The 57,671-nt window shown below is 44.5% G+C and carries 46 protein-coding genes, 1 other RNA gene, 1 pseudogene and 1 riboswitch (1 of these 49 only partly in view); of the genes and pseudogenes, 25 read left to right on the plus strand and 23 right to left on the minus strand.

Annotation, left to right across the window (positions count from 1 at the left end; genetic code table 11):
* From AACR09_RS00370 to AACR09_RS00380, 3 genes and pseudogenes are all read right to left on the minus strand, one after another.
* Nucleotides 1-110: pseudogene (locus AACR09_RS00370) on the minus strand (MBL fold metallo-hydrolase); the annotation flags it as partial.
* A gap of 177 nt (nt 111-287) precedes the next feature.
* Nucleotides 288-1,055 carry a 1-acylglycerol-3-phosphate O-acyltransferase gene (locus AACR09_RS00375; protein ID WP_193835857.1) on the minus strand — a complete coding sequence of 256 codons (768 nt, stop codon included), beginning with the start codon at nt 1,053-1,055 and terminating at the stop codon, nt 288-290.
* Between the two features lie 197 nt (nt 1,056-1,252).
* Complete coding sequence (locus AACR09_RS00380) at nt 1,253-2,191, minus strand: hypothetical protein (RefSeq protein WP_193835858.1); 939 nt, start codon at nt 2,189-2,191, stop codon at nt 1,253-1,255.
* Nucleotides 2,192-2,460: 269 nt separating this feature from the next.
* Between AACR09_RS00380 and AACR09_RS00385 the strand changes: the two genes are divergently transcribed.
* From AACR09_RS00385 to AACR09_RS00400, 4 genes are all read left to right on the plus strand, one after another.
* Nucleotides 2,461-4,173 carry a class I SAM-dependent methyltransferase gene (locus tag AACR09_RS00385; RefSeq protein ID WP_108156190.1) on the plus strand — a complete coding sequence of 571 codons (1,713 nt, stop codon included), beginning with the start codon at nt 2,461-2,463 and terminating at the stop codon, nt 4,171-4,173.
* Nucleotides 4,174-4,231: 58 nt separating this feature from the next.
* Nucleotides 4,232-4,960: a DUF429 domain-containing protein gene (locus AACR09_RS00390; RefSeq protein ID WP_193835859.1), complete on the plus strand. Its 729-nt coding sequence runs from the start codon at nt 4,232-4,234 to the stop codon at nt 4,958-4,960.
* A gap of 98 nt (nt 4,961-5,058) precedes the next feature.
* Nucleotides 5,059-5,868, plus strand: coding sequence for a M15 family metallopeptidase (locus AACR09_RS00395; protein WP_193835860.1), 810 nt, complete (start codon nt 5,059-5,061; stop codon nt 5,866-5,868).
* Nucleotides 5,869-6,173: 305 nt separating this feature from the next.
* Nucleotides 6,174-8,054, plus strand: a complete 1,881-nt coding sequence (locus tag AACR09_RS00400) for an ATP-dependent zinc protease family protein (RefSeq protein ID WP_193835861.1) — start codon at nt 6,174-6,176, stop codon at nt 8,052-8,054.
* A 378-nt stretch (nt 8,055-8,432) separates the two neighbouring features.
* On the opposite strand, the gene AACR09_RS00405 is transcribed toward AACR09_RS00400, so the two are convergent.
* The 6 genes from AACR09_RS00405 to smpB form a co-directional block, all read right to left on the minus strand.
* Nucleotides 8,433-8,852, minus strand: a complete 420-nt coding sequence (locus tag AACR09_RS00405) for a hypothetical protein (RefSeq protein ID WP_193835862.1) — start codon at nt 8,850-8,852, stop codon at nt 8,433-8,435.
* Nucleotides 8,853-10,092: 1,240 nt separating this feature from the next.
* A complete protein-coding gene (locus AACR09_RS00410; RefSeq protein WP_193835863.1) occupies nt 10,093-10,632 on the minus strand; it encodes a hypothetical protein in 540 nt (179 codons plus the stop codon).
* Entirely contained in the window at nt 10,589-11,038 is a 450-nt protein-coding gene (locus tag AACR09_RS00415) for a hypothetical protein (protein ID WP_193835864.1), read from the minus strand. The genes AACR09_RS00410 and AACR09_RS00415 overlap by 44 nt, the downstream gene beginning before the upstream one ends.
* Nucleotides 11,028-11,375: a DUF6538 domain-containing protein gene (locus AACR09_RS24600; protein ID WP_372274306.1), complete on the minus strand. Its 348-nt coding sequence runs from the start codon at nt 11,373-11,375 to the stop codon at nt 11,028-11,030. Before AACR09_RS24600 ends, AACR09_RS00415 begins: the two co-directional genes overlap by 11 nt.
* A gap of 80 nt (nt 11,376-11,455) precedes the next feature.
* Nucleotides 11,456-11,822: a transfer-messenger RNA gene (ssrA, locus tag AACR09_RS00420) on the minus strand.
* A 66-nt stretch (nt 11,823-11,888) separates the two neighbouring features.
* Nucleotides 11,889-12,374 (minus strand): SsrA-binding protein SmpB, encoded by a 486-nt coding sequence (gene smpB, locus AACR09_RS00425; protein WP_004735156.1) that lies wholly within the window; start codon nt 12,372-12,374, stop codon nt 11,889-11,891.
* A gap of 119 nt (nt 12,375-12,493) precedes the next feature.
* Here smpB and AACR09_RS00430 point away from each other — a divergent pair, with 119 nt between their 5' ends.
* On the plus strand, nt 12,494-12,922 hold the full coding sequence (locus AACR09_RS00430; protein ID WP_004735157.1) for an SRPBCC family protein: 429 nt from the start codon (nt 12,494-12,496) through the stop codon (nt 12,920-12,922).
* Nucleotides 12,923-12,925: 3 nt separating this feature from the next.
* Nucleotides 12,926-13,237, plus strand: a complete 312-nt coding sequence (locus tag AACR09_RS00435; RefSeq protein WP_102312307.1) for an RnfH family protein — start codon at nt 12,926-12,928, stop codon at nt 13,235-13,237.
* Nucleotides 13,238-13,437: 200 nt separating this feature from the next.
* Here AACR09_RS00435 and bamE read toward each other — a convergent pair whose 3' ends face one another.
* The 3 genes from bamE to nadK form a co-directional block, all read right to left on the minus strand.
* Nucleotides 13,438-13,797 carry an outer membrane protein assembly factor BamE gene (gene bamE, locus AACR09_RS00440; protein WP_004735159.1) on the minus strand — a complete coding sequence of 120 codons (360 nt, stop codon included), beginning with the start codon at nt 13,795-13,797 and terminating at the stop codon, nt 13,438-13,440.
* Nucleotides 13,798-13,964: 167 nt separating this feature from the next.
* Nucleotides 13,965-15,629 (minus strand): DNA repair protein RecN, encoded by a 1,665-nt coding sequence (gene recN, locus AACR09_RS00445; protein ID WP_102475054.1) that lies wholly within the window; start codon nt 15,627-15,629, stop codon nt 13,965-13,967.
* A 294-nt stretch (nt 15,630-15,923) separates the two neighbouring features.
* Nucleotides 15,924-16,808, minus strand: coding sequence for an NAD(+) kinase (gene nadK / locus AACR09_RS00450; protein ID WP_004735161.1), 885 nt, complete (start codon nt 16,806-16,808; stop codon nt 15,924-15,926).
* Nucleotides 16,809-16,951: 143 nt separating this feature from the next.
* Here nadK and grpE point away from each other — a divergent pair, with 143 nt between their 5' ends.
* The 4 genes from grpE (at nt 16,952) to dnaJ (ending at nt 22,907) form a co-directional block, all read left to right on the plus strand.
* Nucleotides 16,952-17,533, plus strand: coding sequence for a nucleotide exchange factor GrpE (gene grpE, locus AACR09_RS00455; RefSeq protein WP_017059864.1), 582 nt, complete (start codon nt 16,952-16,954; stop codon nt 17,531-17,533).
* Between the two features lie 392 nt (nt 17,534-17,925).
* Entirely contained in the window at nt 17,926-19,200 is a 1,275-nt protein-coding gene (locus AACR09_RS00460; RefSeq protein WP_004735163.1) for a dicarboxylate/amino acid:cation symporter, read from the plus strand.
* Between the two features lie 339 nt (nt 19,201-19,539).
* A complete protein-coding gene (dnaK, locus tag AACR09_RS00465; RefSeq protein WP_009848331.1) occupies nt 19,540-21,453 on the plus strand; it encodes a molecular chaperone DnaK in 1,914 nt (637 codons plus the stop codon).
* Between the two features lie 305 nt (nt 21,454-21,758).
* Complete coding sequence (gene dnaJ, locus AACR09_RS00470; RefSeq protein ID WP_017087727.1) at nt 21,759-22,907, plus strand: molecular chaperone DnaJ; 1,149 nt, start codon at nt 21,759-21,761, stop codon at nt 22,905-22,907.
* 137 nt (nt 22,908-23,044) lie between these two features.
* Here the strand turns inward: dnaJ and AACR09_RS00475 are convergent, their stop codons facing one another.
* Complete coding sequence (locus AACR09_RS00475; protein ID WP_108086541.1) at nt 23,045-23,476, minus strand: type IV pilin protein; 432 nt, start codon at nt 23,474-23,476, stop codon at nt 23,045-23,047.
* A gap of 102 nt (nt 23,477-23,578) precedes the next feature.
* Between AACR09_RS00475 and AACR09_RS00480 the strand changes: the two genes are divergently transcribed.
* The 7 genes from AACR09_RS00480 (at nt 23,579) to tadA (ending at nt 30,595) form a co-directional block, all read left to right on the plus strand.
* The gene (locus tag AACR09_RS00480) at nt 23,579-24,085 is read left to right on the plus strand and encodes a GspH/FimT family pseudopilin (protein ID WP_017091999.1); all 507 of its coding nucleotides are present in this window, start codon (nt 23,579-23,581) and stop codon (nt 24,083-24,085) included.
* Nucleotides 24,066-24,698, plus strand: coding sequence for a PilW family protein (locus AACR09_RS00485; protein ID WP_004735169.1), 633 nt, complete (start codon nt 24,066-24,068; stop codon nt 24,696-24,698). Before AACR09_RS00480 ends, AACR09_RS00485 begins: the two co-directional genes overlap by 20 nt.
* On the plus strand, nt 24,695-26,035 hold the full coding sequence (locus tag AACR09_RS00490) for a hypothetical protein (RefSeq protein ID WP_193835865.1): 1,341 nt from the start codon (nt 24,695-24,697) through the stop codon (nt 26,033-26,035). Before AACR09_RS00485 ends, AACR09_RS00490 begins: the two co-directional genes overlap by 4 nt.
* Complete coding sequence (locus AACR09_RS00495; RefSeq protein WP_061023990.1) at nt 26,025-26,474, plus strand: prepilin-type N-terminal cleavage/methylation domain-containing protein; 450 nt, start codon at nt 26,025-26,027, stop codon at nt 26,472-26,474. The genes AACR09_RS00490 and AACR09_RS00495 overlap by 11 nt, the downstream gene beginning before the upstream one ends.
* A gap of 297 nt (nt 26,475-26,771) precedes the next feature.
* Complete coding sequence (locus tag AACR09_RS00500; RefSeq protein WP_193835866.1) at nt 26,772-28,334, plus strand: AbgT family transporter; 1,563 nt, start codon at nt 26,772-26,774, stop codon at nt 28,332-28,334.
* Nucleotides 28,335-28,563: 229 nt separating this feature from the next.
* On the plus strand, nt 28,564-29,853 hold the full coding sequence (locus AACR09_RS00505) for a hemolysin family protein (protein WP_193835867.1): 1,290 nt from the start codon (nt 28,564-28,566) through the stop codon (nt 29,851-29,853).
* 85 nt (nt 29,854-29,938) lie between these two features.
* Nucleotides 29,939-30,595, plus strand: a complete 657-nt coding sequence (tadA, locus tag AACR09_RS00510) for a tRNA adenosine(34) deaminase TadA (protein ID WP_193835868.1) — start codon at nt 29,939-29,941, stop codon at nt 30,593-30,595.
* Between the two features lie 58 nt (nt 30,596-30,653).
* Here tadA and AACR09_RS00515 read toward each other — a convergent pair whose 3' ends face one another.
* Both AACR09_RS00515 and mltF read right to left on the minus strand, forming a co-directional pair.
* Nucleotides 30,654-30,788, minus strand: a complete 135-nt coding sequence (locus AACR09_RS00515; RefSeq protein WP_004735176.1) for a hypothetical protein — start codon at nt 30,786-30,788, stop codon at nt 30,654-30,656.
* 317 nt (nt 30,789-31,105) lie between these two features.
* Nucleotides 31,106-32,674 carry a membrane-bound lytic murein transglycosylase MltF gene (mltF, locus tag AACR09_RS00520; protein WP_004735177.1) on the minus strand — a complete coding sequence of 523 codons (1,569 nt, stop codon included), beginning with the start codon at nt 32,672-32,674 and terminating at the stop codon, nt 31,106-31,108.
* 329 nt (nt 32,675-33,003) lie between these two features.
* Here mltF and purL point away from each other — a divergent pair, with 329 nt between their 5' ends.
* On the plus strand, nt 33,004-36,933 hold the full coding sequence (gene purL, locus AACR09_RS00525) for a phosphoribosylformylglycinamidine synthase (RefSeq protein ID WP_193835869.1): 3,930 nt from the start codon (nt 33,004-33,006) through the stop codon (nt 36,931-36,933).
* Nucleotides 36,934-37,205: 272 nt separating this feature from the next.
* Nucleotides 37,206-37,739 (plus strand): DUF3332 domain-containing protein, encoded by a 534-nt coding sequence (locus tag AACR09_RS00530; RefSeq protein ID WP_004735180.1) that lies wholly within the window; start codon nt 37,206-37,208, stop codon nt 37,737-37,739.
* 111 nt (nt 37,740-37,850) lie between these two features.
* On the opposite strand, the gene dapD is transcribed toward AACR09_RS00530, so the two are convergent.
* Nucleotides 37,851-38,882, minus strand: a complete 1,032-nt coding sequence (gene dapD, locus AACR09_RS00535) for a 2,3,4,5-tetrahydropyridine-2,6-dicarboxylate N-succinyltransferase (RefSeq protein WP_050653306.1) — start codon at nt 38,880-38,882, stop codon at nt 37,851-37,853.
* 505 nt (nt 38,883-39,387) lie between these two features.
* Between dapD and AACR09_RS00540 the strand changes: the two genes are divergently transcribed.
* A complete protein-coding gene (locus tag AACR09_RS00540; protein ID WP_193835870.1) occupies nt 39,388-41,382 on the plus strand; it encodes a bifunctional metallophosphatase/5'-nucleotidase in 1,995 nt (664 codons plus the stop codon).
* Nucleotides 41,383-41,514: 132 nt separating this feature from the next.
* Here the strand turns inward: AACR09_RS00540 and AACR09_RS00545 are convergent, their stop codons facing one another.
* The 5 genes from AACR09_RS00545 to AACR09_RS00565 all read right to left on the minus strand — a co-directional run bounded on the left by AACR09_RS00545 (nt 41,515) and on the right by AACR09_RS00565 (nt 45,802).
* Nucleotides 41,515-42,156, minus strand: a complete 642-nt coding sequence (locus AACR09_RS00545) for a MarC family protein (RefSeq protein WP_017101891.1) — start codon at nt 42,154-42,156, stop codon at nt 41,515-41,517.
* Between the two features lie 228 nt (nt 42,157-42,384).
* Nucleotides 42,385-43,374, minus strand: coding sequence for a GGGtGRT protein (locus AACR09_RS00550; protein ID WP_017110228.1), 990 nt, complete (start codon nt 43,372-43,374; stop codon nt 42,385-42,387).
* 23 nt (nt 43,375-43,397) lie between these two features.
* Nucleotides 43,398-44,090, minus strand: a complete 693-nt coding sequence (locus AACR09_RS00555; protein ID WP_193835871.1) for an iron-sulfur cluster assembly scaffold protein — start codon at nt 44,088-44,090, stop codon at nt 43,398-43,400.
* Between the two features lie 194 nt (nt 44,091-44,284).
* Nucleotides 44,285-44,368: riboswitch (Fluoride riboswitch) on the minus strand.
* A gap of 154 nt (nt 44,369-44,522) precedes the next feature.
* The gene (locus AACR09_RS00560) at nt 44,523-44,816 is read right to left on the minus strand and encodes a YebG family protein (RefSeq protein ID WP_004735185.1); all 294 of its coding nucleotides are present in this window, start codon (nt 44,814-44,816) and stop codon (nt 44,523-44,525) included.
* An 89-nt stretch (nt 44,817-44,905) separates the two neighbouring features.
* Entirely contained in the window at nt 44,906-45,802 is an 897-nt protein-coding gene (locus AACR09_RS00565) for a LysR family transcriptional regulator (protein WP_193835872.1), read from the minus strand.
* Between the two features lie 206 nt (nt 45,803-46,008).
* Here AACR09_RS00565 and AACR09_RS00570 point away from each other — a divergent pair, with 206 nt between their 5' ends.
* From AACR09_RS00570 to recD, 5 genes are all read left to right on the plus strand, one after another.
* Nucleotides 46,009-46,959 (plus strand): TDT family transporter, encoded by a 951-nt coding sequence (locus AACR09_RS00570; protein ID WP_193835894.1) that lies wholly within the window; start codon nt 46,009-46,011, stop codon nt 46,957-46,959.
* Between the two features lie 127 nt (nt 46,960-47,086).
* Nucleotides 47,087-50,563: an exodeoxyribonuclease V subunit gamma gene (gene recC, locus AACR09_RS00575; RefSeq protein WP_193835873.1), complete on the plus strand. Its 3,477-nt coding sequence runs from the start codon at nt 47,087-47,089 to the stop codon at nt 50,561-50,563.
* Between the two features lie 6 nt (nt 50,564-50,569).
* Nucleotides 50,570-50,731, plus strand: coding sequence for a hypothetical protein (locus tag AACR09_RS00580; protein ID WP_193835895.1), 162 nt, complete (start codon nt 50,570-50,572; stop codon nt 50,729-50,731).
* A 259-nt stretch (nt 50,732-50,990) separates the two neighbouring features.
* The gene (gene recB / locus AACR09_RS00585; RefSeq protein ID WP_193835874.1) at nt 50,991-54,665 is read left to right on the plus strand and encodes an exodeoxyribonuclease V subunit beta; all 3,675 of its coding nucleotides are present in this window, start codon (nt 50,991-50,993) and stop codon (nt 54,663-54,665) included.
* Complete coding sequence (recD, locus tag AACR09_RS00590; RefSeq protein ID WP_193835875.1) at nt 54,665-56,890, plus strand: exodeoxyribonuclease V subunit alpha; 2,226 nt, start codon at nt 54,665-54,667, stop codon at nt 56,888-56,890. The genes recB and recD overlap by 1 nt, the downstream gene beginning before the upstream one ends.
* Nucleotides 56,891-56,971: 81 nt before the next feature.
* Here recD and AACR09_RS00595 read toward each other — a convergent pair whose 3' ends face one another.
* Together AACR09_RS00595 and argA are read right to left on the minus strand one after the other, a co-directional pair.
* Nucleotides 56,972-57,163 carry a hypothetical protein gene (locus tag AACR09_RS00595; protein ID WP_004735192.1) on the minus strand — a complete coding sequence of 64 codons (192 nt, stop codon included), beginning with the start codon at nt 57,161-57,163 and terminating at the stop codon, nt 56,972-56,974.
* 283 nt (nt 57,164-57,446) lie between these two features.
* Nucleotides 57,447-57,671: the final stretch of an amino-acid N-acetyltransferase gene (gene argA, locus AACR09_RS00600; RefSeq protein WP_193835876.1), read on the minus strand. Its footprint extends 1,113 nt past the window's final position; the window shows 225 of its 1,338 coding nt (coding positions 1,114-1,338); its start codon lies off the right edge, out of view; it ends in the stop codon at nt 57,447-57,449.

The following is a 57,671-nucleotide window of genomic DNA, read 5'->3' on the forward strand; positions in this document are numbered from 1 at the left end:
TCTGAACCTTGAAAAAGGCCACAGTCGATGAGCACCGCTTGGCCTGAATCTCTTAGTTCGTGACAAGATCCGGTGACAGTATGTTTTCCTCCATGGTGAATCACTTCCATCGTTTACTCCCATTGCTCTTTAAAGCCATTAACGCCTGTTTTTATTTTGCGGATAAGCGCCGGCATGTAAAACAAGAACAATGAGAGTTGCGATCGTTGAGTGTCTTTTAAAGTAATTGAGCGATGACTTAGTGTATTCGTTGCGAGTTAGCTCTTGTTCCTTCTGTGACTATCTTGTTAGCGCGTAGAAGAACGGTCTGAATCCAGCTCTGGACTTTGTTGAGCCTCTATACGAGCCACTTCGTCATCAAGCTCTGCTATTTTTTCTGCCATGATTGCGTGACAGCGATTGGCCAGTTCTCTAGCGTCGCTGATCTTGTATCCAGACACATCGATAGGTTCAAGCATCTCGGTGATCACAACGCCATTATTAACTCGGTTGAGGTCAATCTTATTGTGTGTGGTGCTGGTACACATCGGGGTGATAGGCACGCCAGCTTCAATCGCCATTCGAAAAGCGCCCGTTTTGAATGGCAGTAGTCCACGCCCTTTACTGCGCGTTCCTTCAGGGTAAACCCAAACAGACAGATTTCGCTGATGAATGGCTTCTGCCACTTGCTTGATCGTATCGCGTGCTTTGGATTTATCTTCGCGGTTAATCATGATGTTACCGGTGATCCAATACAGCAGACCAAAGAAAGGTACATACAACAAATCGCGCTTGCCTAAAGAAACGGTACGAGGCCTTAGCATCCCAGGGTCAGTCACAAAGTCTAATATGCTTTGGTGGTTAGAGATGTAGACGCTTTTTTCTGATGTCGGCGCATTGTCTAGGCCGCGCTGCACCAGTTGTATACCGACGATCTTTTGTAGTTGGTTGAACCAACGGCAGAAAACGTACACATGCTTGGGGTTCTTGGGACTAAACAAGCAGTAAACAAAAGCACAGAGGGTGGTGAAAATAATAAACACCGTAGCCAAAATAATACGAAGAACAGCAAGCACAATTCACTCCTTACTCACCGCAAGATGGCAGTGATTAAATAGTTTTAGATGCTTGAAGTTTTCACTCTATTTAACCGAATTGCAACAATTAACTGTGATAGGGGGCTATTTTTAGATCTTTATATAAAACAAGGACTAACAATGGGTGTTTGACACAGTTATCGAGCTTACACGTGTTCACCAGTAATGGCTGATGATCACCAATACTGTTTATTTGGGTCCGATTTTTCTACCCATTCAGGATCTTGACGCGACTCTAAATAGAGTTGTAGGCCGTTATAAGATATGAAAGCCGCAGGGCCACCAAGATGCTCGAAATAGTCAAAATAATCATCCTCGAGCGCGCAAAGGTGAGCTAAATCTTTAACGTTATTAATCATTGCCCATTGAATGGCAAATACAGGCGCTATTGAGCCAGAGATACTCACTTCTTCGACATTCGGGTTGAACAGTGAGTTGGCTTGTTCAAGCAGTATCTCTTCTTGTTCAGACTCTTGCTGTAACACCTCTTCGACGATCTCTGAGCGTTTGGTATTAGAGACATTCTTGTTTAGCTTGGCGATTCGTAGTGCGTAGTTAAAACGGTCTGTTGAAACTATGTCGACAAGTTGCGATAGCAGCTCTTTGTCTACGCCCGCAGCCTTAGTGAAATAATCGATACATGAATTGATTGAAGCATAGCGAGTACCGTCGAATTCAAAGCCACTGGTTTCGTCGTAGACCTCTATTACAATGTCATCAACCGACAAAGGCCAACCTTTATAGTCGATTCGCTGTTTGGCTATTTGATACATCTTCCAAGCACTGCGCCCAAACCCGCCAAGTGTCGATCCCGAGAAATCTGAATCAATAAGCTCTTGCTCCGTCCAGTTCTCACCGATGCCTAGGTGCTTTGCGTACTTATCGATGAGTGCGTGTTTTATCTGATCGCGCACAGCCCAAATTGAGGTTAGATCCTTTGCATACCTAACACTCGCGCACTCCTTGCAAGCAGGCAGTGCAATCGGTGAATAGTCTATCTTGGCAATAGCCTGAGCAATCTTAGGGAATTCAACAACATCATTGGAAGGTTCACCACAAAACCAACAGGTGTGGCGCAGGTTAAATGGGATGTCTATATACGAATATGTGGTCATTAGTCTTTATCGGCTGGGTGTTTGAGGTTGGTTTAATTATCAAAACAATTATCCCTGTTCGCGCGTCAGCTTGCACCTTGTTTGTTTTTGTTTTGCTGACGAAACTGATTCGTGATGTGACTCGCCTGATGAGCTCATTAGGTGGATATTGATATAAAACAGTCACTAACGATAAATATTGATTGGTGTGGCTGAACTTACATGAGCTGCTAGCAATCGCCTTAGCTCCCCATTACTATTGAGATAGACTCCTTACCCCAATAGCGCATATGTCCTCATCGATTCCTTTTTACGATAAAAATGCTCACACACTTTGTGAACAGTACAACTCAGTGACGTTCGAGACGGTGCATAAAAGCTGGCAAGCTTATTGGCCTTTAGAGGGCGATAAAGTACTAGATGTTGGTGCAGGAAGTGGTCGTGATGCGCTATGGATGCACAAAGCCGGAGCTGATGTTATTGCGATAGAACCAAGTGCTTTATTACGCGAACAAGGCTCTAAATATACAAGCCCAAGTGTTACCTGGATTGATGATTCACTTCCCTCGCTTAGCCGCACTGAAAACCTCGGAATGCGTTTTGACTTGATATTGGTGAGCGCAGTATGGATGCACTTAGCCTCGTCTCATCGAGAGCGTGCATTTAGAAAGTTGTCTAACTTGCTGGCTCCAAATGGCAAGTTGGTGATCACTCTGCGTCATGGGGAGTTTCAAGACAGTCGACAAGGTTATGAAGTCTCGATTGAAGAGCTCGAGCGTTTATCAAAAAACAGCGCCTTGTTGGTTCGTCATGTTGATGATAGCCAAGATACATTGAACCGCAGTGAAGTGTGGTGGCAAACCGTGGTGATGACATTGCCAGACGATGGCTCCGGTGATTTGAACAAGGTGCGCCACATTATTGTGAATGACAACAAGTCGGCCACATACAAGTTGGCTTTGTTGAGAACGTTACTGCGAATTGCGGATGCTCATTCAGGCGCTGTGATTGATCGAACTGATGGGAAAATTTCTCTACCAGTGGGCTTGGTCGCTCTGTATTGGGTAAGGCAGTTTAAGCGTTTGATTGATATCGACATAGAAGGCGTCGGGATTCAGCAAAATAGCAACACAATGAAAGGACTTGGGTTTGTAAAAGAGGATGGGTGGAATAAACTCAAACACTTAAGTGCTGATGATCTAGCGATAGGCGCTATGTTTCTCGGCGATGAAGCTAAGGCTCTACAAAAGCTATTTTCACAAACGATCAGCACCATTAAATCAGGACCTGTGACTTTCATTTATCAAGGCTCGAAAGACAACCGACTATTCGATATATACCCACCTCACAAACGACGGAAGAGCCGAGAATCATTGGTCATTGATAGTGAGTTCTTAGAAAGCTTTGGTTATTTCACTCTCGATGAAAGCTTATGGGAGTGCTTTAGAATCTACCACTCTTGGATTGAACCACTGGTGGTAAATCAATGGGTCATGGAGATGCAGCGTTTCGAGTTGAACCGACAGCGAAGTATCTCACTACAGACTTATCACGACTGCTTGGTATGGATCGATCAAAACCATGATACTCGCGATGTGCGTAAACGTGTCGAGCAACTTAGATCTGATCGTGCCGACATTGTTAGCGTATGGAGTGGAAAATCATTAAAAAATGAGTATCACGTTGATCACTGTTTGCCTTTCGCTTACTGGCCAAACAACGATAAGTGGAACCTCTTTCCTACTACAAGCAAAGAGAACTTAAGTAAAAGTGACAAAGTTCCTACGGCTGAAAAGCTACGCTCGTCTAAGTCGCGGATTCTAGAGTGGTGGCAACTCGCTTGGAACGATTCGGCTCATTTTGAACAACAATTCTTTTCAGAAGCCGCTCTTTCGTTACCTAACATCCCTGCGAAATGTCGAGACTTTGAAGAGGTGTTCGATGCAATGGGCTTGCAGGTACGTGGTGTAAAAAGCAGACTGCTGATTAGTGAGTGGCACTGAGCATTAAGTGGACTAGTTATCCCAAATAACCCTCAACAAAATAATCATCGAGAACATAATGAAATACATCGGAATTGATGGCTGCAAGGCGGGTTGGATCGTTTGGATTGTCTCTGGCAATGAGATACCTACGTTTAAAGTGGTAAACACCCTCGATGAGTTGGTTGATGATCTTACGGGAGCAACAACGTTAATCGATATGCCGATTGGTTTTAGCGATTCACAGACTCCGGATAGATTATGCGATAAAGCAGCAAGGCGCTTTCTCACCAGTAAGCGTGGCTCTTCCGTTTTTCCTGTTCCGTGCCGAGAGGCGGTTTACCAAACCGATTACATTGCGGGATGTAATGCCAATGTGGAGCAGCTTGATAAGAAGTTTTCTAAGCAGACTTGGGGAATTGTGCCCAAGATCCGCGAGCTTGATGAGCTCATTGAATCTCATCCCAATCTTTCTATCAGGGAGTCACATCCTGAGGTGGTGTTTGCAGCTTTGAAAGGCGAACCGCTGACCTTTTCAAAACGAACGCAAGAAGGTAAAGAGGAACGGCTTTCTATTATTCAGCAACTCGCCTCTCAATGGTGTGTCGGCTTGGCGTTGGCCATTTCAAACACCAAGCGTAAAGACGTCGCGATAGACGATATTTACGATGCGTTCGTACTTATGTTGGTTGCCTATTACGCTCCGCAATTATCAAGCTTACCTGAGCCTTCTGATGTTGGTGGAGAAGCGGATGTCGACCAGAACGGACGAGTTAGAGAGATTGTTTATTGGAACAAAACGCGCTAACAAAGCGTGCGCTCAACTTGGCTTAATATGCTATTTTCTAACTTATGCTATTTTCCAACTCTGCTACTTTTCACTCTTAATATTTTTGAGTCTTTGATATGAAACGTTTTATTGTCGGCTGGCTGGCCACTGTGCTCAGTGTTGCGAGTTATGCCCAAGTTGCCCCTATATCTCAATGGCAATGCGACATGATGAAAAAGAACAATGTCTTGAGTAGTGGTGCGCCTGTTGGTTGTGAGCGACTATCTAAGGTGGATTTCGATTTCATTAATTTCAAAGGGGAAATGCAACAGGGCAATATGATCGTGCTTGATGTTATTGCGCCTGCTGTTGAACAAATATTTTCAGAGCTTAAACAGCGCAGTTTTCCTCTTCATTCTGCTCGCTTAATGCGTGAATTCAGAGGTGACGATAACGCCTCAATGGACGCGAACAACAGCAGTGCTTTTAACGCTCGTCCTATTACAGGCGGAGGAGGTTGGTCGAAGCATGCTTATGGTGTGGCGATAGACATCAACCCAGTTCAAAACCCTTTCTTAGAGTTTGATAGCAACGGAAGAATCACGGTAAAGCCTTCACAATCTGCGACTCGCTATGTGAACCGTACTCGTTTTCGCGCGCGTGATGAAATAGAACGTAGTGGCATGGCAGAAGATGTGGTGGAGCTTTTCGCCCATCACGGATTTATGATCTGGGGAGGGGATTGGAATAGCCCAATCGATACTCAGCATTTTGAGGTCGGCTCAAGAAAATTCGTTAACCAACTGCTTTCTAAACCACAACCTGAAGCTAAGGTGTTATTTGAGCGCTACGTCGAATCTTATCAACAGTGCTATCTCAAAAATAAAGGTGAGGACGCAGAAAAAGCTCGGGCTATCTGTGCAAAGAAAACAGTCGGGACTTTTTAGTGCTATGTTTATCTAGAACCGTTTGTGTTTTAGCAAGTTAAACTCGCTTCAGGTGTGTTTTGAATCGCTAAGGTCAGCGCTCGTCGTTGGCCTTTTTTGTATTCATTTTTTCAATAGAACACCACGTATTGAAAAGGTTATTGGGTATCCATTAGTCAATAATCGATAAGCGAATGCAGCGCAAAGTCATCGGTTTGTCATTGAAAAACTCATAGCGTTAACGTTTTGTGAGAACCATTACTGGTGGGGGAACTCTTTACCGAATCGCCAGTATTATTAGTGAACTGATCACAACGGACCAACTAATGAAAAAGATACCTTTGGCTCTAACTCTTTTAAGCACTCTACTTTTTTCACAATATACTTTGGCTACTGATACTTCACCTACCACTCAAAACCCGACTTACGAACTCGATGGTAAGGCGGTATTAGGCCGTACAGAGAATGTGTACCTCTCTAGTGTTCAAGGGCTTAAAGACGTTCCTTTCATTGGTAAAATTGATACCGGTGCAGAAACCACTTCTATGCATGCGGAAGACATTTATGTGAAGAGCACGAATGCCGACTACAAAAACCTCAAAGACAAAGAGTTGATGGCAGCAATAACCGAAGACCTGTTGAACAATTCCGATGTTGATTACGATGATTGGGATGGCAGTACCTTTGCGAAATATGAGGCTGTGGTCTCTTTCAAGGTTCAAAACCCACGTACGGGTGACATGGTATTAATTAAAGCGCCTTTAGAGCGTGTCAGCATGATACGCAGCCGCACCAGCAGCACGCCTTTGCTTCGTCCTACCGTAAAAATGTCGCTCACCATTGCAGACCAAGAGCTAAAAACCGACGTTAACCTGACCGACAGAAGCCATTTCTCTGCGCCAGTGCTGATTGGTAAAACCTTCCTTGCTGACAACGCTTTAGTGTTTGCGGGCTATGACTACTTGCAAGAGCAGGAAAACGCGACGGTTGTTGGCCGAAAAGAGGTGGTGTCTATCTCGGGAATGGCGATGAACGCGACCTTCTCATTAAAAAATCGCTACAGCATCCTTCATGCAAAAGACATCGATGTAGATAAAAAGAACAGTGAAGTGACGTTTGATATGTTCGACAACGATGGCAAGCAGAAAGAGATGACACTGCCATTAGTTCGTATGTTAAGCGTGAGTGGTAAGAAAAGACCTTTGGTGTATGTGCCGGTTCAACTCGATGAAAACACAACTAAAGACGTTCTGGTGTACCTACGTGAGCGCTCGAATAGTGAGTCGCAGTTGAGATTTGGTACCAGTACAGCCAGTGAACTTTTCATGATTGACACCAACGCTGAAAATATTCTTTCTGAAGGTTCAGAGAGCTTTAGTGATGTTGCTAAAAAGAGTGAACCTTTGGTTATTTCTCCAGAAGAGGACATCACCCTTGATGACTTCCCACTCAAGGCCGTTGCCTCTTTCACTGTCAACACGCCTCTGTTGAAGGTCGACAGTTTTGAAATGACAGGTAAAGGCAAAGAGGCTTCTGTTGAATTTTATCTTACAGATGTAAATGGTGAGAAGCAGAAGATAACAAAGCCAATTATTAAGAAGCTTAAAGTCGGTGATGATACTCGTCCGGTAGTGAGTGGTGAGTTTGCGGTCTCTGGAAACGTTCGTACGCAAGAGTTTGCCATCGATGTGCTCAATACGAATGAGAAAGAAGCGTACTTTATTTTAGGCAAGAAGATGGCAAAAGACGGTGTGTATGTGAACACTCGCTCTGACTATCTTTTGAAAGCTGAGCCGCTGTTTAAAGTAGGACACATTGAAGTTGTTGAAGTCAACGGCATGAAGTTCCCAGCCAAGTTGGATACTGGCGCGGATGTGAGCTCAATGAACGCAGTCAACATCAAACGATTTAAGAAAGACGGCCAAGACATGGTGAGTTTTACCTATCAAAACAACCAAGGCGATAAGCAAGATTTCACCAAGCCAGTGATTGATGTAATGCGCATCAAAGCCAAGAAAGGCGAGAAGGTGAACATTCGTCCTGTAGTAGAAATGAAGGTTAAGCTCGGAGACCTAGAGAAAGAGGTGAGGGTAAACCTTCAAGATCGCTCTCGCTTTGAATACAGCATGATCTTAGGTAAGAACTTCTTAAAGCACGGCGCAGTAGTCAGTAGCGATGAAGATTACTTACTGGGTGATATGGATTAACACCTAAACTTATCTAAGTTCGTAACAGAACAGCTCTAAACGGCCACACATTTCAGCAATGGGATGTGTGGCTTTTTATTAAGTGTATGATTTGTTTGTTGATGTACTAATGATAAGCCATTGTTAGTACAGAAAGTTGTCATGTTATGGCACGTAGAATAAAGATAAAAAAAGGGCCAACTCTTTCCAAACGTTTGGTGGAGTTGGTGATTTTTGCTAAGTTATTGATTTATTAGGGTTTTATCTTTTTGTTATAATGGTTGTGTATCACAAAACAATACGTTCTGTGTATACACTTTCCTTTAAGATATGCTTTGAAATTTAGCAATAAAAAAAGCACCACTACTGAGCAATGGTGCTTTGATTACACAAGTGTAATTATATCACTGGGTCATTAACGGCCATACCAACTGGAACATTTTGGATAGGAGCTTCGACCAAATACCAATGATGACAAGACTCGTTAGGAGCAACACCAACTGGTTCTTGACGAACAATCATCAGGCCTTTGTTCATGATCTTCTTGTTAATATCATCAACTAAGCTTGGAACGTTACTGCAATCTCGTGCGAGAGAACGTACTTCGTTTGTTTTAATGCCAGGATTCTTAGCTATAGCTGCGAGTACGAGAGCGGTCTTAGCAGGTAAGCCTTGATGCTTACGCCAAAAAAGTGAGTAATCGCGGATAGTAGCGTCAGATAGGTGCGCTAAAGGAAGACCAAGACGAGAAATACTTGGCATTTTAACTGTAGTGTCTTGTAGCGTAGGTGCTACACCCCATGTCTTTTCGTTAAACATAACGAATTACCTCTTAGGTTTCACATTATCGAATGTCGATATAAGAATCACCAAATACCGAACTGCTTTATGTTCATATTCTAGGATTATCAGTCCCTATGAACCAGATACCTTATAGCAACAATCACGAGGCTTGGATATCTATACAGGTATGTTATCGACTAAGTTATTGATTGTCAAACCCTCAAACGCAAAAAGCCCGCCAAAGAGGTTATGGCAGGCTGTTTTGCTTATTTATCGTCGGTTATTCGATAGGCTAACCGACACTTTTGTTTGTCGCCTTTTTAAATGGGGTGATAAGTCCCAGCGACACAATCGTAGGTAAGGGTGATAAGTCCCGACCTTATTACCACTACAATTAAGAATAGTCTGTTCAGACAGACTTGCTTAACCGTAGTGACGGTAATTCTTTATGTAAGGTGTATTATTTGTGAGTCCGATATCCTTTCGGTAACGAGGTAATTATCTCTGTATAATGCGTAGTTTTGTGTACGCTGTTGTTATTCTTAAGCTGTAACGCCCTGTTAAGGTGTGAGCAACGCAGGTCTTAAAATAAACCGTTGCAATACAAACATCATGTTTACTCACTCACAAACCAGAATTGCCAAGCGTTGGGAGTCACTCTTGATTCCTTTGTTATGGCTGACTATAAGTCTGGCTAATCTTCAGGTCAAGCCCCTCAACTTCGGGCGGGCATACTACTCATATTTTCAGTGATGTCAAATAAAATCACGCCCCAAAGTGTCTTTACTGAGCCTGTATGGTGTCACCAGTGACGTTTTTAAGCACTTTCACTCCATGACCTCAAAGCAAGCAAAAAACGCTTGTATCGCGTTACATGGCGTATTACGCCATTTAGAAAAAAATCAAATTATTTTGCTTTTTCTAAATAAAATGTGATTTAGAGCCGCTTTTTATTGCTTCAACTTAAATCAATATGTCTCAATATGCGTCATCAGTGACGTGTGGTTAGTTCGAAATGATAGCAAAAATGCCCGTTAAAACACGGTATACCTAAGTTTTGCAATCAATTACAAAAGTCAACTAATCAACGGATAGCTTATTACGTTAGATTCATGGCAATAACGATAACTATAAGAGGGCAATAAATGAAAGCATTCGAGATTGAGCCAAAGCTAAAACCTGATATGTCGAGGTTCTTAATCCATATGACAGGTAAAGACGCAATCAAAAGCATCTTACAAGGAGGGACGCGCAGGGAAGTCAGGGGAGGTGATGTTTAGTTTATCTCTAAGTCTTGAAACCACTTACTTGCATTGAAACCAATTCCATATCTTGGAACTCTTCCACCTTTGACTAGCAAGCCATCAAATAACCAATGAGCATTTCTACGAGTATCCGTTGCGTACTCAACAAAACCAAAATCAATGAGGTCTTGATGTATAGGTATGTAGCGAGCTGAATTAGAATTTTTAATCTTTTGACCATCAGCTTCATCTGTAATTTCAATACACCAGCGAGACTCTATTCGAGCTACGTTCTTTGGTTGCAGTTGTCCCAGCTCGTTAAGGCGTGCGCCTGTGTAAAGGCATAACAGTGGAAGCCAATAATAGTAGTCGTCCTGTGTCCCTTTGAGCCTTTCAAAGTGAGTGAATGTCTCGCTAGAAAAGAGGGTGGCTAAATCTGTATTTGACCAACGTTTACGTCCCTCAGAGTCCTTTCGTTTGCTGCTTGTTACAACCTTCATCTTGTAGAAGTAGTTTTTTGAGGCGTAGTCACTTTTTACCGCCCAAATTGAAGAACGTACTGCACTTTTCAACAATGCCTTTGACGGTACTGGGGCTTTGTCTTGGTAATTCTAGGTTCGCAATTTCCTGCAATGTCTTTCTCTTACACTCAGAACGATTATTCATATTCGTTGGGATCTGCATTAGTAGATTGCAAAAACACTCTGCTGCTTTCAGATTAATCTTAGAAATATCGTATGATGCACCAAAATAGCGAACTAGTAGTGTTAAGCGACGCTCTAGGTCTTCAAGTCCTTTCTGTTGTAATGACCCTTCATCACGTTTTGATTGTAAGTATTCATCTACAACATTTTTTAGCTTAACCGTTTTGGTTACTGTTGCATGTGAGGGCATGCAACTAGCGCTGCTGGTAGCCTCAATCACTTTGGTCATAGACTCTATCTCGGCACGCGCATCTCCATTATGGTCAACTTCCAATTGTTGTCGTTATGCCGTTGGGATAAGTGATAGTTTGTCTGATTAGTTCTAGAGGGATGTTCTGACCATTATCTGGGTTCATGATTAGGATTCGCTTATTGATGGCGTTGGTTATGCTTTCTTTACTATTAGTTATTAAAGCGATACGAACGTTTTTCAAGACTTCATCGAGAGATTCCATGATCTTTTCAGCCATTAAGATAGCGGTTGAGTGTTTTTTAGTCTTTAGCGATAGGAGAAACTCTTGGCGTATTGGCAAGTGTTTCAAATCTGAAGGGGTTCTGTAGCGGAAGTAGTAAGAATTTCCGCGTTGAGTAACGTATGTGGAGTTGGTCATTGTTTAGCAAAATGTGGAACAACGTCTTTTAGATACAAAAAGGGCGATAACTCAAAGAGTTACCGCCCTTTCCAAACGTTTGGTGGAGCTGGCGGGAGTTGAACCCGCGTCCAAAAATCATTCATCATTGGTACTACATGCTTAGTCGATCTTTAATTTCACCAGCAACCTGCGAACCGACACGCTAGTTAAAGGCTAACCTGAATTGTTATTCGCGCTTTTCCTCTCAGGTGGGAGAATCCGCGCTAGCTAGTTTGGGTTTGATCTCTTATTGGTCCCCGTCTTACGAGCGGAAGCTAGGGTAAGAGAGCTCTGAGCAGGTTATTAAGCTGCTAGTGCGTAGTTTTCGTCGTTTGCGACTATTTTTTTGCGGCTTTTAACGTGGCCAACCGCCCCACGGCATGCACCTCAGACTTCAAAATTCCTGTCGAATCCTAAATCAGCCCCAAGTGTTATTTGCATAGTACCAGAAAAGCTTTGCCTGTCTAGCACTGTGCGTTTAAGTGCTTAAAATTAACGCAAATTACTCTTCATAATTCGTGCTTTATCTCTCGCCCAATCTTTTTCTTTCATATCAGTACGTTTATCGTGCAGCTTTTTACCTTTCGCTACGCCAACTTTAATCTTCGCCCAAGAGCGAGACCAGTAAAGCGCGGTTGCGACAAGTGTCATGCCTTCACGGTTAATACGACCGATAAGGTTGTCGAGTTCTTTTCTCGACATTAGTAGTTTACGGATGCGTGTTGGGTTCGCCACGATATGAGTACTCGCTTGAGTTAGCGGAGTGATCGTCATACCACTGATGAATGCTTCGCCGTCTCGGATGTAGACGTAGCTTTCTGCGATATTGGTTTTGCCTTCACGTAGGGATTTTACTTCCCAGCCTTGTAGCTCAAGCCCCGCTTCTATCTCATCATCGATGAAATATTCGTGGCGAGCTTTCTTATTAAGCGCAATGGTATTGCTACCGGCTTTTGATTTTGATTTATTCTTTGCCATAATGGCCTCATTATACGGATTGCACCCTAGTTGGGGAATCCTTTTTATTTGCGCTCTGGCCCAATACAATTAAAATTGCAGTTTGTGTTAATGTAACGCTGTCTTTAACAGGAGTCTATATGCCAAAGGTTACTCGTTCAGCATTAGTGTCGTTTAGTGCCGACCAGATGTTCAGCTTGGTCAATGATGTTGCTCGTTATCACGAGTTTTTGCCAGGGTGTTCTGGTTCACGTGTGATCGAATCTTCAGATTCAACTATGGTGGCTTCGGTTGATGTCTCTAAAGCTGGTATCAGCAAAACATTTACCACATCGAACCGCTTAGCGGATGGCGCTGAGATCTTGATGGAGCTGGTGGATGGCCCGTTCAAAAAGCTGCAGGGCGGTTGGTATTTTACTCCGCTCGATGAGCAAGCGTGTAAGGTTGAGCTTAAGTTGGAGTTTGAATTCTCTAGTCGAATGATTGAAATGGCATTTGGTAAGGTTTTCAATGAGCTGACGAGCAATATGGTTAGTGCTTTTACTCAACGCGCGAAACAGGTTTACTAAGCCATGACTATTGAATCAGATATGATCCACGTAGAGGTTGTGTTTGCACTTCCGCATGAACAGCGTGTTTTTACCTTGGTAGTGAACAAGAACGCGACCGTTGAAGAGATCATTGCGCAGTCTGGCGTTTTGGAATTGTACCCAGAGATCGACTTAACAAAAAACAAGGTTGGTGTGTTCAGCCGTAACGTTAAGCTAGATGCGACGGTTCGTGATAAAGACCGTATCGAAATCTACCGTGCACTGTTAGCCGATCCAAAAGAGATTCGCCGTAAGCGTGCTGAACAAGCAAAAGCGGCCGCCGCTAAATCGTAATGCCAAACAAATTTAACTAAGAAGAGAGCTCGCTATATTGGCGAGCTTTTTTGTGCCTGTTGGTTAGACAACGCACCTAATTTGTTAGCAGATATTAAAAAGCCTGCTCATGTGAGCAGGCTTTTGCGATTCATACTTTGTCGACTGATAGCTTTATCGGCTAAGAGCTTTGTTGACTGGAAAGCTTTGTTGGTTGAAAGCTAGCGAAGGCTTTCGAAGAACTCATCACTGGCTTCAAAATCACCGTTGATCGTTACTAGAGTGCCTGTGGCATCAAAGTTAACGACTAGGTTTTTCTGAATAGGGTCTTCATGGCCTTTTTGGTGGTGGTAAATGTAGTACCACGTATCTGGGTAGCCGTTTTCGATAAGCATTGGTGAGCCCATAACGTAACGAACTTGTGTTTTTGTCATGCCAAACTTGAGCTGATCGACAGCTTCTTGTTCAACATAGTTACCCTGATTGATGTCAATTCGATAAACCAACTTCTCTAGTAGAGAGCAACCGGTCAACATTGTTAGTGCAAGTGGAACTGCAACTAACCACTTTTTAATTCGCATAGTTTGAGATCTTTCTTCGCTAAAATACTGCCTGATAATAAACAAGCTCCAGCAAGAAGTAAAAAGCTCCTTGCGCTTTGAGCTTGTTATGACTGGCAATTTTGAATTAAGTTGCAAAATTGCCAAGAATTTTCGGTAAATTATCAGAAAGTTGCCGAATATGTAACCTAAGCTGCGATTAATAACTCTTTTGCATTGGCAAGTGTCGATTCGGTAATTTGGCTGCCACCAAGCAGTCGAGCAAGCTCTGAAACGCGTTGTTGTTCATCAAGCGTGTGCATTTGAGTCTCGGTTTTACCTGATTTCGTGTTCTTCGCAACAAACAGCTGTTGGTGACCGCAACCGGCAACTTGAGGTAAGTGAGTCACACACATCACCTGCGTAGATTCGCCCAGCTTACGTAGCATTTTTCCGACAACCGCAGCCGTTGGTCCACTGATACCCACATCGACTTCATCGAAAATCAGGCTTGGTGTGTCCACTTTTTGCGCTGTAATCACCTGAATCGCTAGTGAGATTCGTGATAACTCACCACCAGAAGCCACTTTAGCAATTGGCTGCATTGGTTGGCCTGGGTTGGTCGAAACAATGAAGGTCACGTTATCCATACCCAATGGGGAAGGGTGCGTGTTGGTGTTGTTCACTTCAATGGCAAACTGCGCTTTTTCCATGCTCAGTTCGTGCATGCTTTGCGTGATCAGTTTGTTGAGCTCTTTTGCATAACGAGTTCGAGATTTATGAAGCTTCTCTGATTTGGCAACGAACGATTGGTATTGGTTTTCTACCTCGTTTGCTAGGTCTTCGAGTTTTTCATCGGAGCAATCAAGCGCTTCAACCTGTTGTAATAAGTCTTGATGGTGCTTGTAAAGCTCTTCTGGTAATACGTGGTGCTTACGAGACATCGACATCACTTTAGAGAAACGCTCTTCAACGTAAGCCATACGACCTGGATCGACATCAATGCTGTCTAGGTAGGTTCTTAATTCGTTATTGGTCTCTTCAATCTGAATAATGGCTTCAGACAGTAAGCTCGGTAATTCAGCCAATCTTTCATCAAGCTCAGCTAACTGAATCAGGGAGTTATTGGCCGATTGCAGAATACCAAGCGCATTAACTTCTTCGCCTTCATAAATAAGCTCGATAGCTTGCTGACAGGTTGTGGCCAATTCTCCGCTATTGGAGAGGCGCTTATGCTCTTGTTCGAGGTCTTCATATTCTTCCTCCCCAATAGACAGCTCATTTAACTCTTTGATTTGGTATTCAAGAAGTTGTTTTTGAGCTTGGTTTTGCTGGCTATTTTCACGTAACTCTTTTAAGTGGTTATCGGCTTGTCGCCAGGCTTGGTAAGCGTTACGTGTCGATTTCAACAGGTTCAAGTGGCCTGCGTATTGATCAAGCATCGCCATTTGGTAATCGCTTTTCATCAACTGATGGTGCGCATGTTGACCATGAATGTTGATCAACAGCTGCCCAAGCGATTTCAATTGTGAAAGAGGGACAGGACTACCGTTGATGAATGCGCGAGAACGACCTTCTTTAGAGATGGTTCTACGTAATATGCATTCACCGCCATCAAGCAGCTCGTTGTCTTCTAACCAGCGGGTAGCGTGTAGATTGTTCTCAAGTAAAAAAGCGGCACTGACTTCGGTTTTTTCTTCACCTTGTCGAACCATTCCCGCATCTGATCTTCCCCCAAGACATAAGCCTAAAGCATCGATAGCGATAGATTTACCTGCACCAGTTTCACCGGTGATTGTTGTCATGCCTTTAGAGAGTTCTAGCTGTAAAGACTTAACAATAGCGAAATTATTAACACTTAGATGAGCCAGCATTTTTATTTACCTGTATAACTGAACAATACTGTATATAAGCTCAGTATATACTGTTTCTTTATACAGTAAAGTCGACAGGTGAAAATTTTTTGTGACCGTTATCAGAATTGAGGTTGTTCGTAGATCACTGAAACCGCTATAGATTCCCAACTCAGTTGTTTCTCCCTGTTGGGAGTGACGATGTGGTGGATTGGCGTAAAGAGAGCGTTGGCGGGCTTTTTACTGGCAATAAAAAAGGCTGACGAATGTCGTCAGCCTTTCAAGTTTTCGGTTACCACTGGAGCGTTTATTCTTTTAGAACAGCTTACTCGACCAGCCTAGTTTGTTACGTAGAACATGGTAGTAGTTGTAGTCTTTAGGGTGGATCAGCTTTAGCACATTCGGGCTTTGGTAAATATGGATCTCGTCGCCAGGAGAAACCGGTAGCGAGATTTGGCCATCGCAGCTGACTTCCTGTGTACCGCGGTTATCAGGCGATACGATAAGCTTGATACGACGCTTTCCATCCACCACCAGTGGGCGGCTTGAAAGGGTGTGCGGGAACATTGGCACTAGTGAGATAGCATTTAGGCTTGATGACAGGATAGGGCCGCCGCCAGAAAGCGAATAAGCGGTAGAACCTGTCGGTGTTGAGACGATCAAGCCATCAGAGCGCTGTGAGAAGGCGAAGCTGTCATCGATATACACTTCGAACTCGATCATGTGCGCGACTTGGCCGGGGTGCAGTACAGCCTCATTAAGGGCTGCATTGTGGCTTTTTATCTGGCCGTGACGATGAATTTCAGTTTCAAGTAAGAAGCGTTCTTCTTCCATGAACTCTCCCTTAAGCACATCAGTCAGCGCGCTCTGAAAGTTTTCAGGGTTGAGATCGGTTAGGAAACCAAGATTACCTCGGTTAACACCTATCACTGAAATATCGAAACGTGACAAGATTCTAGCCGCACCGAGCATATTTCCATCACCACCCACAACAATTGCGAGATCGGCACGTTTACCCAATTCAATCAGGCTAGAAAAATGTTCTTGTGGGATATCGTCCAAAATGCTGGAGAGCCTATCATCAACAAACACTTGATAACCCTCAGTACTTAACCACTGATAGAGCTCTCTATGAGTCTGAATTGCTTGCTGATCTCGAGGTTTACCAATAATTGCGATGACTTCAAATGGCTTTTTCATAACGTTTCCAAACGAATTAGGCTTGAATCAAAATTCTTCATCCCCATAATAAAGGCAAGTTGAACGTCTATGCGAGTGTTTTATATCAATTTGAGGCGCAAACACGCCTGTCACTGGCATTGAAAACGAATTCTGGAGATATCATGAGCAACGAAGAAAACAAAGTAACCGAAGAAGAGCTAGATCAGATCATTGCTGAAGCTGAGAAAGTTGAAGAAGCTGAACTGAATGAAGACGCGGCTGATGAGCAGGAATCAAAAATTGCTCAACTAGAAGCCGCACTGCTTTCTAGTGAGTCTAAAGTGAAAGAGCAGCAAGATTCTGTTCTTCGCGCAAAGGCTGAAGTTGAGAATATGCGTCGCCGTACTGAGCAAGAAGTGGATAAAGCACGTAAATACGCGCTAAACAAATTCGCTGAAGGCCTACTACCTGTTATCGATAACCTAGAGCGTGCAGTACAAGCTGCAGATGCTGAGAACGAAGCGGTTAAGCCGATTCTTGAAGGTGTTGAGCTAACTCACAAAACGTTCGTAGATACAGTGGCTAAATTTGGTCTTACAGAGATCAACCCTGAAGGTGAAGCATTCAACCCTGAATTCCACCAAGCCATGTCGATTCAAGAAAGCCCAGACCACGAGTCAAACACTGTGATGTTTGTTATGCAGAAAGGCTACGAGCTTAACGGCCGTGTTATTCGCCCTGCAATGGTAATGGTTGCTAAGTAATTGAGTGGCCGTTTGCCAAGCAGTTGATTATTGCAATTGTGAAGTGACAAAATAGCGGCGACAAAACAATTCACTGGTTAACGTGAAATGAAAAGAGAGGCATATGCCTCTCTTTTTTTATGCCTGTAACTTGAGAGTCCACGTGAATAGTCACCAAAATCGCATTAAGAATGTCGTTCTTTTTATTTTATCCAGAACAGTGATTTAGAGTTTTATATTATGAAACTGGTTGTTAATGAAGAAATGTTTTGATGTCACACTTGTAATGTTTTTGTAAATAAATGCTTTTAATTGTTACCCTTGTATGTAAAATCCACTGCAATATAGCGATTTGGGTCGCATATATAACTATAAAAGTACAATTTTTAAACACAACAAACTGGAGAAGAACGATGGATAAATCGCTCTCAAGTAAGATTTTTGTAGGCTTGTTTGCCGGCCTTATTATTGGTACTGCTATTCAGTACCTATTCAGCGGCATTGCTATTTTTGATACGTACCTACTCGGCGCTGCTGAAGGTGCTGGTGGTATGTTCGTATCACTTATCAAGTTGCTTGTAGTACCTCTTGTATACGTATCTATTGTTTGCGGTATCGTTGAGCTAAAAGATATTCGTTCATTCGGTCGTCTTGGTGGTAAAACCTTTGGTCTTTACATTATTAACACCATCATCGCGATTTCAGCTGCTCTAACGATTGGTCTTATTTTCCAACCGGGTGCTGGTGCGAATCTAGCGGGTACAGTTTCTGAGACAATTGCGCTTACAACAACTGAAACGCCAGATATCTTCTCTCTTGTTGTTAATATCGTTCCTAGCAACCCTGTAGAAGCATTTGCAAGTGGCGACATGCTGCAAATCATCTTCATGGCTATTCTGACTGGTCTTGCTATCCAAGCTCTTGATTCTCGTGGTGGCCCAGCTATCAAGACATTCAAGATGGCTAACGAAATCATGATGAAGCTTATCGGCCTAGTAATGAGCCTTGCGCCATACGGTGTATTTGCTCTGATGATTCAATTAGGTGCAACACTTGATGCAAACACGCTAATGTCAGTTGCTGGCTATGTAGCGCTTGTTGTGGCAATGCTGGTGTTCTGGATCTTCTTCTTCTACCCAATGATGGTTGGTTCATTCACTGGTATTTCTCCAAAGCAGTTCCTACGTGCAACTCGTGAGCAAATCCTTTTCTCACTATCGACTGCAAGTTCGAACGCGACGATTCCAGTAACAATGCGTACTCTGACGGACAAACTGAACGTATCTAAGTCAGTGGCAGGTTTCGGTGTACCACTAGGTGCAACAATGAACATGTCTGGTGTATCTATCTACATCGCACTAGCAACTATGTTCGTAGCAAACGCATTCGGTCAGCCAATCAACACTGCTGATATCTTTACTCTAGGTCTAACTATCTTGCTACTGTCTATCGGTGCTGGTGGTGTTCCTGGTGGTGGTGTGGTTATGGTCGGTGTTCTATTGCACCAACTAGGTTTGCCACCAGAAGGTCTAGCGATTGTTGCTGCTGTTGACCGTATCTGTGACATGTTCTGTACTTCTTCTAACGTTGTTGGTGATACTGCGGTTAACACTATCGTAGCGAAATCTGAAAACGAAATCGGCGTTGAAGCCAACGAAGAAGCTGAGCTAAAGAAAGCAGAAGCATAATCAAAAACTTTTCCTCTATAGATGAAATCTAAGTGGAAAGCCTGAATAGATAAACGGAGCCTAAGTGGCTCCGTTTTTTATTGGGTGATCAACCCAGTTATGGGGCTTATGTTAAGGGAATGAGATGTATTCGTGTCTAACCATTCCTTTTATTAAAATAAATGTGAAAAAATCCAGTATCCCCCTTGAAAAGGCTTCGTGAGCCCTTATCTATGGTGCATACGAAAGCAAAATACATTTGCATTTAAATTTTGTGTATTAGGGTTGAATCCCTGATTACTACCCCCCACATAGTGGGTATAGCAAAAAACTAAATAGAATTTATTCGGAGAAAGCCTGATGGGTCGAATCATTGGTATTGATTTAGGTACTACTAACTCTTGTGTTGCTGTTCTTGACGGTGACAAACCACGCGTATTAGAAAATGCTGAAGGCGAACGCACAACAGCATCGGTAATCGCATACACTGAAGGCGAGACGCTAGTTGGTCAACCTGCGAAACGTCAAGCTGTTACTAACCCTCAAAACACGCTATACGCGATTAAGCGTCTAATCGGTCGTCGTTTTGAAGATGAAGAAGTTCAACGCGATATCGAAATCATGCCTTTTAACATTGTTAAAGCTGATAACGGTGATGCATGGGTTGAAGCGCAAGGCCAAAAAATGGCTGCTCCTCAAGTATCTGCTGAAGTTCTTAAGAAAATGAAGAAAACAGCTGAAGACTTCCTAGGCGAAGAAGTAACTGGCGCAGTAGTAACTGTTCCTGCTTACTTCAACGATGCTCAACGTCAAGCAACGAAAGATGCTGGCCGTATCGCTGGTCTAGATGTTAAACGTATCATCAACGAACCTACTGCTGCTGCTCTGGCTTACGGCCTAGACAAGCAAGGTGGTGATCGCACTATCGCTGTATACGACCTTGGTGGTGGTACATTCGATATCTCTATCATCGAAATCGATGAAGTAGAAGGCGAGAAGACTTTCGAAGTTCTTTCAACTAACGGTGATACTCACCTTGGTGGTGAAGATTTCGATAACCGCATGATCAACTATCTAGTAGATGAGTTCAAGAAAGAGCAAGGTATCGACCTTAAAGCTGATCCACTAGCAATGCAGCGTGTTAAAGAAGCAGCAGAAAAAGCGAAAATCGAGCTTTCTTCTACTACTCAAACTGACGTAAACCTACCTTACGTTACTGCTGATGCGACTGGTCCTAAGCACATGAACATCAAAGTGACTCGTGCGAAGCTTGAGTCTCTAGTTGAAGACCTAGTTCAACGTTCTCTTGAGCCACTAAAAGTTGCTCTAGCAGATGCTGACCTATCTGTAGGCGAAATCACTGACGTAATCCTAGTGGGTGGTCAGACTCGTATGCCTATGGTTCAAGCTAAAGTAACTGAATTCTTCGGTAAAGAGCCACGTAAAGACGTGAACCCTGACGAAGCTGTTGCAATGGGTGCTGCTGTTCAAGGTGGTGTACTAGCTGGTGAAGTTAAAGACGTTCTTCTTCTAGACGTTACTCCTCTATCTTTCGGTATCGAAACGATGGGCGGTGTAATGACTAAGCTTATCGAGAAAAACACAACTATCCCTACTAAAGCGGATCAAGTGTTCTCTACAGCTGAAGACAACCAAAGCGCAGTAACTATCCACGTTCTTCAAGGTGAGCGTAAGCAAGCGACTTACAACAAGTCTCTTGGTCAGTTCAACCTAGAAGGTATCCAACCAGCACCACGTGGCATGCCACAAGTTGAAGTAACATTCGACCTAGATGCTGATGGTATCCTGAACGTATCTGCTAAAGATAAAGCGACAGGTAAAGAGCAGAAGATCACTATCCAAGCATCAGGCGGTTTGTCTGAGGAAGAGATCGAAGCAATGGTTCAAGAAGCAGAAGCTAACAAAGAAGCTGACAAGAAGTTCGAAGAGCTAGTAACTGCACGTAACCAAGCTGACCAAATGATTCACGGCACTAAGAAGCAAGTAGAAGAAGCTGGTGAAGCTCTACCTGCAGACGAGAAAGCTAAAATCGAAGCAGCAATCGAAGCTCTAGAATCAGTTAAGTCTGGTGACGACAAAGAAGCTATCGACGCTAAAGTTCAAGAACTTATGCAAGCAGCTCAAAAGCTAATGGAAATTGCTCAACAGAAAGCTCAAGCTGAACAAGCTGGTGCTGACGCTGGTGAACAACCTAAGCAAGATGACGACGTTGTTGATGCTGAGTTTGAAGAAGTTAAAGAAGACAAAAAATAATTTTTCGTCGCTATAACACGTGATTTCTGCGTCGAAGGTACTCACTTACACTTGCCTCTTTATTGGCTAAGAAAGTCCGTGCCTTCTCCTTGAACTAACGTGTTTTAGCTTAGAAAAAGTCGTTTTTCGATTTCTAAAGATACGGGCGTCAGAGGTAACTCTCACGCCCGTAAATTTGTATTTAGACTTGTCGATCTAGATAATAGCTTTATTCGGCATTTCAGCCGGCAGAACTTTTATCTAGATTGATACATAGACTACTGAAGTGATCATTCGGTAGTAGCAATTATTTGGTGACCTAGAACATGTCAAAACGTGATTTTTACGAAGTATTAGGCGTAAGCCGCGATGCATCAGAGCGCGATATTAAAAAAGCGTACAAACGCTTAGCGATGAAATTCCACCCGGACCGTAATCAGGGTGATGACAGCGCAGCAGACAAATTTAAAGAAGTAAAAGTAGCGTACGAGATCTTAACCGATGCTCAAAAGAAAGCAGCTTACGACCAATACGGCCACGCAGCTTTTGAACAAGGTGGCATGGGTGGCGGCGGCGGTTACGGCGGCGGTGGCCAAGGTGATTTCGGCGATATCTTCGGTGATGTGTTTGGCGATATCTTTGGCGGTGGTCGTCGTGGCGGCGGTCAAGCGCGTGCACAACGTGGTTCTGATTTGCGTTACAACATGGAGCTTTCTCTAGAAGAAGCCGTTCGTGGTGTATCTAAAGAAATCGAAGTACCAACTCTTGTAGAGTGTGATATTTGTGACGGTAGCGGCGCGAAAGCGGGTTCTTCTGCACAAACGTGTGGTACTTGTCATGGCCACGGCCAGGTACAAATGCGCCAAGGTTTCTTTGCGGTTCAACAGACTTGTCCTACTTGTAACGGTAAAGGCAAGATCATCAAAGACCCATGTAACTCATGTCATGGTCAAGGTCGCAAACAGAAGACGAAAACGCTTAACGTTAAGATCCCAGCAGGTGTTGATACTGGTGATCGCATTCGTCTATCTGGCGAAGGCGAAGCAGGGGAGCACGGCGCTCCAGCTGGAGACTTGTACGTACAAGTACACGTAAAAGAGCACAACATCTTTGAGCGTGACGGCAACAACCTTTACTGTGAAGTGCCAGTAAGCTTCTCTATGGCTGCTTTAGGCGGTGAAGTTGAAGTTCCAACACTGGATGGTCGTGTAAACCTTAAAGTGCCAGAAGAAACACAAACGGGTCGTATGTTCCGTATGCGAGGCAAAGGCGTGAAAGGCGTTCGTGGCGGCGGTGTGGGTGACCTAATCGTTAAGCTAGTGGTTGAGACTCCAGTTAAGCTAAGCTCTCGCCAGAAAGAACTACTGCGTGAATTCGAAGAAACATGTTGTGGCGAAGCGGCAAGCAAGCACAAGCCAAAGTCTGAAGGTTTCTTCAGCGGCGTTAAAAACTTCTTCGATGACCTAACTAAGTAATTGATAGTGATTTGAAACTTTTAAAGCCTGCCAGTGTGCAGGCTTTTTTGTATCTGTAGATCAAAGAAAAGAAGCTCAGAGAAGAAAGAGTCGAGATTTCTCAGATAAATTATCGAGCCCTTTGGTGGTTGTTCTTGTTACTTCCAACACGCTTCTGGCTCTGAAACACCCGAGTGGTGTAATTCCAATATATCGGTATTCGAGTCTAAACATTCATCATTCACTTGCTGTGAAAGTGGTTCTGCTTGAATGGCATAGGTTGTACTACTCGCCGAAATCGCTAACGTGTATCGGCTGGTGTCGGTATCGCAAAACAAACATGTCCCTCCGGAAATAATATTCTCCGCTGCGGATGCATAGTTCCCCGTGTACAGCGTCTCTATTTCCAATTGTATCTTTGTCATATCAGCTATCGCTGTGACTCGATGCGCTTTGATTACATGGTTTGTATAACTTGGATAGGCAATGGCGCCGAGTATCCCCACGATGGCGACAGCGATCAATAATTCGATCAATGTCATCCCTCTAATGCTTAAGTTGTTGTTGTTGCATATATTTCTTCGAATCATCGCGAGTAGTTTCCTTTAATATCTCTGCCTATTTTTCTCCGGTGGTAGCATCGGCGCAAGATTAAATACGGTTACGAGCGGTATTACATAGGAAATTGGGAAATGACTCGCGGGTTTACTTTATTAGAGCTTTTAATCACGGTGTCGGTGTTATCGATACTGATAGCGACGGCTGCCCCGAGTTTTAGTTCAGTAACGCAAGCTGTGAAGATGCAGAGATTGGCTAGCGAGTTGAATGGTTTCCTTATTCAGGCCAAGTCAGAGTCAGTAAAAAGGAATCAAGATCTTTGGGTTCATTTCTCGATGGAAAAGAATGAAGTGCAATCAACTGGAGATTGGACTGTTTGGTTAAAACCAACCGAAGACTTGTCAGGAGAAACCTTACTGCAGTTGTCGGGTGAACCTTTTCGTGACCTTTCTTTTTCTCATAATTACACCGGAGACAGAATTACTTTTGAGAGCGTTCGTGGGAGGCCTGCTCGTGGGACTCTCTATTTAGCTCCTAATACAGCTTCAACCGATCGGATGTTGATCAAATTATCCAGTCCACCGGGGCGAATTAAGGTGTGCGGTGAATCGAGTGCACAGTATGGCTATGATGCCTGTTAAATCGACAGCGGTAGCTCCTAGCAAGCAGCAAGGCACATCATTAATTGAGTTAATGGTGGCGTCTGTGATTGGTGTGTTCGCGATTTCGATTATCGGTAGTGTCTTTATAACAGGGCAGAGAATTGCTAAAGATAAAGGCATTGAGTTATTACTGCTGCAAAATCTAACCAGTACGATGCAGGTGATGAAGGAGGATATCCAACGGGCGGGCTACGATGGCTCTAATGGTTACTCAATCAAGCTGTCTGGAGCGAGTAACACCATCCAAGTGAGTGGCGGTGTTGCCGTTGGGTTTGTCTATTTCAGAGAGGGCTCGAACGGAAACAAAGATAATCGAAATATCGTTTATCGGAAAGATGGAACCAAGCTGCAAATATGTGAGAAGGGCACCACTGTATCTGAGGCGATTCCTACTTTTAATCAGGTTACTGGATGTTACTCACTTTTCGATGACAGCCTGATCGAGGTAGACGCATTCAGCGTTGATGCTCAGTTATTAGAGCAGAACTCTATTAAAACCACGCTTACCGATATCAGCATTACGGCTTCAATTCCAACCGCAGGTGTTACCAAATCGGTTTCGGTTTCCGTTAAACAAAGGAACTGGCAATGATGGTGTTTAGAAAGCAACGCGGCGTGGTGACCTTGTTGATCACATCGGTGCTTTTAGTTGGTGCTTTAGTGGTGACGTTAGGAACGTATCGCAGTGTGTTTCATCAAATTAAAGTGGCTCAAAATGAGGTGCAAGGAAGGCAAAATCACTGGCGTTCAGAAGGTGGTTTAGAGTGTACTTATTCCTATCTACGTGAGCTCGATAAAACCGTTTTAGATATCAAAGATGCCAGTGCACGCCATGCCGACTTTTCTGATTGGTGTTCTCCATATGACAACGCCCCCCAAATTGAGGTTTCGGATAGTGCGAGTTCCATTGCTTATATTGTTGCATCTACAACCGATACACAGCTGCTATCTAAAACCATTCGTGAGAGCTCTCAGTTAGGAAGTGGGGCGATTCAATCAACAGGGCCGATTGAGATCATCGGTACATTGAGCCTGAAGCCTACAGTTAAAGAAGAACCGATCAATGGTAATGAATATGAATGCGTGAGTGTTACTTTTGCCGACCTTTTTACTTACCAATACGATTCAACACATGGTGATTCAGGACAAACGTTAGGCTTAGAAGTGCTCGACCCAAGTGCGGATGGTCCGTTTTCTGGTTTTGATGGCGTGTGTGATAGCGACTATAAGACGGAGATCCCTAAAGGCAGTTCGGGAAGTAGTTATTCAATCTATGCGCCTGATTCCTATCAAGGAACGAATCCGCTTCCCTTCAAAAAAGATTTTAATCCTGATCCTAATATGAACCCGTTTTATACCTTTTTTGGTATCGCTAAAACGGATCAAAATATTGTCGACTTATCTCAAGACACTGACCTTTTTAAGCACGTACAGATACTGAATGCGACAGAGTGTGGCACCGAAATCATGGACCATTTTACTCCTGGGCAAACCAAGGGATTGTGGGTTGAGGGAAATTGCCATATCAATTCAGCGGTTGCCGCCGCCAACAATCAATCTCAACTTCTAGTGATTCAAGATGGTGTGCTCGCGTTAAATGGTGCCATGACTTACAACGGTGTGATTTATCATTTGGTCGATTATCAAAAGAGTCATGTTAAAACTCGTATAGATGACTTCTGGGAAGCGCTTGTTACTCCTAATGTATTTGCACCTTTTATCAAAGACATCGATGACGCTACCGTCCTGAAAAAAAGTGTCGGGATTCAATTTGCTTCTGGTTTACCTTCAGGTGGCCTTATCTTCGATTCGCCACTTGGGGTGACAACGATTGTGGGTGATATGGATTTGGATTTTCGTTCAGAATCTAATCCGAGTGATCCGCCTTCTATTTATCAATGGAAGCGAGGATCATGGAATGACTTCTAAACAACGTGGTTTCAGTTTGATAGAGGTGCTTATCTCTTTTTTGCTCATCGGTGTTGCTTCGTTAGGGTTGGTTAAGCTGCAAGTTTATGCGGAGCAAAAGTCGGACTTTGCGCTTCACAGTGTAGAGGCACTTCACTTTGCTGAAAGGCAAATGGAATATTATCGAACGCGAGTCTCGGATGTGAGTGGGGCAGTAGGGCTTATTCCTTTTTCGCAACTCAATCAAGCGAACTATTGTCTCAACACGACAAGCTCAGATCCTTTATCCGGTTTGTCGGACTCTGGGTATGCGATGACTTGTGAGGTGGAGAATGCTGCTGGCGCTTTGTCGGGAGCGTTAAAAAGCATTACTGTTTCCGTTGCATGGCAAGATCGTATGAACCGTTCGCAAAGCATTTACCTCGAGACTATGCTCTCCAAATACAGTGAGTTTGATTGATCTATTAAGCAAACGTTTACTGCATGCCAAGGCCTACGCATCCCCTTTACTGATAGTTTTCACTCCTCGGACATTGTTTACGTGCCAGTTAAAACTCTGTATATGGAATGGTGTTTTTTGTGTTTTTATATTGTTGCTGTTGTACAGTATTTTTGCAAAATATGTCTCCATTTATGGAAAATGATGTGGAACCTTGTGCTTTTTAACAGCGACTTTAATAGAATATGTGCTGTACCAATAGGCCATGGTCAAAACTTTTATTAGGCCTAAACAAACAACATCACATATGGAGTTACAATGAGTAACCAAGCTGTAAAAAAAGCACCATCGACTGAGAAGATCAGTGGGATGGACCGCTTTCTAAACTTCATTGAACGCGCCGGCAACAAAATTCCAGACCCTGCAATTCTGTTCTTCTGGGCTCTAGTTATCGTATGGGTAGCATCTGCACTTTTATCGAATCTTTCATTCGACCTAATCAACCCTCAAACGGGTGCTGCTCTAGAAGTAAAAAACCTATTAACTGGTGAAGCGCTTGCTAGCTTCCTAGCGAATATGGTTACCACGTTCACAGGCTTCGCACCGCTAGGCATCGTACTTGTTGCTATGTTAGGTGTTGGCGTTGCTGACTCTTCAGGCTTCATTACGACTGGCCTTAAGAAGATGTTGAACTTCACGCCAGCTAAGCTATTAACGCCAATGCTAATCCTTGTTGCTATCGTGTCTCACACAGCAGCAGATGCAGGTTACGTTCTAGTAATCCCTCTTGGCGGTATCATCTTCCACGCAGCGGGTCGTCACCCTCTAGCGGGTATTGCAGCAGCGTTTGCTGGTGTATCAGGTGGTTTCTCAGCGAACTTCATTCCTTCAGGTATTGACCCGCTACTAGCAGGCTTCACTCAAACAGCGGCAAACGTTCTTGACCCTGCATACGTGGTTAACCCTCTAGCGAACATTTTCTTTACTGGTTTGTCTTCAGTTCTCATTGTTGGTATCGGTTGGTACGTGACAGAGAAGATCATTGAACCTCGTCTTGCAAAAACTCCAGTAGATGAAGATGCTGAACAAGCACCTGATCTAGGTACGTTCACTGCGATTGAATCTAAAGCATTCAAATTCGCTGGTTGGGCTATGGTTGCAGGTATTGGTCTGCTTATCGCTGCTTTGGTTCCTGAAAACTCAGCACTTCGTTCGCCTGAAGGTGAACTAACGGCGTTCTCAGCACCAGTAATGAAGTCTATCGTTCCTCTGATCTTCATTCTGTTTATTATTCCGGGTATCGTCTACGGCCGTGTAGCGGGTACATTCAAGAATAGTAACGATGTTATCAAAGCGATGTCTGAGACAATGGCAACGATGGGCGCATACATTGTAATGTCGTTCTTCTGTGCTCAGTTCCTATCTGCATTCGCTCAATCAAACATCGGTACTATGCTGGCGCTTTACGGTGCTGAAGGCTTGAAAGCGATGGATCTTCCTGGTGAAGCAACGGTTGTTGGTATGATTCTACTAACGGCTGCAGTTAACCTTCTTGTAGGTTCTGCTTCAGCTAAGTGGGCACTGATTGGTCCTATCCTAGTTCCTATGCTAATGGTTGTGGGTATCTCTCCAGAGCTATCTCAAGCGGCTTACCGTGTAGGTGACTCAGTGTCTAACATCATTTCTCCACTAATGGTGTTCTTCCCACTGGTTGTTGTTTACTGTCAACGCTACGTTAAGTCGACAGGTATCGGTACTCTAGCTTCTCTAATGATGCCATTCTCGATTGCTATGCTAATCGGTTGGTCTATCTTCTTGCTAGGTTACTGGGCTCTTGGTATCCCACTAGGTATCCAAGCTCCTTACACTTACACAATGTAAGATAAGTAAAGCTAAGTAATAAAAGCAAAAGTCAGTAAGATAAAATCATCGAAGCCCGCACCGAAATGTGCGGGCTTTTTTTCGCCATCTTTTTCCGTTTTTGTATCCAAGATTTTTATATCCCAAACTTTTTATATCCAAAACTTTTTATATTCAAAATAAAGGCACTCAGCTTATACTCCGGATCACGGCTAATTGTTGGCCGGTAAAATTAGGAAATCCAAACCACATGAAGATTCTGCTTTTAGTAGGGTTAATTGTTTTAAATGGTCTGTTTGCCATGTCAGAGATTGCATTGGTAGCAGCAAAAAATAGTCGGCTGAAACGCTTAGCCGAAAAACATCGCTCCGCTCAGATTGCTCTTGAGCTCAAAGAAAACCCAACTCGCTTCCTTTCAACCATTCAAATCGGTATTACTGTAATCGGCCTACTCAGCGGTATCGTGGGCGAGGCGACGCTCTCTGCGCCACTGGCCGTTCAACTTGAGCTGTGGGGATTCGACCCAACACAAGCGAATATCTTGTCTACTGCGGTAGTCGTTGTCGGTATTACTTACTTCGCGATTGTTGTGGGTGAGTTGGTACCAAAGCGTTTTGCTCAATCCCAAGCTGAAAACATTGCTGTGTTAGTCGCGCTGCCAATCTTCTGGTTATCTAAAATCGCGACGCCGTTTGTGTTTGCGTTGTCTGCGTCAACCGAAGGCATCCTAAAGCTGATGGGGCGCGGCGGTGAAGAAGATCGTGTCACTGAAGACGATATCCATGCATTGGTGAAAGAGGGCTCAGAATCTGGAGTGATTGAGCGCGGCGAGCAAGAGATGATTCGCAATATCTTGCAGCTTGATGATCGCCTTGTAAGCTCTTTGATGACGCCACGTCGAGACGTCGACTTTCTAGATATTGATCAACCTGTAGAGCAGATATTTAAGAAACTACGCTCTTCAAAGCACAGTGTATTTCCACTATGCCAAGACCATCTCAATAAAGTGGTCGGTACGGTGTCGTCCAAAGCGTTGCTGAATCAGGCGGGCAATTTAAGTATTCAAGTCATCATGGGGCTGTCTAAGTCGCCGATCTATGTTCCAGAATCGATGAAGGCACTGCGGTTACTTGGCTACTTTAAAGAGTCGGGTACCGAGATGGCATTCATTGTTGACGAGTATGGCGATGTGCAAGGCCTTGTGACTCATTACGATATTCTCGAAGCGATTGCAGGTGAGTTATCCAATAACCCCAATGACCTATGGACAGAGCCAGTGGAAGACGGATTGCTGGTGGATGGATTAATCCCTATCAGTGAGCTCAAGAACCGCTTAGAGCTGTCAGAGTTAGAAGGGGAAAGCGAAGGCTTCCAAACATTGAATGGCCTTGTGACTTGGTTAATAGGGCGTTTACCTGATGCAGGCGAAGTTGTTCAATACCAGCAGTGGCAGTTTGAAATTATCTCTGTTGAAAACAATCGCATTGTAAGTATCAAAGCGACGCCAATAGCCGATGACATAGAAGACGCTAATAGCTAACAGTTCGACCAACCAGCAAGCGGTAATGGTTCATTGTCTCTTGTTGTCTTAACCTCTTTATTGTTCATTATCACGAAGATTAGGTATGCTTCACCGCATACCTATTTTCGTTTTTGTCCTTTGTTTTCTGGAGTTCCCTTTGTCAGACCATCAATTCACCCCTCAAGATGAAATCTTCATGCGACGCGCCATTGAGGTTGCTAAGCAAGCTGAGAAAGAGGGAGAGGTTCCCGTTGGTGCCGTGTTGGTAAAAGAGGGTGAGATTATTTCTGAAGGTTGGAACCGTTCTATTGGAAGCCACGATGCCACGGCACACGCAGAAATCGAAACCTTGCGTAAAGCTGGGCAAGCTTTAGAAAACTATCGCTTACTCGATACCACCTTATACGTCACGCTTGAGCCTTGCCCAATGTGTGCAGGCGCCTTGTTACACAGCCGAGTAAAGCGCATTGTGTTTGGGGCTCCTGACTTAAAAGCGGGTGCAGCAGGTACGGTGTTAAATCTCTTTGAAAGCCAAGCCTCATACCACTATGCAGACGTGGAAAATGGTTTGTTAGAACAAGAGTGCCGTGAGCAACTGCAAGCTTTTTTCAAGCGTCGTAGAAAAGAGATAAAAGAAAAGCGAAAGCAAGACCGTCTGTTGGAAGAGCAGTGTTTAGAATCTGACAAGGCAAGTAATAAGAATAAGGTCAGCAACAAGAACAAGGTCTGTAACAAAAACAAGGTCTGTAACAAAAAATAACAGCAAGCTTTCGGCACTCTCTATCGCAAGAGTGCCGCAGAAAACTTACTCGGTATATTTACTCAGAAAGTATCTGCATGAAAGCACGGTTGCGCCAAATGATTTTCTTCTTATTATTTGAAAGCATACGCTTACGACGGTTTGCAGCAACGGTCTTATCAAGGCGCTTCGATTTCAGTTTACTCTTCATCATTTCAACGATTTCCTATTTGTCGTCTGGCTTTGTAATTATGACTTCAGTTTTAATTATAGTGGTTATTTGTTTATGAGCTCTGTCGCGAACTTAGCGTTAGCTTTCTGAACCACTCTTGCAATGGTTAGTATCTGAATCCAACCGAGCATGATGTCGCTTATGGTGTGACGTTATAAAGTTCGATTGTTACTGCAATATGACACCTCAAATTTAACGGTCACTTTGCTGGTTTAGTTTCTCAATGCGAACTAGCCAATACGAACCAGTGGCTCATGTATAAAAAAAGAGCAACGCTATATAGCATTGCTCTTTTTTATTTATTTGGAAGACTCAGCTTCATCGACAGCGGATTCAGCCGCACTGATTGTCGATTCAGCGTCCGAGATCTCTAAAGGTGGGATAACCACCAACCCTTCAAGGCTCGCTTCTTCCTCTTTATTACGCTTATTCACATGGCCGATAATGCTTTGGTAATAACGGCGAATGTTCTCAACGTAATTCCTTGCTTCATCACCACGCGCATAACCGTAACGAGTTTTACTGTAGTACTTCTTCTGTCTTAGCAGAGGCAGCCTGTCTTTCACATCACCCCAAGCGTCAGGATCACCGCCTTGTGCTTTGGTTAAGCGACGAGCATCCATCATGTGCCCGTAACCTACGTTATATGAGGCAAGCGCAAACCAGATCTTTTCGTGTTGAGTGATTGAGTCGGGCACTCGGTTAACGATACGACGCAGGTATTCAACCCCGCCTTGTACCGACTGTTTAGGGTCAAGACGATTGGTCACACCAACGCTCTTCGCAGTTGGTAGCGTTAACATCATCATGCCTCGAACACCGGTTGGAGAGCGTGCGACAGGATTCCAGTGTGACTCTTGGTATGCCAAAGCAGCAATCAAGCGCCAATCAAATTCTTGCGAATATTTCTGAAACAGTGGGGACCATTTTGGCAGCTTGCTATCCAATGCGCGGATAAAGGCACGAGTATCGACATAATCGAAGGTGCCGATATGGCCAATATACTTCTCTTCCAGTGAAGCGAGCTCACCAGACTGCTTTAGGTTACCAAAAAACTCAATCAGCAGCGCATAAAGGCTTTCATCTTCAGACTTCTGTAAATACCAAGAGATCGGTTGGTCTTCTGTAAGTTCAAAAGCCAAAGCCACGTCAGGGTATAAACGTTGTGCGAGTGACAGCTCAATCGAATCCGCCACAGTAAACAAGCGTTCCCCTGTAGAGACTTCTTTTAGCAGGTCGTTGATGTCAGCATTGCCGATCGCATCGTAGATAAAGTCATCGTGTGTGTTTTGCAGCTGTTTTAATGTTGGCTCAAAGTGTGAGTCTTTCACTACAACCAAAGATGGCGTCAATGTGTCAGTAGTCGCTACCTCTTCTGATTCAGTTTGTGCTTTTACGAAATCAGCCTGACGTTCATTCTCGAACTTGATCAGTTGCTCAAGGTTTCTTGGACGCCACTGGCCTTTTTTGTACACGACTTGCTGGCTTACATAGTAATAAGCGGGCGCGGCGCGATAGGCACGTGTCAGGTTGCTGTTTTGTGTTAACCCCGTTGCGATCAGATCGATCTCGCCTTTCTTTAACGCAGGAAATAGGCCGGATAGACGGTAAGCAGGTTTAACCTCAAGCTTTACACCAAGCTCTTCTGCAAACTCGCGAGCTAACTCGTAGTCCAAGCCAGCAGGACCATCTGGACCGATGTAATAAGAGAGTTGGTTATTCAGGGTGCCGACACGAAGAACGCCACGCTCTCGTATCTGCTCAAGGACACTTTTAGGTTCAGATTCAATCTGGCATCCAGCCAACCCAAATAGGGCAATAGCGAGCAGAAGGAACTTAGACGAAAAGATGAGCGTAAATTTAGGCATCAAAATGAAATCTCGAAAAGTGGAAGCCCCTTTATACCAAACCCCGCAAGGCTGGCAAAGCAGGTTTATTTAAACAGTTGTAAAAGTGCTGATAAATGCAGCAAAAGTACCATTTACACAGAAAGATAAAAAAAATAACGCAAACGGTTGCTTTTGGTGTTACGTCACAAAAAGAAATGCTTTATAATGCGCTCGCATTGAAGAGGTGGAATCGGCATAGGTTTGGCAACCTTCGGGAATAGCTTCGAAGAAAACAGTTAGGTTGTTCCTATAACCCACTGAATTTATTCCAATACTACCTTAATCAACTGCATAAGAGACGTAAGCACATGAGAATTTTGCGTGGCTCCCCAGCTCTATCTGAGTTTCGTGTTAACAAGCTTTTAGAGCTTTGTCGTGAATTAAGCTTACCTGTAACAGGTATTTACGCTGAGTTTGCCCACTTTGCTGATCTAACGGCAGACCTAGATGAGTCTGAAGTTGAGAAGCTAGAAAAGCTACTGACTTACGGTCCAACGATTGAAGAGCATGAACCTGAAGGTTTATTGCTGCTTGCAACGCCACGTCCAGGCACTATCTCGCCTTGGTCTTCAAAATCAACAGATATCGCACACAACTGCGGACTGGTTAAAGTGTCACGTCTAGAGCGCGGTACTGCTTTCTACATTGAAACCTCTTCTGAACTTTCTGAGCTTCAACTTGTTGAGCTGAAAGCCATTCTGCACGACCGTATGATGGAAGTGGTTTTCACTGACTTCGAATCAGCGGCGGCACTGTTCACTGTTGCTGAGCCTGCTCCTTATGCGGAAGTTGACCTACTAACTGGTGGACGTAAAGCGCTTGAAAAAGCAAACGTTACCCTAGGTCTAGCACTTGCAGAAGACGAAATTGATTACCTTCTTGAAAGCTTCACTGAGAAGCTAGGTCGTAACCCGACTGACATCGAGCTAATGATGTTTGCACAAGCGAACTCAGAGCACTGTCGTCACAAGATCTTTAACGCTGATTGGACTATCGATGGCGTTAAGCAAGAAAAATCATTGTTCAAGATGATTAAGAACACCTTTGAAACGACACCAGAACACGTTCTGTCTGCTTATAAAGATAACGCAGCGGTAATGACAGGTTCTGAAGTCGGTCGTTTCTTCCCAGATCCAGAAACTCGCCAATACAACTACCACCAAGAAAAAACACACATCTTGATGAAAGTTGAAACGCACAACCACCCAACGGCAATCTCTCCATGGCCGGGCGCATCGACAGGTTCAGGCGGTGAAATCCGCGATGAAGGCGCTACTGGTATTGGCGGTAAGCCAAAAGCGGGTCTGGTTGCTTTCTCTGTATCTAACCTGAAGATCCCGAACTTCGTTCAACCTTGGGAAACAGACTTTGGTAAGCCAAGCCGTATCGTTACTGCTTTGGATATCATGCTTGAAGGTCCTCTTGGTGGCGCAGCATTCAATAACGAATTTGGTCGTCCAAACCTATTAGGTTACTTCCGTACTTACGAAGAGAAAGTAAACTCTCACGCAGGTGAAGAAGTACGTGGTTACCACAAGCCAATCATGCTGGCTGGTGGTCTAGGTAACATTCGTGATGATCATGTTCAGAAGAAAGAGATCCCAGTAGGTGCAAGCCTAATCGTTCTTGGTGGTCCTGCGATGAACATCGGCCTTGGTGGCGGTGCTGCATCTTCAATGGATTCTGGTTCTTCTTCTGAAGACTTAGATTTTGCTTCTGTACAACGTGAAAACCCAGAGATGGAACGTCGTTGTCAGGAAGTTATCGACCGTTGTTGGCAGCTTGGTGATGCGAACCCAATCGCATTTATCCACGATGTGGGCGCGGGCGGCATCTCGAATGCTCTTCCTGAGTTAGTAGACGATGGCGAGCGTGGCGGTATATTTAACTTACGTGACGTGCCAAACGATGAGCCGGGCATGAGCCCACTTGAGATCTGGTGTAACGAATCTCAAGAGCGTTACGTAATGGCGGTTGCTGATAAAGACTTAGCGACATTTGAAGCGATTTGTAAGCGTGAACGCGCTCCATTCGCCATTGTTGGTAAAGCAACAGAAGAACGTGATCTTAAATTAGAAGATTCACACTTCGACAATACGCCAATCGACATGCCGATGGACATCCTATTAGGTAAAACGCCTAAGATGCACCGTGACGCGAAGACGCTAAAAGCAAACAATCCTGCGATTGACCGTTCTGGTATCGAACTAAACGAAGCGGTTGACCGTATTCTTCGCCTACCAACAGTGGCAGAAAAAACATTCCTTATCACTATCGGTGACCGCTCGGTAACAGGCCTTGTAGCTCGTGACCAAATGGTTGGCCCATGGCAGGTTCCAGTTGCTAACTGCGCAGTAACTGCAGCAAGTTACGACTCTTACCACGGTGAGGCAATGTCTCTTGGTGAGCGTACGCCAGTTGCACTTCTAGACTTTGGCGCGTCAGCTCGTCTAGCGGTTGGTGAAGCAATCACTAACATCGCAGCGACCAACATCGGCGATATCAAACACATTAAATTGTCAGCTAACTGGATGTCTCCAGCAGGTCACCCAGGTGAAGATGCAGGCCTTTACGAAGCGGTTAAAGCCGTAGGTGAAGAGCTATGTCCAGCACTGGGTCTAACTATCCCTGTGGGTAAAGACTCAATGTCGATGAAGACTAAGTGGGAAGAGAATGGCGAGCAGAAAGAAGTCACATCTCCGCTATCTCTTGTTATCACTGCGTTCGCACGTGTTGAAGACGTTCGTAAGACGATTACTCCTCAATTGCGCACCCCTGATAACCTTGAAGGACTAGGCAACACTTCACTGGTTCTTATCGACCTAGGTAACGGCAAAAACCGTATGGGTGCTACAGCACTAGCGCAAGTTTACAAGCAGCTTGGTGACAAGCCAGCAGACGTAGACAATGCAGCACAACTAAAAGGTTTCTATGAAGGAGTTCAAGCGCTTGTAGCAAACGACCAAGTTGTGGCTTACCACGATAAAGGCGATGGCGGTCTATTCGTAACGATAGCTGAAATGGCGTTCGCAGGTCACTGTGGTGTTAATGCTGATATTGCAGCGCTTTTATCTGCATCAGAGAACAGCGAAGATACGCTAGCAGCACTCTTCAACGAAGAGCTAGGTGCGGTAATCCAAGTTCGTAACGACGACCTAGACGCAGTCCTTTCTACGCTTGCAGCCAATGGCCTAGAAGCGTGTTCACACGTAATCGGTTCTGTTGAAGCATCAGACGAAGTAGTGATTAAGTCAGGCGCAGATGTTGTAATCCAACGTAATCGTACTGAACTACGTACTATCTGGGCTGAAACGACGCATAAGATGCAAGGTTTACGAGATAACCCAATCTGTGCAGACCAAGAGCACGAAGCGAAGAAAGACAATTCAGACCCAGGTCTGAACGTGAAACTAAGCTTTGACGTAAATGAAGATATTGCTGCCCCTTACATCAACACGGGCGCTAAGCCTAAGATGGCGATTCTACGTGAGCAGGGTGTTAACTCTCACGTTGAAATGGCAGCAGCATTTGACCGCGCAGGCTTCGAAGCAACCGATATTCACATGAGCGACATCCTAACGGGTCAAGCGGTACTAGAAGAGTACAATGGCCTTGTGGCATGTGGTGGCTTCTCTTACGGTGATGTACTGGGCGCTGGTGAAGGTTGGGCTAAGTCGGTTCTATTTAACGACTCTACTCGTGACCAATTTGAAAACTTCTTCAAGCGTGAAGATACTTTCTCTCTAGGTGTGTGTAACGGTTGTCAGATGTTGTCTAACCTGCGTGAACTTATCCCTGGTGCTGAGTACTGGCCACGTTTCGTTCGTAACGAATCTGAGCGTTTTGAAGCTCGTTTCAGCCTCGTTGAAGTTCAGAAGTCTGAATCTGTATTCTTCAACGGCATGGAAGGTTCTCGTATGCCAATCGCTGTTTCTCACGGTGAAGGCCGCGTAGAAGTGCGTGACAACGACCACCTAAACGCGATTGAAAACTCAGGTACGGTTGCTCTACGTTACGTTGATAACAACGGTAACCAAACGCAGCAATACCCGAATAACCCGAACGGTTCGCCAAACGCTATCACAGGTCTAACAACGACCGATGGCCGCGTGACTATCATGATGCCGCACCCAGAGCGTGTATTCCGCACGGTTGCAAACTCTTGGTCTCCAGAAGGTTGGGGCGAGAATGGTGCTTGGATGCGCATGTTCCAAAACGCACGTAAGAATGTGGGTTAATCACTTTCTTACAGGCCGCATTGATCTAGATTGGATTAACTAAAAGCTAAAAAGTTAAAAGCGCAGATCGAAAAATCTGCGCTTTTTTATTACACAAATTTTAGGAACCAACGCGAAACAAATTAGGTTTGCAGTTTGCTGTTCTAAAAATCTCCACTACGCTAAATGTTATGGAATCAATTTGTTAGGCCATCATTTCTTGTGTTCATACAAGAACAATTCAATTTGGCCGTTCAAAAACTGAATCAATCATCGTGGCATAAGAGGGATCTATGAAAACAACAATCACAAAAGCAGTTGCAGTGGCAGCGATTGTCATGTCGTTAGCTGGGTGTGTCGGTAGTAATGCCGTTACTGGTAAATTAATGAAGTTCAACGTTGAGGTTGTAGATAACCGTTACGCTCGTGCAGGGGTTAACTTCTTGCTTGCTCCAGTTTACGCTTTAACATTCGCAGCCGATTACATCGTATTTAACTCGATCGAATTCTGGGCAGGGAAAAACCCACTGACTGGCGCGCCTCATATCTTCGATAGCAAAGTCGATACTATGATTGATGTGAACGATAGCCTTGACGATTCACTGAAAGATGCACCACTTGGGTTCAATAACCGCCATATTGAATGGGGTGAGATGCAACAGATCGATGAGAACACCATTCAAATGGATATCACCTATAACGATGGCCAGAAGGCTGTTCTGACGGGGGTTCGTGATGGTGACAAGGTCAGTTACTACATGGATGGAACATTGGTTTCAGAGACTTCTATTCAGGCTCTTGAGCAGTTAGCAGCCGAGAAAGCGTAACGCTTTCAGTTTGATATAGATAAAAGAAAAGCCGCTGGATTTAACCCCAGCGGCTTCGTATTTTCTAGCATTTAGCATTTAGCATTTAGCATTTAGCATTTAGCGCGTAGATTAGTTGTTGCTGTGTAGCTCGCTGTTCAGTTCAACTGCAGACTTGTTCGCAAGACATTCAATTTGGCCAGTAATCGAGTTACGACGGAATAGAAGATCAGAAACGCCAGCAAGGTCACGGGCTTTAATGATTTCTACTTCGTTGCCTTCTTTATCTAGCATGCGAACTTTAGTACCTGCAGTCACGTAAAGACCAGACTCAACCGTACAACGGTCGCCCATTGGGAAGCCAAGACCCGCGTTTGCGCCTAGCAGGCAGTTTTCGCCGATAGAGATAACCATAGTACCGCCACCAGACAGAGTACCCATGATAGAAGCGCCGCCGCCGATGTCTGAACCGTTACCCACAACAACACCCGCAGAGATACGACCTTCAACCATGCTCACGCCAGTAGTACCCGCATTGAAGTTGATGAAACCTTCGTGCATTACCGTTGTGCCTTCGCCTACGTGTGCGCCAAGACGAACACGAGAAGTATCAGCAATACGAATACCTGTTGGTACTACGTAATCCACCATTTTAGGGAACTTGTCTACGCAATCTACAGACAGAGCGCGACCCGCAAGGCGAGCTTCGATTTGACGCTCAGCGAGCTCAGGAAGATCGATAGGGCCTTCGTTTGTCCATGCGATGTTGTGCAGTAGACCGAAGATGCCGTCTAGTACTGTACCGTGTGGTTGTACTAGGCGGTTAGAGATAAGTTGTAGCTTTAGGAAGCCTTCAGCAACTGATGCTGGCTTCTCGTCAGTTGCAAGAACAACAAGAACAAGTGGCTGTTCAGACGCTGCCGCTTTTTCTGCGAAAGATGCGTTTGCTGCATCGTCGTTTGCTGCGAATGCTTTCGCTAGTTCTGCGCTTTGTGCAGCAGAGATTTCTATAGCTTGGTTGCCTTCAGTGTAACCTGACACTTCAGCTACAGCTGCTACAAGAGCGTCGCTTGGGTTTAGAAGTGGGTTAGGGAAGAACGCTTCAATGATTTTATTGTCGCGGTTTTTGGTTGCCGTACCGAAGGCTAGTGAAAAGTAAGCCATGTTGAATCTCCATGTGTTGAGTCTTGATTTTGCTATTCCATAACAGCGACTCGAATAACAAGCGCTGCCGTTAGCAAAGTTAATTTAATTGCGTTCATCATAAAGAGAGCGCCCTCGTTATGAAAGGGCGTATCGGGATAAAGTCTGTAAAATGATATTGCTTGTCTTTTGAGAGATAGTTTTCATTATCCGGATATTATACCTCGCTTTCAAATATGGGCGTGCTTACTCAAGTAACGCGGTGCCATTTCATTTCCACACCTGACACTTATCTTTAGCTCATCCTCTTGTTAGCCGTATCAATAGAGTGAGTCACACTTTCTTTATAAATTCATGTTTATTATCAGAATTATTCGACTTCTGTTGATTAATCGCTTGTGCCTACAGTTAGAGTGAATACTCAATTTTCCAGACATGTAATTAAGAGAACGATCACTAAAACCCTGCAAGATGTCAGTATATTGCCTGCCATAACGACATTAAAACGATTAATAAAGGATCTTCTATGAATTTTACTAAGTCTTTACTGGTGCTCTCTATCGGCGTAGCGATGGTTGGTTGTGGCTCGGATAATGATGACGATATTATTGCTCCAGATATGACATTGCGCATAGCACATGTGAATGACACTCACTCAAATTTTGATCCTGTAAAATCAAGTTTTACTATGGGTACTGATGGCAAAAAGGTTTATAACGAATTTGGCGGTTATCCTCGCCTATTGAAAGCCGCTGATGATATCAAAGCAGATGCTAAAGCTGACAAAGAACCTTTGTTATTCTTGCATGGTGGTGACGCATGGCAAGGTACTGCTTACTTTAAGTTAAATGAAGGTGCTGCAAACGCAGACTTGTTGTCACGCATGGGGTTAGATGCAATGGTACTTGGGAACCATGAATTCGATTTAGATACCGACAAGCTCGCATCGTTCATCAATACGGTTAGTTTTCCCGTGCTAGCAAATAATATGGATGCATCAAAAGATCAGTCTTTAAGTAATGTAGATAATTTATACCCTTATCAACTGTTTGCATTTGAAGGCTCAGAAAAAAGAGCAATTACCTCTGTTTCTGATGCAAGTGATGATGAGAAAGTTGTTGCGGTAATCGGTGTTGTTTTGGGGGATATGCCAACGATTGCTACCGGCACTGGTGATGTGACATTTAGTGACCAAATTACAGCAACTCAAGCCACTATAAATGATTTAAAAACCAAGGGTGTGAATAAAATCATCGTTCTATCACACATAGGTAATGCTGCCGATAAGGAGCTTGCTGCCAATACAACGGGTATCGATATCATTGCTGGCGGTCATTCTCATACTTTACTTGGTGATTTTACCGATCTTGATCAAGGTAATAATGGTATTTACGCCGAAATGATTCCACAAAAAGACAAAACACAAAATACTTGTGTGGTTCAAGCTGGTCAGTATGCGGAAGCTATCGGAGACGTTGATGTATCATTTGACATAAATGGCAATCTTCTCTCCTGTGTTGGGAACAATACTTTATTATCAAATGATGAGTTTTATCACGATTCTCATCGAGAACATCAAATGATTAGTTCTGATAAAGATGATGTAACTTCGTTTATTGATAATAATGAAAAAATCACAACAAAAGAGGAAGATATTGATTTAAGAACCCGTATCGACGCAACTTATAAGCCAGCTCTCGAAGCTGCTTATGGTGATGTTGTTGCAGCTGCACCGACTGAAATCAGTCATGAGCGCCGTCCAGGTGATGCTGGAACTGATAAGCACGGTTCAGATGTTGCTCCTATGATTGCTCAAGGTATGATTTATTGGGCAAATCAACCATCGGTAACCGCGGTTACTGGCAAAAATGTTCAGATTGGTTTGGTGGGAGCTGGTGGTGTTCGAACGGATATTGCGTCAGGTGATTTCAGGGAAGGCAATGCTACATTAGAATTATTACCATTCTCGAACTACTTGTCGATTTTAACCGTTAAAGGCGAGGTGATTCGAGACCTCATTGACAGCACAATTGAGCCGACGCTTGTGGAAGGTGCTCATGCTGGTAAGTTCCCTTACGTATCGGGCATGCGTTACACGTTTACAGAAGATGTGAAAGGTGTATCTGGCACAGTGACGGCTCTTGAGGTAAATACTGGAACAGAAGAAAATCCAGTCTGGACGACAATGAGCGATGCTACTAACTACACTGTTATCGTTAATAACTATAATGCAAGTGGTAGTGATGGTTGGAATGCATTAGGCGATGCTCAACTAACATCTACAGATCGTCAAGACATTGTCATTTCAGGCGATAGTTTTAAAACGTACAAAGTTAACAACTTGACATACGATGGAAATACCAAGAAATATAGCGTCAACTATGACGGTGGTATTAAACCATGTGCGGATGGTTCAGGTGAAAAATGTAATACTGATGCAGAATCATTTATTTCTTGGGCTGAGCATAAGAAAGTATTAGAACCACTAGGCTTTGAAACAACAACGATGGAATACAAATAATACTGATACCGCTCTTATCGGATCGTTATGTATTGTAAATAAAAGTATTAAAATACAAAGTTTTATATTGACCGTAAAAGAGAATAGCCAGCAAATCGCTGGCTATTTTTGTATAAAACTTAGTGAGAAAATCTAGATAAACAACGCCTTATAAGCCTGCTCAATCCCTTCAATCAACATCTGCATACCGATAACGGCGAGTATTAAACCCATCATTCGGGTTATCACGTTCAATGCACTTGGTCCGACAGCTTTAACAAATCGCTCGCCGAATACAAATAAGATATAGGTTAAGGTGCATAGTAGGCCGAAAGCGACGATGGTTATGATGGTTTCATAGACCCCCTCGGTACTGGCAAAGTTCATCGCAGTGGCAATGGTGCCGGGGCCTGCGAGAATTGGCATGGCCAAAGGTGATACTGCGATACTTAGAGCAGCGTCTTTCTGGGCGTCTGAGTTCACTTTCTCTTTTGCTTTGGCGTGTGTTGAATCACCTTGCAGCATGTGGAAGCCAATCAAAAAGACCAAAATTCCGCCTGTGATGCGAAGTGCGTAAAGTGTGATACCAAAGAGGTCAAAGATCAGTTTGCCAGAGAGTGCAAAAGTACTGACGATGATGAATGCGATAAACACTGAACGGAAAGCGATAGATTTAACGGTTTCCCTGTCATTGTCACCGGTTAATCCAAGAAAAATTGGCGTATTAGCGATTGGGTTCATGATGGCAAAAAAGCCCATGAACACGGTAATGGTATGAATGATGAGCTCTTTCATATTATTCCTTTGAAAAGATGCAGTTAAATACAAATAGTTGTGTATTTAATCTTAGATACAAATAATTATTAGAAATAGATAGTAGAGCAAGTGTGAATAAAAAACAGCCAGCATAAGGCTGGCTGTTTGGTTTTAGTGATAGGTGTAGAGTTTTGGTCGTCTGTTATTGCTTGTTTCTCAGTTAACGGACTCTATTCTATGGATAGATCGTGGCGCTCAACGTTGTCGTTATGCGTTTTGAGATTCGCTTACTGCTACAGCCAATGCGACCGTCGCACCGACCATTGGGTTGTTACCCATACCGATGAAGCCCATCATTGCAACGTGAGCAGGAACAGAAGAGCTACCTGCGAACTGAGCATCAGCATGCATTCTGCCCATGGTATCTGTCATGCCGTAAGACGCTGGGCCAGCTGCCACGTTATCTGGGTGCAATGTACGGCCTGTACCGCCGCCTGAAGCAACTGAGAAGTAAGGTAAACCTTGGCGAGTACGTTCTGCTTTGTAGATACCTGCAACAGGGTGTTGGAAGCGCGTTGGGTTAGTTGAGTTACCCGTAATACTCACATCCACTTCTTCTCTGTGCATGATTGCCACGCCTTCACGTACATCATCAGCGCCGTAACACAAAATCTCTCCGCGAGGGCCTTGTGAGAAGCGGCGGCGTTCTGTTTCAACAAGCTCACCTGTTTGGTAATCGTATTGAGTGCGAACATAGGTAAAACCATTGATGCGAGAAATTAAGTAAGCCGCATCTTTACCTAGACCATTGAGTATTACCTTCAATGGGTTGTGACGTGATTTGTTGACGTTGAGTGCGATTTTAATCGCACCTTCTGCAGCAGCAAAAGATTCATGGCCCGCAAGGAAAGCAAAGCAGTGACTTTCTTCATTTAGAAGACGTGCAGCCAATGCACCGTGGCCAATACCGACCTGGCGTTGCTCAGCAACACTGCCGGGTTTGGTGAATGCTTGAAGGCCTTCACCAATGATATTCGCTGCTTGTTCTGCGCTGGTGGCTTTGCGAAATAGCGCCAGTGCTGAGCCAAGGATATAGGCATCGGCAGCGCTTTCGAAAGCAATAGGTTGGGTATCCATCACTAGCGCTTTTGGGTCGACATTGTGTGATAGACAGTATTGGTTCGCTTGCTCTAAAGAGTCGAAGTTCATTTCTGCCAATACGCGAGTTACTGATTCATTAAATTGAGTGTTCATCATATCTTTCCTCTAAATTGGCAAAATTAGTGTTGGCGTGGGTTAATGGTGGTAACGGCTTCATCGAAGCGACCATAAGTCCCCGTCGCAAGGTCTGCTGCTTCATTGGCTGACACGCCTTGATTAATCGCCTTCATCATTTTGCCGAGGTTGAGATATTCGTAGCCAATCACTTCGCTATGGTCATCAAGTGCAAGCTTGGTCACGTAGCCTTCTGCAAGCTCTAGGTAACGAACGCCTTTCGCTGAAGTTGAATAGCTGGTGCCTACTTGGCTACGTTGTGTTTGACCTAAGTCTTCCAATGCTGCGCCAATTTCTAGGCCGCCTTCAGAGAATGCGGATTGAGTTCGACCGTAAACGAATTGCAGAAAGATTTCACGCATCGCTACGTTGATTGCATCACACACCAAGTCAGTATTCAGAGCTTCAAGAATGGTTCTTCCTGTGAGGATTTCGGCTGCCATCGCGGCTGATTGAGTCATGCCTGAACAACCAATCGTTTCGATTAGCGCTTCTTCGATGATGCCGTTTTTTACGTTCAGCGTTAGTTTTGCTGCACCTTGTTGTGGTGCACAAGTGCCTACGCCATGGCTTAAACCAGAAATAGCGATGACATCTTTTGGGCTAACCATAGCGCCTTCAACTGGAATTGGAGCTGAAGTGTGAAGATCACCCCTTTGAATAGGGCACATTGATTGAATTTCTGAAGAGTAGTGCATAATGTTTTCTCACTGATAGAGCCATTTAAGACCTAGGGCGTTGAGAAAACAGGACGTGTTGGAAGAGGTGCGGCTAATTCACTACAGATCTTGAGTATCGATCATCCAAAGGTGACATGAAGCTCAGTCTTAATAGACTAAGTCCATTCCAAAATGGAGGAGTAGCGATACATCCAACAGTATTACCTGTTTTCGATTCTGTAGGAGTCATTAGCACGGTTCAAAAGAACGGGCGGTTGAAGCAAAAGCTTAGGTGGAACCCCATCACCTGATGGCTATAGATTAGATCTTAATCACACTTTTGTGCAAGCGAATGTTTAGAGCGATTTCGACTATAAACAGAGTTCATTATATTTCGATAAGTATAAAAAAACGCCAATAACGAGCTCTGATTAGAGACATTATTGACGTTTTTTAGAAAACTTCAGCTAATTAAGCGGCATCTTCTTCTGCGTCTTCAACAGCTTCAAGCTTCTTTTCTTTTTTCGGAGCTGGTTTACGCTTAGCACCTAATGCGTAAAGAACTTCTTCTTTGTTCTTCGCTAGGTACATAGCAAGCTCTTCTTGCTTGCCTTCATCTTCAACTAAATCACTTTTGCTTAATAGTTCAAAAAGCTCATCAGCCATATCCAGCATTTTGTCGTATGCGTCAGCTTCGGCTTTAGAGGTAAAAGTCATTTTCTCTTCTCCGTTGCGTTCGACCACGTACTTGACGATAACAGCCATGGTTAATCCTCTAAGTTTGATAAAATTTTACTGGCTTTTTATACAGTTTCTGATGTTAAAAGTCCAGTTGGAGCCCTAACAATGCGGCCTCAATCTTGATGTGTAGTCCAGTCTTCACAATAACTCATGAAAGATTTCAGCAGCGGGCTCTGGTATTTGTCTTTGTGTACCAGCATCCAGAAACGTCGTTTCATGTCGAGTGGGACATCGAGTGCTTTCACTCGACCTGAGTCAATTGCTCGTTGCGCCGCCAGTCGTGATAAACACGCGAATCCAAGATTGGCAGAAACTGAATTGATGATCGCCTCGGTGGTGTTGAGTTCAAAGGATTCATACCAGTGTTCGATACGCGGTGCGACGGCACGCAGGAAAAACTCGCGAGTCCCTGAGCCTGATTCACGTAGAATCCAGTGACTATCTTCTAAATCGCTTAAAGTCACTTTTTCTTTTGAAACGAGAGGATGTTGATTACTAACAATAATACACATTTCATCGCTGCTAAACTGACTCGAAATGAGTTCAGGGTGTAATGTTTTTCCTTCAATTAGCGCGATATCAAGTTCATAATCCACCAACTTTTGGCAGATCAGCGCACTGTTTGAAATGAACAAGCTTTGATCCTGATGTTGAGTTCGTTCACGAAAGCCAGACAGAATAAACGGTGCGACCTGATTACCAATCGTGTCACTCGCGCCAACCTTTAAATTGCCACTTAATGGTTGGTCATCTCGGAACAAAACATCGATGCCCGCGGCTCTGTGAAGAATCTCGTCAGCCAAAGGAAGTAGCTTTTGTCCTTCTTGATTGAGAATTAATCGGTTGTTGACCCGGTCAAATAGAGAGTGGCCCAATTGTTTCTCCATTTCGCCCAGCGCCATGCTGACAGCAGCCTTAGACAAAAACAGTGCTTCCGATGCGGCGGTAAGCGTCGAATGTTGGGTAATGGTGACAAACACTTTGAGTTGTTTGATTGAAATATTAGCCATCAGGTTCCTAGTTTTACGCTGCTGGTGGAAAGGTGTCGTTCAGTATTAATGAACACTTGTTATGTATAATTGGATATTGTTTAACGAAGCGCAAGCGTATTATGGCTTCAACAAGCTGATGAGTTCACAAGTTTAGTGAATTAAGTTTAAGAGAGGCTGACATGATTCAACGTATTAAATATAGATTAACAGGAGCTCCAACACCCATGGCAGGGTTAGCACTCGCAATTGCAAGCTTAGGCTGGTGTTGGGATGGTGTTTTAGTCGCACAAGGTACTTTACACACACCGGGTTTGGTGCAGTGGATCAGTGCTGGCATTGCGGCGCTATTACTTCTTGTTTTAGCTGTGAAATTTTTGATTCATGGCCACTTATTACGTGAAGACCTTGCTCACCCTGTTGTCGGCAGTGTTGTACCCACATTCGCGATGGGTTGTATGGTGGTGTCTGCTTCGTTGGCTCCAATCTCTCAATTCTTACAAGAAGCTGTGTGGCTCGCTTCGGTAGCGTTACATGTCGTGTTCTTGGTGAGCTTCTTATACCACAGAGCTAAAAACTTTGAGATTCACCACATGGTGCCAAGTTGGTTTGTGCCACCAATCGGTATTATCGTGGCAGACGTTTCTTTTTCAGGTAACCCGATCTTAGAACCCGTTGCTCACGCGACTTTAGTCTTTGGTTTATTGGTTTATGCCGTAATGCTACCTCTTATGATCTACCGTTTGATCTTCTCTCATGAAGTACCTGACGCAGCAAAACCAACCATTGCGATTATGGCGGCACCAGCAAGTCTATCTTTAGCAGGCTACCTAACGGTGACGGCAAATCCTTCGCCAGTGATCATTGGGTTACTCTTTGGCATTGCAGTGTTGATGACGTTTATTATTTACATCGCGTTTTTCAAACTACTTCGTCTGCCATTCAGCCCTGGTTATGCGGCGTTTACATTCCCTATCGTGATTGGTGCGACGGCACTGTTTAAATTGGCTGCGTGGATGCAAGCACAAGGTATTGAAGCGCATTACATTAACCAAGTGTTTAACCTAGCTTATTTAGAGCTGATTGTTGCGACGTTGGTGGTGGGTTATGTCGCTGTTCGTTACTACATGAACTACAAACCTCACCGTGTTTTAAGTGCGGTAGCGGGCAGATTGTAAAGGACAATAGTTCAAAAGATAAACGGACCTTAAGCTTTCGGTATTTCATAAGCTTATATTCCTAATCCAAACTCAGCACTTATGCTAATCTGGCAGTATATTGTGGCAAGATTAGCGTGAGTGCACTTTGTTTACTGTTTACCATTCCAATAAAGTTGATACTTTAAAAATTCTTCTCGTTCACTTGATCAAAAGTGACCCTTTAGCCAATCCTTTCGAAAAAGAGCAGATCTTGGTTCAGAGCCCGGGTATGTCTCAATGGCTTAAGATGGAACTCGCCAAAGAGTTTGGTGTAGCAGCAAATATTGATTTTCCTCTTCCAGCAACCTTCATTTGGGATATGTTTACCCAAGTGCTTCCTGACGTACCGAAACGCAGTGCTTTTAACAAAGAAGCGATGACGTGGAAGCTAATGAGTTTGCTGCCCGCGAAACTTGACCACCCTGATTTCTTACCCCTACAGCGCTATCTTGAAAACGATGAAGACGGCTCTAAGTTGTATCAATTAGCCGAGAAAATTGCCGATATCTTCGATGGTTACTTGGTGTATCGACCGGAGTGGATGGCGATGTGGGAAGCGGGAGAGCCCGTTGCTGAATTGGTCGATGATGAAGGGCAGCAAGAGCACCCTTGGCAACCGATTTTGTGGCAAGCACTCTATGAGCAAACCTTGTCTCAAGGCCAATCTAAATATCACCGTGGCAACTTGTATCACGACTTTATTGAAGCGCTAGCCAAGCAACAAGGTCAACTGCAACATCTGCCTAAACGCTTATTTGTGTTTGGTATTTCTTCGCTGCCTCCTCGTTACATGGATGCGTTGAAAGCACTTGGCGAGCAGATTGATGTGCACTTGATGTTTACCAACCCTTGCCAACATTACTGGGGCGATATTCGCGACCGTAAATATTTGGCAAGAGTTGAAGCCCAGCGTCGTAAGCAGTTTGCGTTGGTTGATGGTTTACCTCAACTAGAAGGCGAAGTATCACCATTGAAAGATGGCATTGAAGCCAACGTTGAAGACGAACTGCATACCAGCCAAGCGGTCGGTAATAGCTTACTCGCATCTATGGGGAAACTAGGCAGAGATAACCTGTTCTTGCTATCTCAATCAGACAGCGAAGAACATGAGTTCTTTATTGATGTTGAGAGGGATAACCTGCTTCATCAACTGCAAGCCGATATTCTCCAGTTAGAAGAACATCAAGACGACCACATATTAGATTCCAGCAACCATAAACAGGTGGTTGAGCTTGGCGATCGCTCTCTAACCGTACATGCGTGTCACAGCCCAATGCGCGAGGTGGAAGTCCTTCATGATCAGCTGTTGGCGATGTTTGATGCCAATCCGACATTAAAACCACGCGATATCATCGTGATGGTGTCTGACATTAATGCTTATAGCCCAGCGATTCAGGCGGTATTTGGTAATGCTCCAGGTGAGCGTTATATCCCTTACTCGATCTCTGATAGAACCGCAGACCAAGAAAGCCCAATTCTGACCGCCTTCATGCAGTTAGTCGCGCTACCAAACACGCGCTGTTTAGCCTCTGAGTTGCTAGAGCTGTTAGAAATTCCTGCGATGATGGCACGCTTTGGTATTGATGAGTTTCAATTCGAGCAAGCCAAGCAATGGGTTGAAGAAGCGGGCATCCGTTGGGGGGTCGACTCTTCTACCGCAACGGAATTTGATCTACCTGCAACCGAGCAAAATACCTGGCTATTTGGTATTCAGCGCATGTTATTGGGCTATGCGATGTCGGACTCTGCAGGTTTATTTGAAACTGAACACTCTCCAATTGCCGCTTATAACGAAGTTCAGGGTATTAACGCCGAACTTGCGGGTAAATTAGCGCACTTTATCGATCGTATTGCCCATTACCGCCAGCGTCAGACTGAAACACAATCAATCGATATGTGGCGTGAAACCTTGCTGCAAATGATTGATGATTTCTTTGCGGTTGAGCTGGAAGGTGAGGTAGTGCTTAAGTCGATTCGTGATGCACTTTCACAGCTGAATGAACAGCTTGATGATGCCTTGTATGAGCAAGAGTTGTCGCCAAGCATTATCTACCAGTACCTCAATAATAAGTTATCTGGTGCGCGTATTAGTCAGCGTTTCTTAGCGGGACAAGTTAACTTTTGTACCTTGATGCCGATGCGTTCTATTCCGTTCAAAACCGTCTGTTTGTTAGGCATGAATGATGGTGTTTACCCTCGCTCAATGCCGCCAGAAGGTTTTGACTTAATTAACGGACGCACACGACCGGGCGATCGTTCTCGTCGTGATGATGACCGTTATCTATTCCTAGAAGCAATGCTGTCAGCACAAGAGTGTTTATACATCAGCTATGTCGGCCGTTCGATTCAAGATAATACCGAGCGAGTGCCGTCGGTGTTGGTTTCTGAATTGATAGAGTACTGCCAACAGAACTACTGCCTAAGTGAAGACCAAGCACTACCAAGTGACGATTCTGGTATCAACCTGACTCAAGCGATCAGCTTTGAACACACCATGACACCGTTCAGCCCCGCAGCTTTTACTCAAGGTGATGCGAGCCATGTGCTGAGTTACGCCAAAGAGTGGCTTCCTGCGGCTAATCGTTCCGGTGAACGCAGTGGTGAATTCAATCGTGCATTGGATGATTATTTGTTGGGTGCGACGTACCCGTTAGAACTCGACTTGGTTGAGTTACAGCGTTTTTGGCGTTTGCCAGTGCAGTACTTCTTTAATCGCCGCCTAAAAGTGGTATTTGAGCCGCCACTTCCTGTGATGGAAGACAATGAGCCATTTGTACTTAATGGTTTAGAGAGTTTCCAACTTAAAGATGCATTACTGCAAGTGCTGCTAGACCACCCTGAAGGCGCAGACGAAGCCGTTCGATTGTTTGTCTCTGAGCAAAAAGCACAGGGCAGATTACCGGTTGGCGCCTTTGGTGATATCGAATTTGAAACCAACCGTGTTCAAGCGGAAGACTTAGCCAAAGAAATTCGATTTGTGAGCGGATCACCGCAACAAGATCTCGAAGTGAATATCGAACTTGATGTGTTAGGCGAAGGTAAACCTGTTCGTTTGATGGGATGGTTAACTCAAAACTATCAATCGGGTTTAGTGCGTTTCCGCAGCGGTAAAGTACGCTCTCAAGATTATTTGGCAGCGTGGATTGATCATCTATGTTGTGCAGTCATGGGACACGGAAAAACGACCCATATTATTGGCTACGACAGAAAAGAAGGCGTTGTTCACCAAACGCTACAACCTATCGGCGATGCGCAGCAGGCGAAGAGCTTGTTGGCTGAGTTAATACGACTGTTTTATCAAGGTATGACAGCACCGCTACCTTACTTCCCGAAAACCGCATTGGCTGGCGTTGAGGCTGGCTTTAGCCGTGGTAAGTGGATCGATGACGAAGAAAAGTCACTTAAGAAAATGGCCGACACCTTTAATGACAGCTTCGCCTTTACGGGCGAGGGCAGAGATACTTACATCTCACGAATTTGGCCAAAGTGGGATGATGAACTGGCTACTGAGTCGCGTATGTATTCAACGCTTGTGTTACAGGCGGCAAGGTTGGCTGCTGCCGATCTGGAAGATCAGGAGTAAGTGGCTGTGATCGACAAGATCAATAGCGTGCGCGCTGAATTAATGAAAAACGAAAGAGAGTCGCTGGTCAGCATTTGGGATGCTTGCTTTCAAGGTGAAGGGAATCGAAGTGAAGGGAAGCAAGGTACAGGAAATAAAGTGGCCGCCAGTAAATCATTATTAGTGTAGGGCGTTCGCTGTACGGCCACAGGTCAGAGGGACCATTATTCTGTGGTTCAAAGTAACGCATGAGTATAAAACTCGAATCGCGCTCCTGAACTCGTGGGCGCATAGTAGCGAGGCGATCTGAATTGATCCGTGAGAGAGATCGCACTAACTATTAACAAATCAGCGTAGGACGTAAATTGAATGACGTTTTCCACGCTAGGTCACATTTATAGCAATAGTCACATTTTTAACAGACTCATCTATCAAAAGGCAGTAAGGCATGACGACCACAAGCAGTGTTCAGGTAATCGCTCCACAGACACTCGATACCATGACGTTTCCACTTCATGGCGCGCGTTTAATTGAAGCGTCAGCGGGTACGGGTAAAACATTTACCATCGCTGGCTTGTACTTGCGCCTACTGCTCGGGCACGGCACGGCCGCTCCACAAGGTGATCTGACTGAAGCCACTCGACACCATGAGCCGCTAACCGTAGACCAAATCTTGGTGGTGACCTTTACTGAAGCGGCAACGGCTGAGCTGCGAGATCGTATCCGTGCTCGAATCCATGATGCGCGTATTGCGTTTGCACGTGGGCAAAGTGACGACCCAGTGATTGCGCCTTTGTTGCAAGCCATCGATGATCATGCTGGCGCGGCTAAAACTCTGCTTAATGCTGAAAGACAAATGGATGAGGCTGCGGTATACACCATTCACGGCTTCTGTCAGCGTATGTTGACTCAAAATGCCTTCGAGTCTGGCAGCCGCTTTGATAATGAATTTGTGACCGATGAAAGTCACCTAAAAGCGCAAGTGGTTGCTGACTACTGGCGTAAACAGTTCTACCCGCTGCCAATTCAACTGGCTGGCGAGGTTCGTAATATCTGGGGTTCTCCCGCTTCGCTATTAGCTGACGTAAATCGCTACCTGACAGGATCTCCGTTGAAATTGACGGTAGATGCAATGTCGGGCGACCTGCAAACTCTGCACAATCAAAACCTAGATAAAGTGAAGCAACTTAAAGCGTTGTGGTGTGAATCTGAAGCGGACTTCTTGGCTTTGATCGCTGGCTCGGATGTGAATAAGCGCAGCTACACTAAGAAGTCTCTGCCGACTTGGTTAGAAGCGGTGACAGCATGGGCACAAAGTGATACTCATGATTATCAGTTTCCAGATAAATTAGAGAAGTTTTCACAAGCTGCTTTAATCGAGAAAACACCGAAAGGCACTGCACCTCAGCACGCCGTTTTCGAAGCGATTGACGACTTCTTAAATTCTCCAGCAGACCTGAAAGCTCCATTGCTGGCGCATGCCATTACCCATTGTCGAACTATGTTAGCCAAGGCTAAACAACAGAAGCAGTGGTTATCATTTGATGATTTGTTGACTCAGTTATCTGCGTCTATTGATGTCGATGAGCAATCATTGCTGGTGGAAAGAATTCGCACGCTTTACCCAGTGGCGATGATCGATGAATTCCAAGATACCGACCCGCTGCAATACAGTATCTTTAGCCGAATCTACCTCGATAACCCGCAGTGTGGTCTGTTTATGATCGGTGACCCGAAGCAGGCTATCTATGGCTTCCGCGGCGCAGATATCTTTACCTATATCAAAGCGAGAAACCAAGTTAGTGCTCACTACACGCTAGGGACTAACTGGCGTTCGAGTGCTGATATGGTCAGCGCGGTAAACCAAGTGTTTATGAATTCGGATAGCCCGTTTATCTACGATCAAGACATTCCATTCTTACCCGTTGCTGCCAGTCCATCGGCCGATAAACGCCAATGGGTGATGAACGGAGAAACTCAGCACGCACTCACCTTTTGGCTGCAAGATGCTGAAGATAAGCCCTTACCGAAAGGCGAATATCACAAGGCCATGGCTGAGGCGACCGCGAGTCAAATTCAAACTATTCTGACAGCTTCTCAAAACCAACAAGCCTATTTTGATAACGGCAAAAAACAATATGCTGTGAATGCGGGTGATATTGCTGTCTTGGTTCGAACCGGTAGTGAAGGTCGCCTGATTAAGAACGCGTTGTCGGAACAAGGCATTGCGAGTGTGTATTTGTCGAACAGAGATAGTGTGTTCACCAGCTTGGTCGCACAAGATATTCAACGTTTGTTGCAGGCGGTGCTGACACCTGAAAATGACCGAGCATTACGCGCCAGTTTAGCGTCGGAATTGTTTGCTCTGGATGCCGCATCATTGGATGAACTCAACAACGATGAAGTGGTATGGGAAAACGTCGTTAACGAGTTTAGAGAATATCGTAAGTTGTGGCTTCAGCGCGGCGTGTTGCCAATGCTTCGCAGCGTGATCAGTAAACGACATCTCGCGGAACGCTTACTGGAAGAAGAAAATGGTGAGCGCTCACTCACTGATTTAATGCACATTGGCGAATTGTTGCAACAAGCAAGGCAGGAACTCGACAGTGACTATGGCTTGTTGCGTTGGCTGGCTGAAGTAATCTCAGATGCACAAAATGGTTTAGGCGGTAGTGACGACGACATTCAACGCCTTGAATCAGAAAGAAACTTAGTTCAAATCGTCACTATTCATAAATCGAAAGGTTTGGAATATGATCTAGTATTCCTGCCGTTTGTGGCGAGTTACCGTGAAGCGAGTGAAGGTAAGTTCTACGACCACGATTCAGATACCACAGTGCTTGATATTACCGGTAGCGACAGTGCTTTAGCGCAAGCCGATAAGGAGCGATTGGCGGAAGACTTACGTTTGATTTACGTGGCGCTGACTCGTTCTGTTTATGGATGTTTCATTGGCATGGCACCGTTACGTAAAGGGCGTTCAACTAAAGAGCCAACTGGCGTTCACTTAAGTGCGATGGGCTACTTGGTTCAAAACGGACAAGAGCAAGGCATCGCCGAGCTACATCAAGCTCTGTCAACGATTGAGGGTAAGAATTCAAGCGTATTGCTGTCTGAAACACCAACCGCTCACGAGCAAGTTTTTGTACAAGCAGAACAAGTGAGTGACGACTTACAGGCCAGTGAGCTCAAGGCTTCAATTGACCGAGCTTGGCGTATCACCAGTTACTCAGGATTAGTCAAACAGGGCAGCCACGGAGCAAGCCATGATGCGACCATTGAGGTGTCTGGCTTTGATATTGATTCGGCGGATGAACAAGACGAGTCTGAGTTGATAGAACCTGAACGTTCTATATTCACCTTCCCTCGTGGCGCTCGTCCAGGTACCTTCTTGCACACCTTGTTTGAGGATGTTGAATTTACCGAGCCAGCAACCAGCGAGCATAACACGCAAGTAATCACTCACTTATTAGAGTCAGAGCAATACGAACTCGAGTGGTTACCCGTGCTGCAACAGCTTGTCGATACGGTGCTGAACACTGCGTTGGATGGTAAGAACTTAAAACTAAGCGAGAAAGACTCAACGCAACGCTTAGTCGAGATGGAATTCTTGTTGCCGATCGAAGTGTTAGCCGCATCTGAGCTCAATCAAACCATTCAGTATCATGATCCCTTGTCGGCAAAAGCCGGCGACTTAGGTTTTCAAACTGTACAAGGCATGCTGAAAGGCTTCATCGATTTAGTGTTTGAGCATCAAGGTAAATACTATGTACTCGACTGGAAATCGAACCATCTAGGTGATGACGTTGCCGTCTACCATGGTGAAGCATTGAAATCGGCGATGGCCGACCACCGCTACGATCTGCAATATCAAATCTATGCGCTGGCACTGCACCGCTTCCTACGCAGTCGCGTTGCGGATTACAGTTATGACGAACATTTCGGTGGGGTTTATTACTTGTTCCTAAGAGGAATGGATGGCCAATCACAACAAGGTGTTTTCTCGGCGAAACCAACACTGGCTTTGCTCGATGAAATGGATCAATTGATTGACGGTAAAGTGATAGACAGACGTTCAGCACAATTGAATGACAATGAAACTGGACAGATGGGGCTTTTATAATGACAACGACGACCACTAATACCAGCATAGAAACAGCGAACTCTGTTAAGCCAGTTTCACTTATCCCTGAGCAGTTAATGGATGTGCTCAAGTTTCTTGCAGAAAAGGGTTCGATTCGTCAGTTGGATTATCAATTTGCCCGTTTTATTGCGCAGCAAGCGACGAGTCACTCTCAAGAGATCGGTTTTCTCGCTGGGGTGGTGAGCCATGAGTTGGGCAAGGGTCATATTTGTACTCAGCTTATACAGCAGTATACGGTAGGCCCTGAACAAACGGCGGATCTCGCTCAGTTACTTGGGTTGTATGGTGAAACTGCCCTGCAATTGAATCAAAAGTTATTAGGTACTGATTGGGTGTCGGTACTTCAATCGTCAAACCTAGTAGGTTCAACCAATGACTGTGTTAAGCCGCTGATGTTTGATGGACAGCGTGTCTACTTACAGCGTTATTGGAACTACGAAGTTGTGTTGGCTGAGACCTTAAACCGTTTAAGTAAGCCAGTAGAGTTCAACTCTGAGCAGAAAAAAGCGCTAACCGAAACGTTGAATCAGTTATTCGCACGCAGTTACCATTTTCTGTTTAATGCCTTAGCCAAGGCTGAAGCAAACCAACAAACGTCTCAGGTATTACGCCAACAACTGGTGTGTGACCATCTAGATATTGTCGACGAACATGTTTTGGATTGGGGAGCAATCGACCAAGCGATTGTTCAAGCTAAACAAGTGACCGATTTAGATATGCTGGATAGTCTAGTGCCGTTATCTGTTTGTTTGAATTGGCAAAAAGTGGCGGCAGCGGTGGCGTTAAGTCGACGTTTTGCGGTTATTTCTGGCGGACCGGGCACCGGTAAAACGACCACGGTAACTAAGTTACTTTCGGCTATGGTCGAGCAATCGCTAAGCCAAGGTAAAACACCGACGATCAAGCTAGTGGCACCGACAGGTAAAGCGGCAGCACGTTTAACTGAGTCGATTGGTAAAGCGATTGAGCAGCTACCATTAGCACCTGAAGTAAAGGCCAACATACCGACTGAATCCAGTACTTTACATCGGTTACTCGGCGCGATTCCTAATCGAGCGGAATTTAGACATAACCGACGTAATCCACTTCACCTTGATATCCTGGTGGTGGATGAGGCATCGATGGTCGACTTATCGATGATGTATAAGCTGGTGGATGCGCTTCCTGAGCACGCAAGGCTGATTCTGCTTGGCGATAAAGATCAACTCGCTTCAGTTGAGGCAGGTGCTGTGCTCGGTGATATCTGTTCATTCAACTCAGCAGGGTACAGTACAACGCAAGGCAATTTGATTGCGGAGATGACAGGCTTTGATGCGATAGCTAAACCAATACAAGACAAAGCTGGAGCGGTGAATCCGCCTGCGATTGCAGACAGCTTGTGTATGCTGCAGAAGAGTTATCGTTTCGATGCGCGCTCAGGTATCGGGCAGTTGGCAAAAGCAATCAACAACGGCTCTGCGAATCAAGTAGATCAAGTCTTTGCTAAAGGATTTGGCGATATCGAAAATCATCCCCTGTCGAGGGACAGCTATAATTTGATGCTGCGTACCTTGGTTAACGAGTATGGTGCGTATCTCAACCGAATGAATGTGCCGTTGGAAGAGCTAGAAACCCAAGAAGCGCGAGCGAAATCTGTGCTCGATTTGTTCAGCCAATGTCGATTGCTGTGTTCTATTCGTGAAGGGGACTTTGGTGTTAAAGGCCTCAACCACAGAATCGAAAGGGCGCTTGCCGCAAGACGTTTGGTGAATCCGCACAACGATGAATTGTGGTATCACGGGCGACCAGTCATGGTGACGCGTAATGATCATGGTTTAGGTTTGTACAATGGTGATATTGGTATCTGTATGCTCGAAGCCGATTCAACGACTTTAGAGTCAAATAGTGCGAATTCCACACCTAGACTGAAGGTGTATTTTGAGTTGCCAGATGGCAGTGTGAAAGCCGTGCTTCCAAGCCGAGTCCCCGATCATGAGACCGCTTATGCGATGACGATACACAAATCTCAAGGCAGTGAATTTGATCTGACCTTAATGATCTTACCGCCAGACTTCAGCCCTATTTTAACGCGAGAGCTTATCTATACAGGGATTACGCGTGCTAAGAAACGACTGATGATGTTCAGCGACACAAATGTGTTGAAGCGTGGGATTAAGGTGAAAACAGAGCGAGTGAGTGGTTTAGGCAGTCGCTTAACGAATTAGTCGTTAATGGCCGCTAGAGAAGGGTTTGAACTTAGGGCTAGATAAACACAAAGCAACCATCCCTGGTTGCTTTGAACGTTATTAAGACTCTTTGCTTAAAAACGCTCGAGTAAACGATATATGGTTTATCTTGTACTTTGCTTGGCAATTCAAAATAAACTCTTTTAGATTCTCGCTAACAGGGAACACGCAGTGTACGTCTAGCCCTTCTAAGAATTGGTTATCAGCCATATCCCAAAAACTTTGCAGCGAGTTACAAACAATGGTTCTCATATCAATGTTGCTCTTTTTGCTGTTTATATTAACGAGCAGAGCTAATGGTTAGCGTGCTGACCGTCAACGGGTATAGCAATCCGTGCAGTGACCATCTCAATGAGTTCGATATGACTATCGAGATGGCAATTCCAATAAAAACATTTGTTAATATTATAAAGCGCCTAAATTCTATACAATTATTCGTGTGAGTGAAAGTGCATATTTGATAAATCTAATATAGTAAACGATTACATTTGCAATTATTTTTCCATTAAATTGAGATTTTGCTCCAAAACTTTATTTATACGTTTAGCGCTAAGATTTTTGAGTTTCTCTGATAGTTGTATAGCCCTTGTTTTTCCATCGGTAACTCGTCCACGCCTATCTCGTAAAACCCCTGCTCACGGAACCAGTGAAGGCTGTGCGTAGTAAGGACAAAGATCTGGTCGATATCACGAGATTTTGATTGGTGGCGCATGTAATCCAGCAGTAACTGGCCACGGTTTCCATCGCGATAGTCTGGGTG

The sequence above is a fragment of the Vibrio sp. OPT20 genome (assembly GCF_963889365.1).
GTDB lineage: Bacteria > Pseudomonadota > Gammaproteobacteria > Enterobacterales > Vibrionaceae > Vibrio > Vibrio splendidus.

What these genes read in the sequence shown, in the direction of transcription:
- dnaJ (WP_017087727.1), top strand. Translation starts at nt 21,759, where the DNA reads ATGTCAAAACGTGATTTTTACGAAGTATTAGGCGTAAGCCGCGATGCA.
- AACR09_RS00430 (WP_004735157.1), top strand. Translation starts at nt 12,494, where the DNA reads ATGCCAAAGGTTACTCGTTCAGCATTAGTGTCGTTTAGTGCCGACCAG.
- AACR09_RS00390 (WP_193835859.1), top strand. Translation starts at nt 4,232, where the DNA reads ATGAAATACATCGGAATTGATGGCTGCAAGGCGGGTTGGATCGTTTGG.
- AACR09_RS00500 (WP_193835866.1), top strand. Translation starts at nt 26,772, where the DNA reads ATGAGTAACCAAGCTGTAAAAAAAGCACCATCGACTGAGAAGATCAGT.
- smpB (WP_004735156.1), bottom strand. Translation starts at nt 12,374, where the DNA reads ATGGCAAAGAATAAATCAAAATCAAAAGCCGGTAGCAATACCATTGCG.
- AACR09_RS00460 (WP_004735163.1), top strand. Translation starts at nt 17,926, where the DNA reads ATGGATAAATCGCTCTCAAGTAAGATTTTTGTAGGCTTGTTTGCCGGC.
- AACR09_RS00475 (WP_108086541.1), bottom strand. Translation starts at nt 23,476, where the DNA reads ATGATTCGAAGAAATATATGCAACAACAACAACTTAAGCATTAGAGGG.
- bamE (WP_004735159.1), bottom strand. Translation starts at nt 13,797, where the DNA reads ATGCGAATTAAAAAGTGGTTAGTTGCAGTTCCACTTGCACTAACAATG.
- AACR09_RS24600 (WP_372274306.1), bottom strand. Translation starts at nt 11,375, where the DNA reads ATGACCAACTCCACATACGTTACTCAACGCGGAAATTCTTACTACTTC.
- AACR09_RS00395 (WP_193835860.1), top strand. Translation starts at nt 5,059, where the DNA reads ATGAAACGTTTTATTGTCGGCTGGCTGGCCACTGTGCTCAGTGTTGCG.
- AACR09_RS00515 (WP_004735176.1), bottom strand. Translation starts at nt 30,788, where the DNA reads ATGATGAAGAGTAAACTGAAATCGAAGCGCCTTGATAAGACCGTTGCT.
- AACR09_RS00380 (WP_193835858.1), bottom strand. Translation starts at nt 2,191, where the DNA reads ATGACCACATATTCGTATATAGACATCCCATTTAACCTGCGCCACACC.
- recD (WP_193835875.1), top strand. Translation starts at nt 54,665, where the DNA reads ATGACAACGACGACCACTAATACCAGCATAGAAACAGCGAACTCTGTT.
- AACR09_RS00565 (WP_193835872.1), bottom strand. Translation starts at nt 45,802, where the DNA reads ATGGCTAATATTTCAATCAAACAACTCAAAGTGTTTGTCACCATTACC.
- AACR09_RS00385 (WP_108156190.1), top strand. Translation starts at nt 2,461, where the DNA reads ATGTCCTCATCGATTCCTTTTTACGATAAAAATGCTCACACACTTTGT.
- AACR09_RS00485 (WP_004735169.1), top strand. Translation starts at nt 24,066, where the DNA reads ATGGCTATGATGCCTGTTAAATCGACAGCGGTAGCTCCTAGCAAGCAG.
- nadK (WP_004735161.1), bottom strand. Translation starts at nt 16,808, where the DNA reads ATGAAAAAGCCATTTGAAGTCATCGCAATTATTGGTAAACCTCGAGAT.
- AACR09_RS00400 (WP_193835861.1), top strand. Translation starts at nt 6,174, where the DNA reads ATGAAAAAGATACCTTTGGCTCTAACTCTTTTAAGCACTCTACTTTTT.
- recB (WP_193835874.1), top strand. Translation starts at nt 50,991, where the DNA reads ATGACGACCACAAGCAGTGTTCAGGTAATCGCTCCACAGACACTCGAT.
- AACR09_RS00505 (WP_193835867.1), top strand. Translation starts at nt 28,564, where the DNA reads ATGAAGATTCTGCTTTTAGTAGGGTTAATTGTTTTAAATGGTCTGTTT.
- AACR09_RS00495 (WP_061023990.1), top strand. Translation starts at nt 26,025, where the DNA reads ATGACTTCTAAACAACGTGGTTTCAGTTTGATAGAGGTGCTTATCTCT.
- AACR09_RS00570 (WP_193835894.1), top strand. Translation starts at nt 46,009, where the DNA reads ATGGCAGGGTTAGCACTCGCAATTGCAAGCTTAGGCTGGTGTTGGGAT.
- dapD (WP_050653306.1), bottom strand. Translation starts at nt 38,882, where the DNA reads ATGGCTTACTTTTCACTAGCCTTCGGTACGGCAACCAAAAACCGCGAC.
- dnaK (WP_009848331.1), top strand. Translation starts at nt 19,540, where the DNA reads ATGGGTCGAATCATTGGTATTGATTTAGGTACTACTAACTCTTGTGTT.
- AACR09_RS00435 (WP_102312307.1), top strand. Translation starts at nt 12,926, where the DNA reads ATGACTATTGAATCAGATATGATCCACGTAGAGGTTGTGTTTGCACTT.
- AACR09_RS00560 (WP_004735185.1), bottom strand. Translation starts at nt 44,816, where the DNA reads ATGGCTGTTATCGTCAAGTACGTGGTCGAACGCAACGGAGAAGAGAAA.
- AACR09_RS00595 (WP_004735192.1), bottom strand. Translation starts at nt 57,163, where the DNA reads ATGAGAACCATTGTTTGTAACTCGCTGCAAAGTTTTTGGGATATGGCT.
- grpE (WP_017059864.1), top strand. Translation starts at nt 16,952, where the DNA reads ATGAGCAACGAAGAAAACAAAGTAACCGAAGAAGAGCTAGATCAGATC.
- AACR09_RS00550 (WP_017110228.1), bottom strand. Translation starts at nt 43,374, where the DNA reads ATGATGAACACTCAATTTAATGAATCAGTAACTCGCGTATTGGCAGAA.
- AACR09_RS00490 (WP_193835865.1), top strand. Translation starts at nt 24,695, where the DNA reads ATGATGGTGTTTAGAAAGCAACGCGGCGTGGTGACCTTGTTGATCACA.
- AACR09_RS00405 (WP_193835862.1), bottom strand. Translation starts at nt 8,852, where the DNA reads ATGTTTAACGAAAAGACATGGGGTGTAGCACCTACGCTACAAGACACT.
- AACR09_RS00540 (WP_193835870.1), top strand. Translation starts at nt 39,388, where the DNA reads ATGAATTTTACTAAGTCTTTACTGGTGCTCTCTATCGGCGTAGCGATG.
- AACR09_RS00545 (WP_017101891.1), bottom strand. Translation starts at nt 42,156, where the DNA reads ATGAAAGAGCTCATCATTCATACCATTACCGTGTTCATGGGCTTTTTT.
- AACR09_RS00555 (WP_193835871.1), bottom strand. Translation starts at nt 44,090, where the DNA reads ATGCACTACTCTTCAGAAATTCAATCAATGTGCCCTATTCAAAGGGGT.
- AACR09_RS00480 (WP_017091999.1), top strand. Translation starts at nt 23,579, where the DNA reads ATGACTCGCGGGTTTACTTTATTAGAGCTTTTAATCACGGTGTCGGTG.
- tadA (WP_193835868.1), top strand. Translation starts at nt 29,939, where the DNA reads ATGCTTCACCGCATACCTATTTTCGTTTTTGTCCTTTGTTTTCTGGAG.
- mltF (WP_004735177.1), bottom strand. Translation starts at nt 32,674, where the DNA reads ATGCCTAAATTTACGCTCATCTTTTCGTCTAAGTTCCTTCTGCTCGCT.
- purL (WP_193835869.1), top strand. Translation starts at nt 33,004, where the DNA reads ATGAGAATTTTGCGTGGCTCCCCAGCTCTATCTGAGTTTCGTGTTAAC.
- recN (WP_102475054.1), bottom strand. Translation starts at nt 15,629, where the DNA reads ATGCTGGCTCATCTAAGTGTTAATAATTTCGCTATTGTTAAGTCTTTA.
- AACR09_RS00530 (WP_004735180.1), top strand. Translation starts at nt 37,206, where the DNA reads ATGAAAACAACAATCACAAAAGCAGTTGCAGTGGCAGCGATTGTCATG.